Source organism: Pseudomonas sp. G1002 (assembly GCF_013385455.1).
Taxonomy (GTDB): domain Bacteria; phylum Pseudomonadota; class Gammaproteobacteria; order Pseudomonadales; family Pseudomonadaceae; genus Aquipseudomonas.
The window spans coordinates 113,966-171,636 of record NZ_JACAPY010000006.1 but is presented as its reverse complement, the minus strand read 5'-3'; the positions used below and the strand labels follow the sequence as shown (position 1 = coordinate 171,636).

General features: G+C 54.9%; 49 protein-coding genes and 1 pseudogene (2 of these 50 running past the window's edge). 30 read left to right on the top strand and 20 right to left on the bottom strand.

What is annotated here, in order from left to right; translation table 11 throughout:
- Positions 1–126, top strand: the 3' portion of a protein-coding gene (locus HX801_RS03545; RefSeq protein ID WP_177021591.1) for a DJ-1/PfpI family protein. 606 nt of this gene lie to the left of the window's left edge; only the last 126 of its 732 coding nucleotides appear in the window; its start codon lies beyond the left edge, outside the window; it ends in the stop codon at positions 124–126.
- A 308-nt stretch (positions 127–434) separates the two neighbouring features.
- Positions 435–821 (top strand): nuclear transport factor 2 family protein, encoded by a 387-nt coding sequence (locus HX801_RS03540; RefSeq protein WP_025110502.1) that lies wholly within the window; start codon positions 435–437, stop codon positions 819–821.
- A gap of 337 nt (positions 822–1,158) precedes the next feature.
- Here HX801_RS03540 and HX801_RS03535 read toward each other — a convergent pair whose 3' ends face one another.
- From HX801_RS03535 to HX801_RS03520, 4 genes are all read right to left on the bottom strand, one after another.
- Positions 1,159–1,614: a copper chaperone PCu(A)C gene (locus tag HX801_RS03535; protein WP_177021618.1), complete on the bottom strand. Its 456-nt coding sequence runs from the start codon at positions 1,612–1,614 to the stop codon at positions 1,159–1,161.
- Between the two features lie 25 nt (positions 1,615–1,639).
- The gene (locus HX801_RS03530) at positions 1,640–2,245 is read right to left on the bottom strand and encodes an SCO family protein (protein ID WP_177021590.1); all 606 of its coding nucleotides are present in this window, start codon (positions 2,243–2,245) and stop codon (positions 1,640–1,642) included.
- Positions 2,246–2,611: 366 nt separating this feature from the next.
- Positions 2,612–3,352 carry an SDR family oxidoreductase gene (locus HX801_RS03525; RefSeq protein WP_016973809.1) on the bottom strand — a complete coding sequence of 247 codons (741 nt, stop codon included), beginning with the start codon at positions 3,350–3,352 and terminating at the stop codon, positions 2,612–2,614.
- Positions 3,353–3,616: 264 nt separating this feature from the next.
- On the bottom strand, positions 3,617–4,606 hold the full coding sequence (locus HX801_RS03520; RefSeq protein ID WP_025110499.1) for a GlxA family transcriptional regulator: 990 nt from the start codon (positions 4,604–4,606) through the stop codon (positions 3,617–3,619).
- Between the two features lie 356 nt (positions 4,607–4,962).
- Here HX801_RS03520 and HX801_RS03515 point away from each other — a divergent pair, with 356 nt between their 5' ends.
- The 4 genes from HX801_RS03515 to HX801_RS03500 all read left to right on the top strand — a co-directional run bounded on the left by HX801_RS03515 (position 4,963) and on the right by HX801_RS03500 (position 12,462).
- Positions 4,963–6,237, top strand: a complete 1,275-nt coding sequence (locus HX801_RS03515; RefSeq protein WP_177021589.1) for an MFS transporter — start codon at positions 4,963–4,965, stop codon at positions 6,235–6,237.
- 161 nt (positions 6,238–6,398) lie between these two features.
- Positions 6,399–7,574: an efflux RND transporter periplasmic adaptor subunit gene (locus HX801_RS03510; protein ID WP_025110497.1), complete on the top strand. Its 1,176-nt coding sequence runs from the start codon at positions 6,399–6,401 to the stop codon at positions 7,572–7,574.
- A 176-nt stretch (positions 7,575–7,750) separates the two neighbouring features.
- A complete protein-coding gene (locus tag HX801_RS03505; RefSeq protein WP_177021588.1) occupies positions 7,751–10,936 on the top strand; it encodes an efflux RND transporter permease subunit in 3,186 nt (1,061 codons plus the stop codon).
- A 14-nt stretch (positions 10,937–10,950) separates the two neighbouring features.
- Entirely contained in the window at positions 10,951–12,462 is a 1,512-nt protein-coding gene (locus HX801_RS03500) for an efflux transporter outer membrane subunit (RefSeq protein WP_256344200.1), read from the top strand.
- Between the two features lie 307 nt (positions 12,463–12,769).
- On the opposite strand, the gene HX801_RS03495 is transcribed toward HX801_RS03500, so the two are convergent.
- On the bottom strand, positions 12,770–13,270 hold the full coding sequence (locus HX801_RS03495) for a GNAT family N-acetyltransferase (RefSeq protein ID WP_177021586.1): 501 nt from the start codon (positions 13,268–13,270) through the stop codon (positions 12,770–12,772).
- A gap of 758 nt (positions 13,271–14,028) precedes the next feature.
- Between HX801_RS03495 and HX801_RS03490 the strand changes: the two genes are divergently transcribed.
- The 12 genes from HX801_RS03490 to HX801_RS03435 all read left to right on the top strand — a co-directional run bounded on the left by HX801_RS03490 (position 14,029) and on the right by HX801_RS03435 (position 37,177).
- A complete protein-coding gene (locus HX801_RS03490; protein WP_025110493.1) occupies positions 14,029–14,760 on the top strand; it encodes an SDR family NAD(P)-dependent oxidoreductase in 732 nt (243 codons plus the stop codon).
- Positions 14,761–15,370: 610 nt separating this feature from the next.
- Positions 15,371–16,009, top strand: coding sequence for a putative natural product biosynthesis protein (locus tag HX801_RS03485; RefSeq protein ID WP_177021585.1), 639 nt, complete (start codon positions 15,371–15,373; stop codon positions 16,007–16,009).
- Entirely contained in the window at positions 16,009–16,422 is a 414-nt protein-coding gene (locus HX801_RS03480) for a DUF2946 domain-containing protein (RefSeq protein WP_177021584.1), read from the top strand. The genes HX801_RS03485 and HX801_RS03480 overlap by 1 nt, the downstream gene beginning before the upstream one ends.
- Positions 16,423–16,519: 97 nt before the next feature.
- Positions 16,520–18,697 (top strand): TonB-dependent siderophore receptor, encoded by a 2,178-nt coding sequence (locus HX801_RS03475; RefSeq protein ID WP_177021583.1) that lies wholly within the window; start codon positions 16,520–16,522, stop codon positions 18,695–18,697.
- 129 nt (positions 18,698–18,826) lie between these two features.
- The gene (locus tag HX801_RS03470; RefSeq protein WP_177021582.1) at positions 18,827–24,076 is read left to right on the top strand and encodes a DEAD/DEAH box helicase; all 5,250 of its coding nucleotides are present in this window, start codon (positions 18,827–18,829) and stop codon (positions 24,074–24,076) included.
- Entirely contained in the window at positions 24,073–26,916 is a 2,844-nt protein-coding gene (locus HX801_RS03465) for a helicase-related protein (RefSeq protein ID WP_177021581.1), read from the top strand. The genes HX801_RS03470 and HX801_RS03465 overlap by 4 nt, the downstream gene beginning before the upstream one ends.
- A gap of 72 nt (positions 26,917–26,988) precedes the next feature.
- Positions 26,989–31,083, top strand: coding sequence for an Eco57I restriction-modification methylase domain-containing protein (locus tag HX801_RS03460; RefSeq protein WP_177021580.1), 4,095 nt, complete (start codon positions 26,989–26,991; stop codon positions 31,081–31,083).
- A 9-nt stretch (positions 31,084–31,092) separates the two neighbouring features.
- Positions 31,093–32,439, top strand: a complete 1,347-nt coding sequence (locus HX801_RS03455; protein ID WP_177021579.1) for a DUF3696 domain-containing protein — start codon at positions 31,093–31,095, stop codon at positions 32,437–32,439.
- A complete protein-coding gene (locus HX801_RS03450; protein ID WP_017277915.1) occupies positions 32,436–32,969 on the top strand; it encodes a hypothetical protein in 534 nt (177 codons plus the stop codon). The genes HX801_RS03455 and HX801_RS03450 overlap by 4 nt, the downstream gene beginning before the upstream one ends.
- Complete coding sequence (locus HX801_RS03445; protein WP_177021578.1) at positions 32,966–33,655, top strand: RNA ligase family protein; 690 nt, start codon at positions 32,966–32,968, stop codon at positions 33,653–33,655. The genes HX801_RS03450 and HX801_RS03445 overlap by 4 nt, the downstream gene beginning before the upstream one ends.
- Before the next feature lie 58 nt (positions 33,656–33,713).
- Complete coding sequence (locus HX801_RS03440) at positions 33,714–35,900, top strand: AAA family ATPase (RefSeq protein WP_177021577.1); 2,187 nt, start codon at positions 33,714–33,716, stop codon at positions 35,898–35,900.
- Entirely contained in the window at positions 35,897–37,177 is a 1,281-nt protein-coding gene (locus HX801_RS03435; RefSeq protein WP_017277912.1) for an McrC family protein, read from the top strand. Before HX801_RS03440 ends, HX801_RS03435 begins: the two co-directional genes overlap by 4 nt.
- Before the next feature lie 451 nt (positions 37,178–37,628).
- Here the strand turns inward: HX801_RS03435 and HX801_RS03430 are convergent, their stop codons facing one another.
- The 7 genes from HX801_RS03430 to HX801_RS03400 all read right to left on the bottom strand — a co-directional run bounded on the left by HX801_RS03430 (position 37,629) and on the right by HX801_RS03400 (position 45,569).
- Complete coding sequence (locus HX801_RS03430; RefSeq protein WP_017277911.1) at positions 37,629–38,255, bottom strand: hypothetical protein; 627 nt, start codon at positions 38,253–38,255, stop codon at positions 37,629–37,631.
- The gene (locus tag HX801_RS03425; protein WP_017277910.1) at positions 38,230–39,399 is read right to left on the bottom strand and encodes an XRE family transcriptional regulator; all 1,170 of its coding nucleotides are present in this window, start codon (positions 39,397–39,399) and stop codon (positions 38,230–38,232) included. Before HX801_RS03425 ends, HX801_RS03430 begins: the two co-directional genes overlap by 26 nt.
- The gene (locus tag HX801_RS03420) at positions 39,396–40,769 is read right to left on the bottom strand and encodes a 7-cyano-7-deazaguanine synthase (protein ID WP_177021576.1); all 1,374 of its coding nucleotides are present in this window, start codon (positions 40,767–40,769) and stop codon (positions 39,396–39,398) included. The genes HX801_RS03425 and HX801_RS03420 overlap by 4 nt, the downstream gene beginning before the upstream one ends.
- Positions 40,769–41,182: a hypothetical protein gene (locus tag HX801_RS03415; RefSeq protein ID WP_256344199.1), complete on the bottom strand. Its 414-nt coding sequence runs from the start codon at positions 41,180–41,182 to the stop codon at positions 40,769–40,771. The genes HX801_RS03420 and HX801_RS03415 overlap by 1 nt, the downstream gene beginning before the upstream one ends.
- Positions 41,183–41,438: 256 nt before the next feature.
- A complete protein-coding gene (locus HX801_RS03410; RefSeq protein WP_157786820.1) occupies positions 41,439–42,299 on the bottom strand; it encodes an HNH endonuclease in 861 nt (286 codons plus the stop codon).
- The gene (locus HX801_RS32175) at positions 42,296–43,042 is read right to left on the bottom strand and encodes an AAA family ATPase (RefSeq protein WP_371316554.1); all 747 of its coding nucleotides are present in this window, start codon (positions 43,040–43,042) and stop codon (positions 42,296–42,298) included. The genes HX801_RS03410 and HX801_RS32175 overlap by 4 nt, the downstream gene beginning before the upstream one ends.
- A gap of 1,270 nt (positions 43,043–44,312) precedes the next feature.
- Positions 44,313–45,569, bottom strand: coding sequence for an integrase domain-containing protein (locus HX801_RS03400; RefSeq protein WP_017277906.1), 1,257 nt, complete (start codon positions 45,567–45,569; stop codon positions 44,313–44,315).
- Between the two features lie 411 nt (positions 45,570–45,980).
- On the opposite strand from HX801_RS03400, the gene HX801_RS03395 reads away from it, so the two are divergent.
- Positions 45,981–46,619, top strand: a complete 639-nt coding sequence (locus tag HX801_RS03395) for a hypothetical protein (RefSeq protein ID WP_177021575.1) — start codon at positions 45,981–45,983, stop codon at positions 46,617–46,619.
- Positions 46,620–46,857: 238 nt separating this feature from the next.
- Here the strand turns inward: HX801_RS03395 and HX801_RS03390 are convergent, their stop codons facing one another.
- Positions 46,858–48,027: an Arm DNA-binding domain-containing protein gene (locus HX801_RS03390; RefSeq protein ID WP_177021574.1), complete on the bottom strand. Its 1,170-nt coding sequence runs from the start codon at positions 48,025–48,027 to the stop codon at positions 46,858–46,860.
- A gap of 336 nt (positions 48,028–48,363) precedes the next feature.
- Here HX801_RS03390 and HX801_RS31925 point away from each other — a divergent pair, with 336 nt between their 5' ends.
- Complete coding sequence (locus HX801_RS31925) at positions 48,364–48,690, top strand: hypothetical protein (protein WP_256344202.1); 327 nt, start codon at positions 48,364–48,366, stop codon at positions 48,688–48,690.
- A gap of 152 nt (positions 48,691–48,842) precedes the next feature.
- On the opposite strand, the gene HX801_RS03380 is transcribed toward HX801_RS31925, so the two are convergent.
- The 7 genes and pseudogenes from HX801_RS03380 to HX801_RS03350 form a co-directional block, all read right to left on the bottom strand.
- A complete protein-coding gene (locus HX801_RS03380; RefSeq protein ID WP_177021573.1) occupies positions 48,843–49,124 on the bottom strand; it encodes a hypothetical protein in 282 nt (93 codons plus the stop codon).
- Positions 49,121–49,855 carry a metallophosphoesterase gene (locus HX801_RS03375; protein WP_177021572.1) on the bottom strand — a complete coding sequence of 245 codons (735 nt, stop codon included), beginning with the start codon at positions 49,853–49,855 and terminating at the stop codon, positions 49,121–49,123. Before HX801_RS03375 ends, HX801_RS03380 begins: the two co-directional genes overlap by 4 nt.
- Positions 49,852–50,604 (bottom strand): hypothetical protein, encoded by a 753-nt coding sequence (locus tag HX801_RS03370; protein WP_177021571.1) that lies wholly within the window; start codon positions 50,602–50,604, stop codon positions 49,852–49,854. Before HX801_RS03370 ends, HX801_RS03375 begins: the two co-directional genes overlap by 4 nt.
- On the bottom strand, positions 50,601–51,053 hold the full coding sequence (locus HX801_RS03365; RefSeq protein ID WP_177021570.1) for a hypothetical protein: 453 nt from the start codon (positions 51,051–51,053) through the stop codon (positions 50,601–50,603). Before HX801_RS03365 ends, HX801_RS03370 begins: the two co-directional genes overlap by 4 nt.
- A gap of 40 nt (positions 51,054–51,093) precedes the next feature.
- Entirely contained in the window at positions 51,094–51,252 is a 159-nt protein-coding gene (locus HX801_RS03360; RefSeq protein ID WP_177021569.1) for a hypothetical protein, read from the bottom strand.
- A 152-nt stretch (positions 51,253–51,404) separates the two neighbouring features.
- Positions 51,405–51,635 (bottom strand): annotated as a pseudogene (locus tag HX801_RS03355) (response regulator transcription factor); the annotation flags it as partial.
- A gap of 172 nt (positions 51,636–51,807) precedes the next feature.
- Positions 51,808–52,602, bottom strand: a complete 795-nt coding sequence (locus HX801_RS03350; RefSeq protein WP_177021567.1) for a S24 family peptidase — start codon at positions 52,600–52,602, stop codon at positions 51,808–51,810.
- A gap of 107 nt (positions 52,603–52,709) precedes the next feature.
- On the opposite strand from HX801_RS03350, the gene HX801_RS03345 reads away from it, so the two are divergent.
- The 10 genes from HX801_RS03345 to HX801_RS03300 all read left to right on the top strand — a co-directional run.
- On the top strand, positions 52,710–53,009 hold the full coding sequence (locus HX801_RS03345) for a Cro/CI family transcriptional regulator (RefSeq protein WP_177021566.1): 300 nt from the start codon (positions 52,710–52,712) through the stop codon (positions 53,007–53,009).
- Positions 53,010–53,428: 419 nt separating this feature from the next.
- Entirely contained in the window at positions 53,429–53,764 is a 336-nt protein-coding gene (locus HX801_RS03340; RefSeq protein WP_177021565.1) for a hypothetical protein, read from the top strand.
- Positions 53,765–53,772: 8 nt separating this feature from the next.
- A complete protein-coding gene (locus tag HX801_RS03335) occupies positions 53,773–54,099 on the top strand; it encodes a hypothetical protein (protein WP_177021564.1) in 327 nt (108 codons plus the stop codon).
- Positions 54,096–54,389 (top strand): hypothetical protein, encoded by a 294-nt coding sequence (locus HX801_RS03330; protein WP_177021563.1) that lies wholly within the window; start codon positions 54,096–54,098, stop codon positions 54,387–54,389. The genes HX801_RS03335 and HX801_RS03330 overlap by 4 nt, the downstream gene beginning before the upstream one ends.
- Entirely contained in the window at positions 54,386–55,201 is an 816-nt protein-coding gene (locus tag HX801_RS03325; RefSeq protein WP_177021562.1) for an ORF6N domain-containing protein, read from the top strand. The genes HX801_RS03330 and HX801_RS03325 overlap by 4 nt, the downstream gene beginning before the upstream one ends.
- A complete protein-coding gene (locus HX801_RS03320; protein ID WP_177021561.1) occupies positions 55,198–55,794 on the top strand; it encodes a hypothetical protein in 597 nt (198 codons plus the stop codon). Before HX801_RS03325 ends, HX801_RS03320 begins: the two co-directional genes overlap by 4 nt.
- Positions 55,791–56,219 (top strand): hypothetical protein, encoded by a 429-nt coding sequence (locus tag HX801_RS03315; RefSeq protein WP_177021560.1) that lies wholly within the window; start codon positions 55,791–55,793, stop codon positions 56,217–56,219. Before HX801_RS03320 ends, HX801_RS03315 begins: the two co-directional genes overlap by 4 nt.
- Positions 56,216–56,452, top strand: coding sequence for a hypothetical protein (locus HX801_RS03310; protein ID WP_177021559.1), 237 nt, complete (start codon positions 56,216–56,218; stop codon positions 56,450–56,452). Before HX801_RS03315 ends, HX801_RS03310 begins: the two co-directional genes overlap by 4 nt.
- On the top strand, positions 56,449–57,186 hold the full coding sequence (locus tag HX801_RS03305; RefSeq protein WP_177021558.1) for a helix-turn-helix domain-containing protein: 738 nt from the start codon (positions 56,449–56,451) through the stop codon (positions 57,184–57,186). The genes HX801_RS03310 and HX801_RS03305 overlap by 4 nt, the downstream gene beginning before the upstream one ends.
- On the top strand, positions 57,170–57,671 hold the 5' portion of the coding sequence (locus tag HX801_RS03300) for an ATP-binding protein (protein WP_177021557.1). 329 nt of this gene lie beyond the right edge of the window; only the first 502 of its 831 coding nucleotides appear in the window; the start codon lies at positions 57,170–57,172; the stop codon falls past the right edge of the window. The genes HX801_RS03305 and HX801_RS03300 overlap by 17 nt, the downstream gene beginning before the upstream one ends.

Sequence of the window (57,671 nt, the reverse complement as noted above, 5' to 3'; positions counted from 1 at the left end):
CGTACCGCGCGGCCGGAGATCGTCGCACAGATAGAGGGTCTGTGGGGGCGAACTGACGAGGCTGTGAGAGTCGCGAATGAGCATATGAAGCGTCGAGCGCAGTTATCAAAACTAGCTCCCGCGTGATCGTTGCTCTGTAACGTTGTTCTCGGCGGACCTTGGTCAGTCATTTCTGCGCCATGCCGCGGGGTCGCTCTAGGGGCAGGTCCTGAGCTGTAGTCATCGCCAAACAAAAAGCCCCTGCACTCCTACACGCAGGGGACTTGCCGTGGGAGTACCTGAAAATTGGGGGCTCGCGCAGCTAGATCTGAATGCATCGATCCTACGTCAGGGAGCGAGCACTCGTTTTAATAACCATTGTGGTGATCGCAGTACGTGGTGCTGAGCGGCTCTAAAACTTGCACATTTCACTAAATAGCTCTCGAGGATTCAACATGACTTCGCATATAAAACCAGTCGCCACGACTGAGTACGACGATGTAATTCAGGCAGCTCAAGCTTATATTGACGGTTATCGCTCTGGGGACATCGCTGGAATTGAGAAAGCCTTCCACGAAGACGCGATAATGTGGGGCTACACCGGCGATGAGCTGCTTCAAGGTCCAGCTGTTCCGGTATTTGCGAGTTTCTTCAAAGCACTGGGCGCTTCACCGAACACCCGCAGTCGCCTGGACATCTTGGCTATCGCACCCACAGCTGCAGTTGTCCGAGTGGACATGGAGAATGACGTTTTGGGCGCGAGCTTCCACGACTTTCTTTCGCTGCTCAAGATCGACGGTCAGTGGAAAATAATCTCGAAGATATTCCAACGATACGCCTAAGCAAGCGACGGAGCCGCATCGGCTAAATTTAGCCCGTCAGATGCAAGATCCTCTTCCTCTAAGCCGATGCTAAAAGGCTTGAGCGCGCTAACCTGAGGTGCATCGCAACCAGACAAGGGTCGCACGCGAGGTCACCTGAGATTAGCCAACAATTTTTTTGTGTTAGACGCACGAAGGTAGCTAAGGCAAAAAAATCTTTGCCTTAGCTTCATGCCGAATCTACTCGATAAACGCGGCCAGCGAATCCGACGACGTGGCTGGCGGCGTCGCCCAGTTTAAACGCTCGTCACGGTCAGCCACTTTCTTCTACTGGCGCCTCATCGTTGAAACTATCGATTCATTTTGCGTCATCAGCCATATTTAAAGCTCGCGCGGTGGCCTCAACCTTGATCGATTCCTTCTCGCCCTTGGCGTTCTCTACCGTAAGATTCACAAGCACCTGGTCACCTTCTTTTACCTGTTTCATCAGGTCAATAAGCATAATGTGATAGCTGTGGGGATCCAGGATGACTGCTTTGCCAGCAGGCAAGGCGACGAACTCTACTGGTTGCATGCGCATCACGTCGTTCTTGATTGTCGACTGGTGAACTTGCACGATTTTCGCCACCGGTGACTGGGCACTGAGCAGCTTGCTGTCGCTGCTTGCAGTTATCGTCATGAACGCACCAGTCGCTTGTTGTCCTGGCACTGTCGCGCGAACCCAGGCGCCCTCTACCTGCGTTTGGGCTGAAATCTGGAAAGCCAGCCCTAGTAGAGAAATCCCAAGTACGATCTGTTTAACGTGTTGATTTATATTGGTAAAATTTGGACCTGATACATTAGCAAATCTCCATGAGTGTAATCAGATCTTCTGCACATTGTTGTGCCGAAAGTGCTTGAGAAAATCCAAGGCGTAGCGTTCCTTGGTAGTCATACACATAGCTCGTCGATGAATGAGTAAGTGTATATGTTGACCCAATCGGTACTTTCTCGTAAAACACGTCAAACTCTTTGGCTGTAGCCGCTGTTTCTTCTAGCGTTCCGTAAAGAGCGATAAATGACGGATCAAAAGTTTTTACATAGGCGTCTAGGACGGCTGGTGAATCCCGCTCGGGATCGAGCGTAATAAAGATAACCTGAAGAAAGTAGCCGCCCTTATCCATCATTTTTTTGATTTTAACTGCACGAGCCAAGGCGGTGGGGCAGACTGCCGGACATTGAGTGAATCCAAAAAAAATCATGGGCATCACGCCTCGATAGCTTGAAAGCGTTCTTACCTCGCCGTCGGTGTCTTTTAGCCGGAATGTGCGCCCAAGAATTTTATTGCTTAAGTCTTTGCCGTATTTGTACGATAGCTCACCTCGGGTATCGCATCCTGCCAGCATGCCGATACCTAGAAGTCCCATGCCTGAAATCACCTTACGGCGAGTCAACAAAATGCTCATTGATTCAAGCCTCTTTATACGAAAAAACCACAAATTGGATTAACAAGTCTTCTTTGAATTATTACTTCATACATTGATCATGTGCTGCCAATGGATAATACATCGGTTCAGGTCGAGCTGATCACTAGTGCGATTGAATTGAGGGTGTTGTCTCTAATGCTTTTGACGGCGCCTCAACTGTAAAACGTGGTTCGTCTAACTAGGTATTCGCGAAAAGAAGATTTAAGTTCCCCAGTCACCCAACTAGAATGACTGCTGGAAATCAGCCCGAACTACCAAGTTCTTTAGCCCCGTAATGGCGTTCAGTCTTACTAGCAAGGTGCCTGGGGTAACTAGTCAGAGAGTCTGTAGGTAGATAAATCAGGACTACGCGTTTACGCCCCCGTCCACGCTTAACCCGGTGCCGGTGATGTGTTTAGCGCTTGGGCTTGCGATGAACGCGACCGCCACTGCGACATCCTTCCCAGTACCGTATCGGCCTAATGCTGAATGAGCCCTCATCGCATCGGCACCATCACCATCGGCTGGGTTCATATCAGTGTCCGTAGGTCCAGGATGCACAGTATTAACGGTGATGCCACGCGGTCCTAGCTCACGAGCAAGTCCTCGTGTAAAGGAAAGTAGGGAGGACTTGGACATGGAATAGACTGTGACCGATTCAAAGGCCACACGCTCCGCCAGACAGGAACCGATATTGATGATTCTTCCGCCCTCTCCAAGATAGGTAATGGCTGCTTGAGACGCCAAGATCACTGCTCTAATGTTTACGGCGATGATCTGGTCTATCTGATCCAGCGGCATTGTCTCTAGCGGGCAAATAAAAGCGACGCCCGCATTGTTTACTAGTATGTCCAACCCTCCTAAAAGCCTAGCTGCCTCATGTACAGAACGCGTAGCTGCTTGGGGATCCGCACTATCGGCCTGGATAGGGAAGGCTTTAACGCCCAATCCCTCAATTTCTCTGGCCAGTTCCTCCGCCGCATCCCCAGAGCGAACATAGCTGAAAGCAATATCAGCTCCTTTTTCTGCCAACTCGATAGCGATAGCTGCGCCAATACCTCGTGCAGCGCCAGTGATGAATGCACGTTTGCCTGAAAGTTCTTTCATGACTGTCCCATTAGTAGATTTGAGATTTACCGCGACCATTCGGGGTCACTAAACCCAGAAGCTGAAGCTTAAGCGTCACTAGCGCTTTGCAAAACGACTTAGTCCCCTCGATTTACGCCATACGGTTTAGTCGAACTTGCTTCCCCTTCCGAAATTAGAATCTACTGATGAGGCGGCTTTAAGAGGAATAGACTTTCGGTACAGCGCTCAAATACGCCGTTGCAAAGGGGATTGCGCCGAGCGTAATGAACCCTGAGCGGGCAGTTAAGACACTTCAGCCTCAACCGTAACCTCATAAGCGCTAACACCCTGATGTGCGGCCAGCCGTCTGATGCTTTGAGGAGGGTGCCCGATAACTCTGATGAAGGCTCTGCGCATCCGCTCCGGATCCTTGAAGCCAACCGAGTGTGCTATCAGTTCGATCGGTTCCGCCCCACGTTCAACGCGCAGCCTCGCGACCTCGACACGCAAACGCTCCACAGCTTTAGCGGGTGTTTCCCCCGTTTCCAGCAGAAAGGCTCGACCAAATTGGCGCAAGCTGAGGCAAGCAATTGATGCCAAATGCTCTGTTGATAGCTGTTCGTTTAGATGCTCTCGCATGTAGGAAAGCACCTCCCTCATGCGATCCGTCGTCGGCTCCATATCGGCCATGGCCGAAAATTGTGACTGCCCTCCTGGCCGACGGTGGTACACGACCATGGCGCGGGCGACCTCATGGGAAACAGCATTTCCCAGATCTTCCTCAATCATGGCCAGCGCCAGATCGATTCCCGCAGAGATGCCAGCAGACGTCCAGATGCCACCATCCTTCGTAAATATATGATTGGGCTGTACCCGCACCTTCGGAAAATTGCGTTGCAGTCGCGCGGTCTGCCTCCAGTGTGTAGTAGCCCTGCGACCGTCTAATAGGCCCGCCGAAGCCAATAGAAAAGCCCCGGTGCAAACACTCGCAACTCGCCTGGTGCCTTTCGCGGCCGCATTAGCGAGGTGGTCCGACACCATGGGAAGGTCGTAGGGTTTGGAAAAAGCCTTACCGCCGACCACTATCAACGTATCGTACGGGCTTGATCTGATCTTCTGACTCCTTACTTCCAGACCAGACGAACTCATAACGGGACCGCCCGACAACGAGACTACCGAACAGCAGTAGGGATCTGATACCCCGATCTCTTTAGCGATTTCAAAGGCGGCCAGCGGACCACTAAGGTCCAGAATCTGAAACTCGGGAAAGACCAGGAAAGCGATGTCACGCATGGAATTACCTTCTCCAAAAATCATTGATCCTGTTCACAATTACTATTCCCTGCCAGCCTCCTGTTGGCGATTTTCGTACTGCTTGCCTCGGATGATCCTCTAAAAGTCGTATGGCGAAAAGAGCAAAAAACCCTCAAAAAACGTCATCCTCATTTTTCGCCTCGTAGTCCCGCTTCGCTATTTGCGTTCCTGTCTGTGACATCCGCTGGCCAATGCAGCATGACGGCCAAAAAGGAGGGAAGTAAGTCCTTTCTCCCGCCATAAGTGACATAGAGAATGCTCCCGTTTCTCAACGGGAGAGTCGTCATGGCTGTAAGGGCTGTCACCTCAAATCTGCTTGGCTGGAGGCGGGTGCAATGAGTACATCAAAGTCGTCGGAAGACATTCCAGCGCCAGAAAAATCGTCAAGTCGCTCGAATGTGGCTGTGTTGGCCATAGCCCAAGGATTATTCACGGCGGCCATCGCGATCGATCTCACATTGACCGGTTTGACGGGATATCAGCTTGCCCCTGATAAATCGCTCGCGACTCTGCCTTTTGCACTGATCACCGTAGCAGGCGCCATTGCGACATATTTCGCTTCTACTCTGATGCAGAAGATCGGAAGACGGCGTGGATTTGTGCTAGGTGCCTTCACCTGCGCAATAGGCGGATCGATTTCCGTATGGGCGGTCTTCCTGAACTCTTTCTGGCTATTCTGCATCGGGACAGCGGCCGTCGGTATCTTTCAAGCGTTCGCCCAGTATTACCGTTTGGCGGCGACAGATTCGGAACCTGACGACCGCAAAGCACGCGCAATCTCGTTGGTGCTTGCGGGCGGAGTGATCGCCGCTATTCTTGGGCCTTTGTTAGCGAGTTGGAGCACGAATTTATTCGCTACCCTATTCGCCGGTTCTTATTTGATGGTATGCCTGCTCGGCATTGCCTCGGCAGCATTACTTTGGTTAGGCTATGAAGATGCACTTCCAGAATCATTGGAGCTGCATGGCCACGAACAGCCGCCACGCAAGTTACTTACAATATTTCGACAGCCAGTTTCATTAGCGGCACTCGCGAATAACGTGATAGGCGGCGTGGTGATGATGTTCATCATGACTGCAACACCGCTGGCGGCTGTCGCCAGCAATCACTCAATAAATGATGGCGCCAGCATTATTCAATGGCATTTAGTAGGTATGTACGCGCCGTCACTATTTGCTGGACGTCTGATTTCCCGATTCGGATTGCCTTCGATTTTGTTCTTGGGAATTGCACTTAGTGCAGCTTGCGGATTGATTGCACATTGTTCGGACAGCTTGGCGGCATTCTATATTGCACTTCTTTTTTTAGGCGTGGGATGGAATTTTATGTTTGTGGGCGGCACAGTCTTACTGACTGCTTCGCATCATCCCTCCGAGAAGGCTAGGGTGCAGGGAGTGGCAGAGTTTATTCGATACACGTTCACTGCATTTGCAACTTTGGCCGCCGGCCCTCTATTGCAATCACTTGGCTGGAAGGGTATGAACGATATGATTTTCCCACTATTAGCGGTATGCGCTGTTATTACCTTGTGGTGGGTATGTATCGAACGCAGAATAAAAAACGCAACCAGTGAACACGTCTCGGGCAGCGAAAACCGATCGGCGACATAATTATCCGGGCGTGCCGCACACCGTTTTAAAAAACGGTATCGCTGGAGATCCAAAAAGCTTGGCGCTTTAAGAAACGCCACCTCATGTTGCTGTGAATGAGCCATCGGAACTTTTCATTCACACAACAGCTAAGCTAGAACAGAATTAATCTTGGAGTCATGATGAGCGCTAATTCCAAACCCCGCACTAGGCTGGCACTTTATTCCGCAGGTATACTTATTATTTTTGGAGTCGTTGCCTTTGGCGTGGTGGATAACTCAGAGAAAGCTATAGCACAGGACGGCCCGCCCCCAGTCCAAGAGGTAGATGTCGTGGTCGTTAAAAAAGAAACGGTTACCGACTGGCAAACTTACTCTGGCCGATTAGCAGCGGTGGAGAAAGTTGAGGTTAGGCCGCTGGTTGCAGGAACCATAACGGACGTCAACATACATGATGGCCAATTGGTAAAAAAAGGGGACACTCTGTTCGTCATCGACCCAAGACCTTACCAAGCACAAGTCGAACGAGCTAAGGGGCAGGTTGCAGCAGCTCAGGCTCGCGCCGCGTACACGAAAAGCGACTGGGAGAGGGCACAGCGCCTGATTGCCGAAAATGCAATAGCGAAACGTGACTACGATGAAAAAAACAACGCGGCATTGGAGGCCAGTGCCAATCTTAAGACTGCTGAAGCGGCGCTGGATGCAGCTAAAATTGATCTCGGCCATACCCAGATTACAGCTCCAATTTCTGGTCGAGTATCGCGGGCAGAAATAACACTTGGAAACATCGTAAACGCCGGGGCAGGCGCGGCACCTTTAACGATGCTTGTCTCTGTTAGCCCCATTTACGCAGAGTTCAACGCTGATGAGCAGACTTATCTTAAGTACATCAACAGACTCGGCAATAAGGCTACTGTTCCGGTTGATCTAGGACTTGCAGATGAGACAGGGTATTCGCGCCGGGGAGTCATCCAATCCGTAGACAATGAACTCGACACTACCTCAGGCACTATCCGCATGCGTGCACGGTTTGACAACGCTGATGGCACCATGGTCCCGGGGCTATATGCGCGTGTAAAAGTGGGCGGCAGTGAACCATACGCGGCCCTTCTTATTGATGATGCGGCAATTGGCACCGATCAAGACAAGCGATTTGTCTTGGTCGTGGGAAAAGATGACCATATTGTTTATCGCCCGGTAGCGCTGGGAAATCTACAAGGCAATTATCGCATTATCACGTCCGGACTCGAAGAGGGCGAACGGGTGGTGGTAGGCGGTATTCAGCGAGTCCGTCCAGGGGAGCAGGTTCTAGGAAAGATAATTCCCCAAAATGACGCTCAGGCTAGAAACGCTCACTGACCCACGACAGCACTAACTAAAATTCACCAGTAAATAATGAGTGTCCCTCAGGCACTTAGGATTTATTGATCCGTGCATTGATTGTAAAACAGAGTGCATCCTTAAGCGTCCTGTTGTCTTTTTTAACCTTCAAGCAGCGCTGAGAGCAAGTAGCCGCCTCACTTAAAGAGTCATTAATGAACATATCAAAGTTCTTCATTGATCGTCCGATCTTTGCGGGCGTACTATCCGTGGTGATCCTGCTTGCAGGGTTGATAGCAATATTTAAATTGCCGATTTCTGAGTACCCAGAGGTCGTTCCGCCCTCGGTCACAATCAGCGCACAGTATCCTGGAGCGAACCCAAAAGTCATTGCCGAGACAGTTGCTGCGCCGCTTGAGGAAAAAATTAACGGCGTTGAGAATATGCTGTACATGCAGTCCCAAGCGAACAGTGACGGTAACCTGACCATCACTGTCACTTTCGCATTAGGAACTGACCCGGACTTGGCTACCCAGTTGGTACAGAACCGAGTCAATCAAGCATTGCCACGATTGCCCGAAGATGTACAACGATTGGGTGTTACTACGCTCAAAAGCTCTTCTTCATTAGTTCTTTTTCTGCACCTTGTGTCGCCGAATGATCGGTACGACACAACGTATTTGAGAAACTACGGCCTACGGAACGTCAAAACGCGCTTTGAGCGGATACCTGGCGTTGGCCGTGTCGATATGTGGGGGGCAGGTGACTACGCAATGCGTGTGTGGCTTGATCCGCAAAAGGTGGCACAGCGTAATCTCACCGCCTCGGAGATTGTCACTTCCATTCAAGAACAGAATATTCAGGTTGCTGCGGGTGCCGTTGGTGCTGCGCCTTCTTCGCCGGGTACTGCGGTACAGCTGACAATCAATGCCCAGGGTCGCTTGAAGACCGTCGACGAGTTCCGCGACATCATTCTCAAAACTAGCCCCAATGGCGCAGTTACTTATCTGCGGGATGTCGCCCGAGTCGGACTCTCTGCGGCTGAATACGGATTGCGTGCGCTGCTGGACAACAAACCCGCCGTCTCCCTCGCCATCTACCAATTGCCTGGCGCTAACGCGCTGGAGATCTCTGATCAAATCCGCGCTGCACTCAAAGATCTCAGCGCTGATTTCCCTCCCGGCCTGGATTACAGGCTTATCTACGACCCCACTCGCTTCGTGAAGTCGAGCATTCAGGCGGTTATAGAAACACTGCTCGAAGCCATCGCACTGGTGGTCGTGGTCGTCATTGTGTTCCTCCAATCATGGCGTACAGCGATCATTCCTTTGATCGCTGTACCGGTGTCCATCATCGGTACCTTTGCGCTCTTGCTGGCCTTCGGCTTCTCGATCAATGCCCTGTCGCTTTTCGGAATGGTGTTAGCCATTGGTATCGTCGTTGACGATGCCATCGTTGTGGTTGAAAACGTGGAGAGGAACATAGCCAGCGGTCTGACCCCGAGGGACGCCACGTATAAAGCCATGCAAGAGGTCAGCGGCCCCATCATTGCTATCGCACTCACGTTGGTTGCTGTATTTGTACCGTTGGCATTTATGAGCGGTCTCACGGGCCAGTTCTACAAGCAGTTTGCAATGACCATTGCGATCTCTACGGTGATCTCTGCTTTCAACTCACTCACGCTCTCTCCAGCCCTCAGCGCACTACTTTTGCGTAGCCACGACGCTAAGCAAGACGCCTTGACGCGGGTGATGAATAAGCTACTGGGCGGTTTTTTTCGAGCATTCAACAAGGTTTTTAATCGTGGCTCGGAGCAATACTCGAAAGGCGTAACAGGCGTCCTTAAGCGCAAGGGCAGCATGCTGGTTGTTTATGTGGTTCTTCTGGGACTCACGGCGGTTATGGGGAACGTTGTGCCTGCTGGGTTCATTCCCATGCAGGACAAGGAGTACTTGGTCACTATCGCCCAGCTTCCCAATGGCGCTTCTCTTGACCGTACGGAAGAAGTGATTCGCCAGATGAGCGAAATAGTCATGAAGCAGCCGGGCGCAGCTCACGCAGTCGGCTTCCCTGGCATGTCCGTTAACGGATTCATGAACAGTTCTAGCGCAGGGATTGTCTTTGTCCCCCTCAAGCCTCTCAGCGAACGTACATCGAAAGATGAGTCCGCCGCGGCCATCGTCGCATCCCTTAACCAAAAGTTCGCCAGTATCAAAGGAGCCTATGTCGCAGCCTTTCCACCGCCTCCAATACTCGGGCTTGGCACACTGGGTGGTTTCAAAATGCAGCTGGAAGACCAAGGTAGCCTCGGGTATGAGGAGCTTAACAAGGCCGCTCAAGCATTCATGGCCAAGGCTGCAGTGACCCCGGAGCTTGGTGGGTCACTGACAAACTATCAGATCAACTTCCCGCAGCTAAACGTCGAGCTAGACCGTGTGAAAGCCAAACAGCTGGGCGTGTCCGTTACCGATGTATTCAAGACCATGCAGGTATACCTTGGCTCCTTGTATGTGAATGACTTCAACAGTTTTGGCCGTGTATATCAGGTACGAGTGCAGGCCGACGCACCGTTTCGTCAGCGAGCAGATGACATCCTTCAGCTGAAAACCAGAAACGACCGTGGAGAAATGGTGCCCCTATCGTCTCTGGTTCGTATCACCCCAACCTACGGTCCGGACATGGTGGTTCGGTATAACGGCTACACCGCAGCGGATATTAACGGCGGCCCAGCGCCGGGCTATTCGTCTGGCCAGGCCCAAGCAGCAGCGGAGCGCATTGCAGCCGAGGTGTTGCCTCAAGGCGTAAAATTCGAGTGGACTGAGCTGACTTACCAAAAGGTTTTGGCAGGTAATGCCGGTATGTGGGTCTTCCCTGTCAGCGTCCTGCTCGTATTCCTCGTACTGGCCGCACTGTACGAAAGCTTGACCCTCCCTTTGGCGGTAATCCTGATCGTTCCCATGAGCATCTTGTGCGCACTCACGGGGGTGTGGTTCACGCAGGGAGACAACAACATCTTTACCCAGATCGGGTTGATGGTATTGGTCGCATTGGCTTCCAAAAACGCCATCTTGATAGTCGAGTTCGCCAGAGAACTAGAGCACGACGGGTACACACCGCTGAAGGCTGCCATTGAAGCGAGCCGCTTGCGTCTCCGGCCGATTCTCATGACTTCGATCGCCTTCATCATGGGCGTTGTTCCACTCGTGTTTTCCACTGGGGCGGGCTCAGAAATGCGCCAAGCCATGGGGATCTCGGTTTTTTTCGGCATGTTGGGCGTGACCCTGTTCGGTCTCGCACTAACACCTGTCTTCTACGTGGTCCTGCGTACGCTGGCAGGTGGCAAAGTACACGTGGCTCAAAAAGACGCGCCTCACCTGACAACGGAAGCATTGGACTCATGATCGGAGCCAAACGAATGATCCAATTACCCAAAAAGTCTATTTTTGGACTGCTAACTTCCTCAGCGCTGCTATCGCTTCTATCAGCATGCTCTGTGGAGCCGACATACAACCGCCCCGACGTCCCGACTCCACAGGCGTTCAAGGAAGCTTCGGCTGAACAGAAGCAAGCATCATTGTCCAAAGATAGCGCCTGGAAAAACGCTGAGCCGGCCGATGCTGAGCATCGTGGGGAATGGTGGCTAGTCTTTGGCGATCCGGTGCTAAGCGACCTGGAGCGGCAAGCCGCAGAGGCTAATCAGAATCTGAAGGCGGCTGCCGCACGAGTCCAGCAATCGAGAGCCTTGACACGATCAGCCCGAGCGGGATGGTTCCCGTCCCTAGATGCGGGATTTGGTCCTACGCGTGAACGCCTGTCTCCTGCCTCACAATTGTTGTCTGACGATGCGAGTGGGTCCACGCAGACTCTCTGGCGGGCGCAGGCGACAGCCTCTTACGAGGTAGACCTGTTCGGGAAGGTGGATTCACAAGTGAACACCGCGCTCGCTAATCAAGCACAGAACGAGGCGCTGTATCGTTCTGTGCTGTTAGCCCTCCAAGCTGACGTGGCTAAAAATTATTTCGAGCTGCGTGAGTACGACAACCAACTTCGACTATTTCGTCGCACGGTCACCCTGCGTGAAAACACCCTGAAATTAGTAGAGGGGCGATTCAAAGAGGGCGACATAAGCGAACTTGACCTCTGGCGAGCGCGCAACGAACTATCGACCGCGAAGGCGGACTCGGTAGGGATCGCACGGTTGCGTGCGACGTCAGAACATAGTCTTGCAGTGTTGTTGGGTAAGTCTCCTGCCGACTTCGACTTCCCTGACTCACCTATAGAGCCCATCGCGACCCAGGTGCCTATCGGGTTACCATCAGCCCTACTGGAGCGCCGTCCAGATATTGCTGCCGCCGAGAGAGCTATGGCCGCGGCTAACGCACAAATCGGATTGGCGAAATCAGCATTTTTCCCGCGGCTTAACATAAATGCCGCCGCCGGCTTCGAGTCGTCATCGCTGGGGAATTTGTTCGACTGGTCGACTCGGTCTTTTCTACTAGGCCCCCTTGCGGGAACGGCGCTGACGTTACCGATATTTGATGGTGGTCGGAGGAAAGCAGATCTCGCCTCTGCAAGGGCTCGATACGACGAGCAGGTTGCGAAGTATCGGGAGCAAGTATTGGTGGCCTTTAGAGAGGTAGAAGACAACCTTGCAGATCTGAGGTTGCTCGATGATCAGAAAGGTAATCAAAGCGAAGCTGTTGCAGCATCAAGACGGACAGAGCGACTTTCTAAAACTCAGTATGAAGAGGGGCAAATTAGCTATTTGGAAGTTATCGATGCTCAGCGCCAGGTCTTACAAACCGAACTGCAACTGAGCCGTCTGACGGGCACTCAGGCCATTGCAACGGTGAGCCTGATTAGAGCCTTAGGTGGGGGGTGGGACCGAGCCGACGCTAACATTGCCTCCAATGGGCGTAAGCGGTGATCACGCAGCCTGAACGGCTTTGAATTGCTCATAAAAAGCGGGTCAACTTGACCCGCTTTTTATGCTTCAAACCCAACGGAAATTTCCCGGCCAGAGCCAAACCGTAGTAAGCGTCCGCTCAACACTTGCCTAATTAGACGGGTGCCTACCTGTCGCAAGGTTGCACTCCAGTTGACTACGCGTTTGCATTCGATTTGACCTTCATTGTGAGCGTCCGGCGACCTGACCTAGTTACTTGGCACCGATCGCCAGAATGCAGGAGTCTCGCATTCTGTTTTCCCGGAACGCTTACGCAAAAATCGCAACCCTACAGTTTACGTACCATCACCAAGTCTCGGTGGACATCATCGCCGCATTGAAAACTGGTTTCTCCTACTGTCAAAAATCCATTACGTTGGTAGAAGCTTATTGCGCGGGCATTCTGATCATTCACCGTGAGCCGGATACGATCTGAAATACCAACAAGCGTTGCAGTTAAGAGGAACTGTGCGGCACCGGTTCCATGGTGTTTTGAATCGACATAGCATCGCTTCAACTCAGGGATGCCATCCGCCAGTGGGATGTTTAATCGATCTGGTTTGTAGTCGACCAAACTGAAACCCACAATATCTCCGGCTTTCTCCAACACTCGCACCTCCTGGCTTGACGTATCCAGCGCGATCTGAAAACAACGCGCGGTCAGATTTTCGCTGATGTAGCGCTCCAATTCTTCTGCTGGAGTATCTGCTGGGCACGCCAGTGAAAAGGTAGCCTTTGCGATTCTACTCATGCCCTCAGAGTCACCCATTATCGCTGGACGCACACGCATTCATCGCTCCTTGGATTGGTAGATATTAGCGCGTACCGACGACTGAGGAGGCAGCTACGCAAATCAAGTGTTACGAAATGAGCCTATAGAATGCAAGCCTGTCGAGAGTCCATGAGCACGAATAATGATCAAACAAGGAGCCTCGGCCGGACTACAACAGAGCTGTGAGGTCAGTTCGTATGCGTCCGCCGAAGTCACGTTGCATTACTAAGCAGATATGCGCCACCGATCCTCATCGCTCATATCCCGGGCGAGTAGCTCAACTTCGTACAAGCCGCCAATCGAGTGCAGTGCCTAACAAACCGCAGCCAGCCGGGACCGGTCTTGGACCCTTCGCGAACTTACGATTCTGGGCTAGGGCCCCAGCTCCCCGAAGCAGCGATTCTTGACGGAAGAAGCCTGCAGTTTGGTGCCGCCGTAAGTGGACCATCCTGTGACCGGTAATGAGGGAAAAATGTCGTTTCCGCCTCCTGTAGTCAGACGTAGAGTCGAACGTTCGAACGGCAAGATTGACTCATCCTCATCCAGGAGAAGCACGCTCATCACCGTTCAGGCGCTTCAATGCAAGGAAACGAGAAATGGCCAAAAAGGGCTTGGGATCCCAGCGAATGACCCGATGTTTGCAGCGAACAAAAGCGGCTATGAGAGTCATGGCCACTCATGACGCCCTGCCCAAAAGTAGCACATTGAAGATCGCGATTTTTTTGACCTAGACCGCTAAAAAACAAAGCGAAACTTTCTAACAGGTAAATGCATGTATGAGCGAAAAGACATTGTTATTGACCGGTGCCAGTCGTGGCATAGGCCATGCCACCGTCAAACACTTTCAAGCCGCTGGGTGGAGGATTTTCACCGCCTCTCGCCAGGACTGGGTCGCTGAATGCCCATGGGCCGAGGGCTTACTCAACCACATTCATCTTGATCTCGAAGATATTGATAGCGTCAGTGACAGCCTGGCGGCCATCAGGGAAAAATTGGGCGGACGCTTGGATGCATTGGTAAACAATGCAGGAGTTTCGCCTAAGGGACCTGAGGGGACACGACTTGGTGTTCTGGAGTCCGACTATGCAACCTGGATCAAGGTCTTCAATGTCAATCTGTTTTCTACGGCCCTCCTTGCGCGGGGGCTGTTTGATGAATTGAAAGCTGCAAAAGGCAGCATCATCAACGTTACCTCTATTGCAGGATCCAAGGTGCACCCGTTCGCAGGTGTCGCTTATTCCACATCCAAAGCTGCGCTCTCCGCCCTGACTCGGGAAATGGCCTTTGATTTTGGCCGACATGGCGTAAGGGTCAACGCTATCGCACCTGGAGAAATCGAAACCTCAATACTGTCCGCAGGCACTGCGGAAATCGTTGAACGGCTAGTGCCGATGAACCGGCTGGGCAAACCTGAAGAAGTTGCCTCGCTCGTCTACTTCCTTTGCACCGGTGGCGCTTCTTATGTAAACGGCGCAGAGATTCACGTTAACGGTGGCCAGCATGTCTAACGTTAATGGCCGGATCTGAGAGTGTTAAGCCATAGTGAGAAAAGGTCCTGTAGCAGCAGTTTTCCACTTGGTGATTCGGCTTAGGGCATGGCAGATGATAGGGCTCGAACTTGTTGGTGGCGGTCAGTTTGCTCTGCATCGGGCAGCCATAATCCGGCACAGAGCATGGACTTCACTGACCGTTCAACCCGTGGTTGGGCCGGTAGTCTTTGCTGCCTATTCTGTCCTGTGGCGAAGTTGAGCATCGCCTTACTTTTCTGCCTGACCTCGCTACTACGAATTGGACAAAAGCCGCGCTCTAGTCGCGAGATGCACTGCAAGGCAACCCTCTGGATACTCCTGATCCTCAGCCCATCCTCGAGCTTTCCCTCAGTTAACGCTTCCAAGGGGGCTGGCTCGATTTATCTGCCACCGCTCGTTTTTTGTCGTCCGTTTACGCTAGGTCGTCGCTGCAGCGACTGCCGTTGAACGCCCTCCAATCGTCTTGTAGAGAAGGCAGTATGTCTCGCGTTATTAATCACTCCGGTTGCAGTTCCAGTGCTCCCGAAGGTCTGACTTTCAGTTTTCCTGCATTCAATAAATCGCAAGCGACGATGGCATGGAGGCTGCTATGCGCTCTGTAGTTATTCCTTCAGGCGTTTCGCGGCTGGTTAGCAAAACGTCGCGCATAAACAGTCGTGGCGACTTCCTATTGCCGTTTCCAGACTATCCCTGCAACGCACGCAGCTTTGTTCAACTGGATGCCAGATTGCTGCCTTATTGGCATACGTTGTTCGATGTGTGTCCGGGGCTGCTCAAGCTAGATCCACCAGACGGCTTGAACATATTTCGCAGTTTTATGACCTGGGCGTACCGCAATCATCCGTCGCTGAATTGGACTTACTACCTGAGTGTCTGCCGTTGGTTACTCACGTCGACCTATCGGGCGCACATCTACGAAGAACACATAGATGCCTTCATGACTGCGGCAGCGGCCCGGTGGATAAATACTGACGATAGCCAAGCACGAGGACTGATATTGGCTTGGCAAGGCTCGCCGATGAGGGTGTTTGACTGGAAAGTAGCGCCTCGTTCTATCGCGGGTGTTGACCCTGAAAAAGAGGATTTCCCACCGGCACCCTGGGATTTTTCCTGGTGTCCTCTGACGGGGAAAGGGGGTGCCGGGTTTCGACGCTGGTTGCCCATCCCCGAATACGAGCGGCAGACACAGGTATCGAAGGCTGCGCGTGATGAGCAGAAGCCCTGCTAATGCGTAAGCGTCACATTATCGGAGCATGGCTGAGCCTGTTCGCCATACTGATGATTTTCGCCGGCCCCCTGATCAGTCAGGGGATCAGCCTTTCCCATGGCAAAAGTCAACCAATGAGCATGGCTGGCATGGAGTGCCACGACATGCTTGGCACGAGCCAGAAGTCTCACCATGCTTCTGCCGGCAAGACCCATGATCTGGTCGTGTGGGAAAAATGCGGATATTGCTCTCTTCTGTTCCAGCATCCCGCTCTCGCCGAGTCAAACCTGTCCAGTTTTCAACTTAATGTTCCACCGTCACAGCTTTTTTCTACTCACTTAATTCCCCAGCAAGCAGCGCCACCGATATTCCTCGGTGCAAGAAGCCGAGCGCCACCGATTCGATCGTTGAACGTCATACCCACTTTTGGCTGAACGCGCATTGCCGACTCTGCATCGACCGGCTTTTGAGTCCGCCGACGCCGAATCCCTCTGCGCGTTCTGCTTCAAATGACTTTTATCGGAAGATCCCATGTACTCGGACAAGAACGGGCCGCTGTTCTACATTGATCCATCGCGTCTGCGTTGGCGCCATGCCTTTTGCGTGTTTCTGGGGCTAGCATTACCGGTCATTGCGCACCCACAAGACGGTGCCGTGGATGTACCCCCAACATCCGATCAATCACAGATTTGGACGTTGGAAACCATAAACGTTTCTGGGGCGCGTGAAGGCTACAGCGCACCCTCTTCTGCGTCGGCCACTCGCACCGACACGCCCCTGGTCGAAGTCCCGCAATCCGTTCAAGTTGTAACGCAAACGATGCTCAAGGAGCAGGGCAGTCATTCGCTTGCTGACGCGCTGGTTAACGTCTCAGGGGTAAGAGCAACCAAGCCGCAAGAGGCACTGTTCGCTCAGCCAATCGTGCGCGGTTTTCCGGCGGAAATTTACATGAACGGGCTGCCTGCATTTGGCGGCACGGCAGCGAGCATCGACCCGACCAGCCTCATCGGCACCGAGCGCATTGAGGTGCTCAAAGGCCCTACATCAGCGTTGTACGGCGGCGGTATCGGCGCACCGCTGGGTGGTTTGATCAACGTAGTTTCTAAACGACCCGAGACCGAGCCAAGTGCACTGTTGTCGATGCGCACCGGTAGCTTCGGCACAGAGAATCCTTCGCTGGATCTCAACACACCCATCGGCGACAAGGTCGCCGCACGGATCGCCGCTGACTATCAAGAAAATGACAGCTGGATTGACCACGTCAACGGCCATCAGTGGTCGATACAACCAAGTATCGCGTTCCAGCTATCGCCAGAGACTGAGCTGTTACTGCGAGGCCAATACGAGAATCGCAGCCAGCTCGAATATTCCGGCCTGCCAGCCGCCCAAGCATTGAGTGGGCAGATTGATCGCAACGCTTTCCCAGGAGCGACCAGTGGACAACCTCACACCACTATCGAGAATCGAACAACCACTGCCGAACTCACACATGAGCTTAACGACGACACACGACTGACCGTCACCGCTCAGTATTACGAGGGCAAAGTTCGTGACTATGGCGGCCTTGTATTTCCGAACCTTCTAGGACCGAATCCTACGACACCCACGGTTTACCCGATATTCAAGCTTTACCTGCCCACGAACATCCGGGAAAGCACGCTGGATACCAACCTAGGTTCCCGAGTCGAATCGCTGGGTGGAGATCATGAGTTGCTGGTTGGTATCAGTTACGACAACACTCACTTCAGCTCGGGGATGTCCGACATTGAACTCATCGGCGAGCTTGACCTTGCCAATCCGGGATATGGGATTTCCTACGGCGCGACGCCCGAAACAATCGTGTCCCAAACCAACCGTTACGAGACGAAGGCTTTATACGTTCAGGATCAAGCGACCTATGGCCGTTTGCACTTGTTGGGGTCGTTGCGATTGACCCAGCTCGACATCGACCAACAAGAGCAAGGTGTAAATACTTCATATCATCGTTTGACACCACGGTTTGGCATCACCTATGACCTGACCGAAAGTCTTGCGCTCTACGCGTCGTATTCCACTGGCTTCAGGGGAGCGTTCAACTTCACTGGTAACGAGACACCCAAGCCTGAGCTGTCTCGCAATTATGAGGCGGGCGTCAAACTGGCGTTCAGCGATCTCGGTATTTCAGGCACTCTCGCAATGTTCGAGCAGACGCGCCGTAATGTGTCCACCCCTGATCCTGACCCTACCCACGCGATTCTGGGTTATTCGGTGCAGAGCGGCGAACAACGCGCTCGCGGGGTAGAAGCGGATCTGGTTTGGGAACCGACCCCCGCTTTTTCATTGCTGGGTAACTACGCCTACACCCAGGCAGAAATCACAGAGGACAACTCGATTCCGGTCGGTGATGGACTGCCTCGCGTACCGCGGCACAGCGGTCGCCTCGCAGCCCGCTATCGGATACTTGATGGCACCGCTAAGGGACTGGGCTTCGGCGTCGGTATTACGGCACTCAGCGCCCGCGAGTTAACTTTGCCTAATACGGTATCTGTACCAGGCTACGCACTGCTGGATGCGCAGACTTCCTACGATTTCGACCGCTACACGATCTCGGTTTCGGCGGTAAACCTGACAGGTCGCAAAGTCTTTGAGACCTTTCAATATATGGGCTCCCCAGTGGTACTACCCACTCAACCACGTTCAGCTTACCTGACTCTGACGACCCGCTTCTAAAGACACCATCATGATCGATATCCAATCAAGACCATCAGCCCGCCTGAGACACTTATGAAGTAAGATGCTGTTTTGATATGACGCGGGGCCGGTGTCCCAGTAGTTTTCGAGCCCAAGGAGCGCATCAAGGTGGATGCATTTAGCTTTCGCAATCAGGTTATTCGAGATTACGAGCAGTTTGCTCGCAGCTTCACCAATCCGAGAGCTGAGGATATCCGGGCGTATTTGGAAGCTGAGTACAGCACTGGGCGTTACTGGCCATCGCCATTGATTCAGGTAAATCCCTTTTTTGTCGCCGGGCAGAATATAGAGCAACTCGTTGCCAACCGGACACTACATCCGGAGTGTGCGCATATTTTCCGCTTTGGCAAGGAAGGCGGAAAACCAGGCGTGCCGGCGAGCTTGCACAAGCACCAGCAGGAGGCGATTTCTCGCTGCCAAGCAGGTGAGAGCTATGTTCTGACTACTGGCACGGGCTCCGGTAAGTCGCTCAGCTACTTTATTCCGATCTTTGATGCGATCCTCAAGGGCAAGGAGCAGGGCGCCAAAGCGGGCATCAAGGCGATCATCATTTATCCGATGAACGCATTGGCGAACAGCCAGTGTGAGGAGCTGGAAAAGTTTTTAGCCAGCTATGGCGCTGAGCCGCGTCCGGTAACCTACGGCCGCTACACCGGACAAGAAAAGGCCGATGAGCGCGATCGAATGCGCATCAATCCGCCAGACATCATCCTCACAAACTTTATGATGCTCGAACTGCTGATGACCCGGCAGAGCGAGCAAGATCGTGCTTTTATACAGGCGGCAGAGGGACTGCAATTTTTGGTACTGGACGAACTCCACACATATCGCGGCCGTCAGGGGGCAGACGTTGCTATGCTGGTGCGAAGGGTGCGCGAACGCCTAAATAGTGGTCTCTTGTGCGTTGGCACATCAGCCACCATGTCCACAAAAGGCACTCTCGCTGAACGCAACAAGGTTGTAGCTGAAGTTGCCGGGAAGATCTTTGGTGCGAAGGTCAAACCGGAAAACATCATCACTGAAACTCTGCAGCGGGTGACGCCAGCACTGGAGATCCCCGCTGCGGATGTGCTGGCCGGCGCCATCAATGCCAGCGTGCCGCAGACCCCCTCCTTCAAGAGCTTGCGTGAGCACCCAATTTCCGCCTGGGTCGAGCTGACACTCGGCCTCTCGCATACCGAAGGCCGTTGGGTTCGCGCAAAACCGCTTAGCATTGAGGAGGCTTCCCATCGGCTTGCCGATTCGAGCGGAGAGTCGGCCGAGCGTTGCGCAGTCTACTTGTCTGAGTTCCTTCTTACGGCTTACCAGTGTAAAGACGTCAGTGGCAAACCCCTGTTTGCCTTCCGCTTGCACCAGTTCGTCTCCGGTGCCGCTAATCTGTATGCCACTTTGGAGGCGCCAAGCACACGCAAGCTGGATTTATCCGGGCAGCTTACTGTTGCCGGTGAGCGCGAACGGCGTTTTTACAGTGTGCATTTCTGCCGCAATTGTGGCCAGGAGTACTATCCTGTTTGGGATGAAGTGGAGAACGGCAACCGCTCATTTGCACCGCGCAGCATCAAGGAAACTAGCCACGACGATGAGGATGTGCATCACGGCTTTCTGATGATCGATCCTCAGCGCACTTGGGATGGTGAAAACCTAGAGAGTTATCCAGAAAGCTGGGTGGAGCTGACAGGTAAAGAACCTCGCATCAAATCTTCCTACCGCAAATACCAGCCACAGGAGATCTTTGCCGCCAGCAATGGCCAGATAACCATGCAGGGCGTGCGTTGCTGGTTCATCCCAGGCAGCTTCCGCTTCTGTTTGTGCTGCGGGGCCAACCAGTCACGTGGTCGAGACTGGACGCGGCTGTCCGGGCTGTCTGGTGAAGGCCGCAGCTCAGCCACCACTATTCTGAGCATTTCCGCTCTGCGCTACATGCTGGGTGCGGACAGCGAACTGGCCGCTGATGCTCGTAAGCTGCTGGGCTTCACTGACAACCGCCAGGACGCTTCTTTGCAGGCCGGTCACTTCAATGACTTCATGCAGATCCTGCTGATGCGTAGCGCGTTGTTTAGTTGTGTGCGCCAGCGTGGCGACGATCCGCTCAGCGACAGCCAGATCACCCAGCAGGTTTTCCAGGCCCTCGGCTTCGCAATCGATGATCCGTTGATCCGCGGCGAATACCTGCAAAACCCTGGCAACGTTGCGCCGCGCCTGCGCCGCGATGCCGAGGAGACCATGCGGAACATTCTCGGTTACCGGCTGTATTTCGATCTGCGACGCGGCTGGCGTTTCAACAATCCCAACCTCGAACAGCTCGACCTATTACGCATCGAGTACGAGGATCTACCGACGCTTTGTTGCGACGATGGTCGCTGGCAGAAAACCTCAAGGCCAGGAGCTGCAGGTGAGCGCCAGGTGCACCCGATGCTGGCGCTGGCCAGTCCCACCGTGCGACAGAAGCTGGTGCAGATGCTGTTGGACGTGATGCGTCGCAACCTCTGTATCAAGACTCGCTATCTCGATCGCTACAACCTCGAAGAGTGGAAAAACAAAAGCCGCCAGCATCTCAAGGAACCATGGGCTTTTACTGAGGACGAGATCCTCACCGAAGCCGGCTACGCTACGCTTAGCAAGCCTCGCAAGGACCTGAACACGGTGACCCTTGGTCTGCGTACCCGCTTTGGCCAGGTGGTTAAAACTACTTCGTTCTGGCAGGGTGGACATTATGAGCCGCTCAAGGAGGCTAACTACGCCCAGTTCATCCAGGATTTGCTGGATATCGTCGAAAGCTATGGGCTGATCGAGGGCGTCGAACTCGAGAAGGGCATTCGCGGTTATCAGGTGCTAGGCGAGGCTCTGCTTTGGCGTATGGGTAAAAGTGATCCACAGCCCGATCTGCTCAACCAGACAGTCAGCCGTAACCCCTATTTCCAGCGGCTCTACAACGGTGTCGCGGACATGCTAGAGAGCCAGCAGCGTGATTTGTTCACCCTAGAGGCTCGTGAACATACGGCTCAGGTCCCAGCAGAGTTGCGGGAGGAGCGTGAGGAACGCTTTCGTGCTGGCAACTTGCGCGCCATGTTCTGCTCGCCGACCATGGAGCTTGGCGTGGACATCGCTTCACTCAATACTGTCTACCTGCGTAATGTGCCGCCGACTCCGGCCAACTACGCCCAGCGTAGTGGCCGGGCAGGGCGTTCCGGGCAACCGGCGTTGATCATCACCTACTGCGCTGCGCTCAGCCCGCACGACCAGTACTTCTTTCAGGAGCCTCGGCGCATGGTCTATGGCGAGGTCAGCCCGCCAACTCTAGACCTAGCTAATGAGGATTTGGTGGAGAGTCACCTGTTCGCCACCTGGCTGGCGGAAACTGGCTGCAAGTTGCCCTCAACCATTAACACCATGCTTGATATGGAAAGCCCCAGCGAGATGCCGCTGCTCGACGACTATGTGGTTGCACTCGGCAACAAGGACGCGCTGGCGCGGGCAGGTCGACGCGGAACTCGTTTGCTGGGCATGCTGCGTGACGAGCTAACAAGCGCGCAGGGTATTTGGCTGGACCGCGGCAAGCCTATTGACGAGGCTGCTGCTCAATGGCTGGATGCCAAGCTTGGTTCCACCTTCCTACGCTTCGACATGGCTCTTCAACGCTGGCGTGACCTCTATGCCTCCACGCGCAGGCAGATCGACGAGGCGAGCGCGATCATGACCAACCCGGCTGCGCCCGAGAAAGAGCGCAAGATTGCCGAGCGTCGTCACCGCGAGGCGATGATTCAGCATAATCTGCTGCTGGAAACCAGCGGGGGCGGTCATTCGGATTTCGAGACCTACCGCTACCTGGCCAGTCAGGGCTTCCTGCCCGGTTACAACTTCCCGCGTCTTCCCCTCTCCGCATTCATACCCGGCCGTATGGGTGGGGTCGGCCGTGACAGCGTGCTATCTCGTCCGCGCTTTTTGGCTATCTCCGAGTTTGGACCGCTGAGCCTGATCTACCACGAAGGCAGTCAGTATCGGGTCAAGCGAGTGATTCTAGGTGTGCGCAATCAGGGCACCAACGAGGCTCGGATTGTTACCGAAGAGGCTCTGCTGTGTCCCGTCTGTGGCTATGGACATTTCCGCAATCAGCGGCACTACGAACAGTGCCTGTCGTGCCAGGCACCGCTGGCAGGCGGCAAGGTCATCAACAACCTGTTCCGTATTGAGAACGTCAGCACCCAACGGGTTACCCGTATCACATGTGATGAAGAAGAGCGCATGCGACAGGGCTACGAGGTGCGTACCACCCTGCAGTATCAGGAAGAAAATGGCGTGCCCAAAGTAGTCCGCAGCCTGATGCTGCAGGGTGATGCTCCGTTGCTCGACCTGCAATATGCTCCGGCCGCCACGGTGTGGCGCATGAATCTTGGCTGGCGCCGCCGTAAGGATACGGAGATCTACGGCTTCAAGATTGATCCGGTTAGCGGCTACTGGAGCAACGACGAGCAGGCGCCCAAGGAGGAAAACGAGAACGCCGAGATCGATAGAATCCAGGCTCAGCGTATCTCGCCCTTTGTCGAGGATCGTCGAAATGTCCTGGTGATAAAGCCTTCGATACCACTCGATGAAGGTGGCATGGCCACACTGCAGTACGCCCTTAAACGCGGTATTGAGGCTGAGTTCCAGCTTGAAGAAAGCGAGTTGATGGTCGAGCCGTTGCCTGGTCGCGACGAGCGCAACAGCATGCTGTTCTACGAATCGGCCGAAGGCGGTGCCGGGGTGCTCACTCGCTTGGCTACCGATCCGGCCGGACTACCGCGCGTCGCACGCCGGGCGCTGGAGATCATGCACTACCGGAGCCCGGACGACAGTTGGTCGGTCTCCATTCTGGAGAACGCAAGCGAGGAGTGCGACGCAGCCTGTTACCGCTGCCTACTCAGCTACTACAACCAGCCCGACCACAAACTGCTGGATCGCAAGCTCAATGAAGTCACTGACCTGCTCTGTGCCCTGGCTAGCGCCACCTTAGAAGTCGGTCACCTCGACGGCGAAGGGCAGGACCACATGGCCAACCTGCGTCAGCAGTCCGCTAGCAGCCTGGAACAGGCATGGCTGGATTTCATGGAGCAACATCAGTTGCGCAAGCCAGATCTTGCCCAGCATTACCTGGAGTCCCAGCAGACCCGGCCCGACTTTGTTTATCGGGAAGCGCTGGCACTGGTCTATATCGATGGCCCACACCATGAGCAGCCGGGTCAGCGCGCGTTCGATGAGCAGTTGAGCCGCAAGCTGGTAGACCACGGTTTTACCGTCATCCGCTTCACCCGTGATACCCATAGCTGGCCCGACGTCGTGCGCCGCTATCCGGACATTTTTGGAGATTTCCGCGCATGACCGCTTTTCAGGAGTTTCAACCCGGCAGCATCGTCAGCGCCCGCGGCCGTGAATGGATCGTACTGCCTGAGTCCGACGGCCCTCGTTTGCATTTGCGCTCATTGGGCGGCTCAGACGACGACGTGATTGTCATTCACGCACTGCTTGAACGAGAAGCACCTAAGCCGGCTACCTTCCCGTTGCCCGATGCTACGCAGGCGCAGCGCGGTACGCAGAATTCGGCGCTGCTTCTGCGTGATGCCTTGCTGCTTAAACTGCGTGCGGGTGCAGGCCCGTTCCGCGCGCTAGGTCGCATTAACGTCGAGCCCCGCGCGTACCAACTGGTTCCGCTGCTAATGGCGCTCAAGCAGGAAGTGATTCGCCTGCTGATCGCCGACGATGTAGGTATCGGTAAGACAATTGAGGCCGGGCTAATCGCCCGGGAAATGCTCGACCGTGGCGAGATCCAGCGCTTCACTGTACTTTGCCCGCCGCACCTCTGCGAGCAATGGCAGGAGGAGCTACAGCGCAAGTTCAATATACGCGCCGAGGTGGTCACCACGGGCACAGTCGAGCGTCTAGAACGAGGCCTGCAGACCTACACTTCGATCTTCACTGAATTCCCCTTCACCGTAGTTAGTCTTGACTACATTAAGTCAGACCGACGCCGCGACGAGTTCCAGAACGCGTGTCCAGAGCTGGTGATCGTCGACGAAGCGCATACCTGTGCCGAAGGCATTGGTCGCGGTAAACATCAACGCTATCGTCTGCTGCGCGCCTTGGCCGACAACCCCGAGCGTCACCTGTTGCTGCTCACCGCCACCCCCCACAGTGGCAACGAGGATGCCTACTACAATCTGCTCGGCCTGCTGAACAAGGCTTTTGTTGGTTTGAAAGATATCTCCCGCGTTGATCATCCGCTGTACAAACAGCTTGGCGATCACTTGGTCCAGCGCCGTCGGATCGATATCAGCGAATGGCAGGACAGCACGCGCTTTCCTCAACGCGAAACAGCAGAAAAGACGTACCAGCTCAGTGGTTCCTGGGGCGCACTATTCGGCGAAGTGCTCGATTATGCTCGCGAGTTGGTTCGTGAGGCGGAAGGTCTGGGTACCCTGCATCAGCGCCTCAATTGGTGGGCTGCTCTGGCTTTGCTGAGGTGTATCTCGTCCTCACCTGCAGCCGCCGTGCGCGCACTACAGACTCGACTAAAAGGAGCTGCTGGAGGTAGTGGATGTAACGATGCTGCCCAACTGGCGGAAATTGAGGCTATTGGCATCAACACCGTGCTGGATGGCTCCAACGATCGTGGGCTGTCCTCCGACGACATTGAGCCGGGGGCCGCGTTGGAGCAACATGCCGAGCGCCTGCGCAGCTTGATCGAAAAGGCAGGTCGCCTTGTCGATGACAAAGACCCAAAACTCCAGCAACTGATCGTCGAGGTCAGGGGGCTGGTCAAACAGGGCTTCAAACCGGTGGTCTTCTGCCGCTACATTGCTACCGCCCACTATGTGGCGAATGCCCTGCAGCCACTGTTCAAGGATCACGAAGTGCTTAGCATCACCGGCGAACTCAGCCCGGGCGAGCGCGAAGATAAGATTCATGCTCTGCGCGACATCGATAAGCCAGCCATTCTCATTGCCACCGACTGCCTGTCCGAGGGTATCAACCTACAGGACCTATTTGATGCTGTGGTGCACTACGACCTGTCGTGGAATCCGACTAGGCATGAGCAGCGCGAGGGCCGCGTCGACCGCTTTGGCCAACGTTCTGGCAAGGTGCGTGCGCTAATGCTCTACGGTGCCGATAACCCGGTAGATGGTGCAGTATTGAAGGTGATCCTACGTAAGGCAGAAAGCATTCGTAAGGCGCTTGGTATTTCTGTGCCTATGCCCGAGGACGAAACCCGCATCAGTCAGGCAATCTTGCAGACCGTACTGCTCACTCGTGAAGAGATGAAGTACAACCTCTCTTTGGATTTCGGTTTCGACAGCCAGCAGGCAATCGAGGATGACCTTGAGAGCAAGTGGCAGAATGCTCTAGACAAGGCGCGCCGCAATCAAACCATTTTCGCCCAGCGTGCTCTCAAACCAGACGATGTCATTCCGGAATTCACCCGCATGTCCGAAGTATTGGGCACCGAGGCTGACGTGCGCCGCTTCGTTACTGCCGCCTGCCAGGCGCTCAATGCGCCGCTGGGTCAGTACAAGCAGATCATGCGTCTGCCCTATGTCGAATTACCCGAGTCACTGCGTGACCGTTTGGCTCAGTCCGGTATCGATAGTTTGCGTAACATCGACTTCAGCTACCCGCCGGCTGGGGTGGCCGAGCACATCCACCGTACCCACCCGCTGGTGGCCGGATTGGCCGATCAGCTCGCCGAGGAGGCACTTAAAGGCGACAGCGACGCTGCAGCTAGTCGTTCCGGGGCCTGGTTCACCCAGGCGGTGACACTGCGAACCACTTTGCTGCTGGTTCGTTTGCGTACCCAACTGACGATGACTCGAGCGAGCCAACGCCGCGAACTGCTCGCCGAAGAGGCCATCGCCGTCGTTATTAGCGGTCAACAATCACCGCAAGTCATTACGCCAGCCCAGGTGCTGACGCTGATGCAGCGGCCGGTGAGCCGCAATATGGCCCCAGAGATGCGCCAGCGTCAGGTCGAACAAGCGTTGGAACAGGTGTCGGCTTGGCAGCCGGTGCTCGACGACATTGCCCGCCAGCGCGCCAATGAACTGCTCAAGGATCATCGTCGTGTGCGTGATGCTGCCAAGGCCAAAGGTACCTATGACGTGTATCCGCAACTGCCGGTCGATGTGGTCGGCCTTTACGTGCTGATGCCGGACGCGCAACTGGTCTGAAGCATCAAACGACAGCAATGAATTATCGCTTTCCGGCCAATGCCGGCAGACAAGAAACGGAAAATCACCCCCATGACCCGCACCATCCACCGCGAATTCGACAGCCTGCGTATCGAAGGCGGTATTTTCCCCGGCGAGTTCCTCAATACTGTGCGCGACCTCGAGCTCAAGGGGCAGGGCAGCACTGACTACGGCCTGCACCGCACGCTTAAACTGCGTGAGGAAATCAGTCGTTACTGGCGTATTGCCAAAGCTGAGTGGGAGGCCTTCAACGACGCACGTCAGCGTCAGGACATTGATCGTACTTCGCTGGCCGTAGAGCGCTTCCTGGTGCCACTGTTACAGCAGGCATTTGCCTTTACAGATTTGCAGGTCTGCCGCCAGCCACGCTACTTGGGGGAGCGGTGTTTTCCGCTCAGCCATGAGGCCGGCTATGTCGAACAGGATTCTGCCAGCTCTGGGTTTACCCTAGGAAACGGTGCAAGCGGTGAATCCCGCCGCATTGCGCATATTCCGCTAGTGCTGACAGGACCGGACTTCGATCTGGACAAAAGCCACCTCGCCTTTGGTGACGAGGCGCGCCGACGCTCGCCGCAGGGGCTGCTGCAGGAATACGTCAACGCCAGCGGCGAGGCGCTGTGGGGCATTGTTAGCAATGGGTTGGTGCTGCGTATCCTGCGCGACAACCCGTCGATGACTCGCCCGGCCTTTGTCGAGGTGGATCTTGCTCGTCTGTTCGAGGACGACCTCTACTCTGACTTTGTTGCCCTATGGCTGATCCTGCACGCCAGCCGCTTTCTTGCCCAAAATGGCAAGATCGCGCGGTGCTGGCTGGAACAGTGGCGCGAGCAGGCGGCGATTGAGGGAGAGCGGGCGCGTGATGACCTGCGCACCGGCGTGGAACAGGCGCTGCGGGCGTTGGGCGACGGCTTCGTCGCCCATCCGGCCAACCATGCGCTGCGCGAGGCTCTGTCGTGCGGCCGGCTCAGCCGTCATGCCTATTTTCACCAACTATTGCGGTTGGTCTACCGCATGCTGTTCCTGCTTACTGCCGAGGATCGTAAGATCCTCCATGACCCGGACACCGCCACGCCGGAGGCTCTCCGCCTTTATGATCAGGGCTACAGCCTGAACCTGCTGCGTGAGCGTGCCCGCAAGCGACGCTTCTACGACGATTATGATGACCTTTGGCAGGTGCTGACCACCACCTTTACCGCCCTGCGCGGCGGCCAGCCGCTGCTTGGCCTGCCGGCGCTAGGTGGGCTTTTTGCTGCGGAACAGTGCATTGATCTGGACACCGCGCAGCTTGGCAACAAAGCGTTGCTTACCGCCATCCGTGCCGTGACGTGGGTGCAGCGTAAGAACGGCGCCACCCGCATCAACTACCGCGACATGGACACCGAGGAGCTGGGCTCGGTCTATGAGTCTTTGTTGGAGCTTGAACCTCGTATCAACCCAGCTACATCGCCTTGGAGCTTTGGCTTTATCGGCGATGCTGAGGGCGAGAGTAATCAGGGCAACGCTCGCAAGACCAGCGGCTCCTACTACACCCCGGATAACTTGGTGCAGGAACTGATCCAGTCCGCGCTGCTGCCGGTGATCGAACATCGACTCAAGGCCAACCCCGAACAGCCGCGTGCCGCGCTGTTGTCGATTAAGGTATGCGACCCAGCCTGTGGCAGCGGCCATTTTCTGCTCGCCGCCGCCCGCCGTTTAGCCGCCAAGGTGGCCGAGCTGGATGCCCAAGGCGATCAGTACACTGAAGAGCAGTACCGCCACGCTCTGCGCGAGGTGGTACTGCACTGCATCTATGGGGTTGACCTCAACCCTCTGGCCATCGAGCTGTGCAAGACCGCGCTCTGGCTGGAAGCGCTGGAGCCGGGCAAGCCGCTGGGTTTTCTCGATGCGCACATTCAATGCGGTAACGCGTTGCTTGGCGTCATTGATCTCAAATCGCTGGAAAAGGGCATTTCGAAAGATGCCTTCAAGGCGCTTTCTGGCGATGACAAGGAAGTCTGCAAGCAGTTGAGCAAGCAAAACAAGGACGGCCTTAAAGCACTAGAAAAGGCTTTCGACCACAAACAAACTATCAGTCTGTCGTTGGAGTCAGCGGTAGGTTACAACGAGTTGCAAGCTCTCGACGCCTTACCGGACGATACCCTGGCGGATACGGCCGCTAAGGATCGGGCTTACCGTGCTTACCAGCAGCAAGCTCAGGGCAGCCGTTTGCTACACGCCGCCAACCTGCTGGTTGGTACCTTTCTGCTGGAGAAGACCGAGACCGCGCAGTCCAGTATCCCCACCAGCAAGACGCTGTATCTGGAGCTGTTTAGTGAGTCCCGCAGTGAGCAGCACGAGCAGCAGCTCAGTATAGCAACAGCGGCATGTGAGGAAGCACGAGTACTACATTGGCCGCTGGTCTTTCCTCAGATATTCGGCACTGGCGGTTTTGACTGTGTGCTAGGAAACCCACCTTGGGAGCGCATCAAGCTGCAGGAGGAGGAGTTTTTTGCCTCACGCAGTCAGATGGTCGCCAGCGCGGGGAATAAGGCCGAACGCAGCCAGCGGATTGATTGGTTGTCTCAGGGCCTAATGGCACAAAACCTTTATCCGGGCCAGGTATCAAGCTTTGAAACTCGCGAGGCCGAGCAGCGGTTATATCGCGAGTTTATCGTTGCCCGCCGTACTGCCGAGGCTGCCAGTGTATTTGCCCATGTGAAGGGCGAAGAAGGTGGGCGGTTCCCGCTCACCGGCGTTGGTGATGTGAACACCTACGCCCTGTTCTCCGAGACGATTCGCAACGTAATAGGCCCGATGGGGCGTGCCGGCTTTATCGTTCCATCTGGACTAGCTACCGATAACACCACTAAGGCGTTCTTCGGTGAGGTGATAGAGCAAAGGTCGCTGGAGAGCTTCTTCGAGTTCGAAAACGAAGGCTATTTCAAGGGCGCGGGTCAGGGGCACATGCTGCGCTTTGCACTGACAACGGTGCTGGGCTCCCAGCAAAAGACGAGCGAGACACATTTTCTGTTCCAGGGCAAGCAGCTTGAGGAGCTGCAGGACTCTGAGCGGGTGTTTACGCTGACAGCGGAGGAAATCTTCCAGGTCAACCCGAATACCCGTACTTGCCCGATCTTCCGTTCACGAATGGATGCTGAGATTACTCGCCGTGTATACGCCAGGGTGCCGGTACTTGTAAGGGAGGTCGGCACTGGTGAGCAGAATCCTTGGGGTATTCGCTTGGTTGCAATGTTTCATATGTCCAATGACAGCCACTTGTTCAAAAATCTGCATGAGCTAAAGCAATGTGGATTTGATTTTGAGCGCAATAACCTTGTCAATAGTGGTGAGCGATTTGTGCCCTTGTATGAGGCCAAGATGATTAATCACTATAACTACAGGTATAGTGATTTCAGTAGAGTTGATGGTCAAAGAGCTCATGTGCTTCCAAAGCTTGAGCTGGATGAATTGAATGATCCAGGTTATGAACCAATTCCTTTCTATTGGGTTCCACAGCGGGCGCTTGATGACAGTCTGAACGATAAGGGCTGGTCTAGGGACTGGATGTTGGGGTTTAGGGATGTCACTGATGCAAGGGCAAGTGCTCGATCATTTATCGGCGCGGTAATTCCAAGAGTTGCAGTCGGAAATAAATTTCCGTTAATTCTTTCTGACCAGTCACCCCCATATTTGGCACTGCTGCTGGCGAATTTAAGTGCGATCTGCTTTGATTTTGTTGTGAGACAAAAATTAGGCGGGCTCACTATGAATTTCTTCATCGTTAAGCAGCTGCCAGTATTGCCTCCCGAAAGCTATTCTAGAAGAGATTTAGATTTTATTGTTCCAAGGGTTCTCGAACTTACATATAACTCGGTCGGGCTGGAGTCGTGGGCACGAGACTTAGGGTATGAGGGTGGTTTTTTTGGCTTTGATCCAGATCGCCGACTGAAACTGCGCGCGGAGTTGGATGCCTACTATACAAAGCTTTATGGTCTTACCAGAAGGGATCTTCAATTCATACTGGATCCACAGTCTGTAAGCCCTGGCTACCCTGCAGAGACTTTTGCAGTGCTGCAACGTAGCGAAACCCGTGAGTTCGGCGAATATCGCACCCAGAGGCTGGTGTTGGAGGCTTGGGACAAGCTGGAACAGGGCGAGCTGGTTTAAGGAGCGAACATGCTGACCCATCTAAAACTGGATAACTTCAAAATCTGGCGATCTACCGGTGCCATGCGCTTGGCCCCGATTACCTTGTTGCTAGGTACCAACTCATCGGGCAAATCCAGCTTGATCCAAAGTCTGTTGCTGATCCGCCAAACGGTGAAAGGCGACGACGCCAACCTTGATTTGAACCTGGGCAATTCTGACGAAGGTGACTCCGTCACTCTGGGGCAATTCAAGGATTTGCTGTGCCGTCATGGCGGGGAGTCTGAAGCGATCAAGGCCAATGAGGTGGGGGTCGAGTTCAAGTGGAGCGAATCCGGTCAATCGGAAGATGCAACCATCTTTTCCGCACGCTACCGGCAAGGGCCGGGTGGCAGTGCCGAGTTGGATTATCTGCGCCTTGGCAAAGATGGTCAGGGCTTTTTCGTGGAGCGGCGCAGGCCGGGCATCTATCGCTTGCAGCTAGGTGCAGAGCATCGTCCGATAGGCCAGAGTCCGCATTTTCGGCCTCAGCGTTCCTTCGCTTTCGCACCTGCGGCGATAGCCTCGCTGGGCGCGCGAGGCGAATTGATCAAGAACATTGGTCCCACATTGCTGGATGAGCTGAGCAAGATCATCTATCTCGGCCCGGTACGCCGCTTGGCGCAACGCGATTACATCTGGGCAGGACGTATGCCGGCGACCATCGGTGATGATGGTGCCAAGGCGGTGGACGCATTGATTGCCAGCGGCTTGGCGATGCAGGCGGCGTGTAGACGCAAAAAAAAGGGCAGTGAGGTGATGACGCTCCCACCGGAAGCGCATCTGTTTCAACAGACCACCCATTGGCTAAAGGAGATGGGGCTCGCCGATGGCCTTTCCGTTCGTGCACTGGGCGGTTCGGCGCGTTATGAATTGCTGATCGAAAATCAAGGCAGCATCTCGAACCTCAGGGATGTAGGTGTTGGCGTATCGCAGGTTCTTCCAGTCATCGTGGGAGCGTTATTTGCCGAGCCTGGTCATATCGTGATCATCGAGGAGCCGGAGAGCCATCTGCATCCGTTGGCGCAGTCACTGTTAGCCGAACTGTTTACCCAGATTAGCCGTGAGCGCAACGTGCAGTTCATTGTCGAGACACACTCCGAGCACTTGTTCAGGCGTATGCAGACGCTTGCGGCAAAGCAGAAGATTAGTGCAGCAGCCCAAATGGCTATGTACTTCGTCGAGCGCGAAGGCAAGCTAGCGAGGTTGCGTGAGCTGGAGCTTGATGAGTTTGGACGGGTAAGGAATTGGCCTGAAGGTTTCTTCGGTGATGCGTTGGGTGAGACACGCGAACAGGCACGACTGATGTTTGAGCGTCAGAAAGGTGCCAAATTATGAAGGATTTGAAAGCGCGCTATGTAGTCGATACCAATGTGCTGATCGCAGCGAGTGCTGCTGATCCGGTACATCCCATTGATATTGACGCAACTCCTCGAGATCCGGCGCTGCGCTTGGTGGTCTGGACCTGGCTGGACAGCTTTCAGCAGAGCGACTCCCGGTTGGTTCTGGATGGGGAGGGCCAAATTTATGGGGAGTACAATCACAAGCTGGGTTTTAACGACTTCGGCATTCAGGTGGTGATGCACAAATGGAGCACCGCCGCCGTGGACAATGTGATAGTGGAATACGATGAAAGCGGTGGGGTCTTACCGCAATCCCTACAGGCCGTTGTGCATGATTTAGCAGACAGGAAAATGGTGGCTGCTGCTTTGGCTTCACATGTGGCGTTCGGGGAGGGATGTGTCGCTTTTGCTGGGGACACGGACTGGCATGACTGGGAAGGGGCGCTTCAGGCGCATCAGATACTGCTTGATCCCATCATTGAAGACTGGTCGCGGCAGAAACATGCAGAAAAGCAGGTGCGATGACTGAGTTCTTTCGTTTCCCCCACACACCACATCTTGTCTGGTTGGGTGCAGATAAGCCCCGCGACGACAAGGTGTTGGACGCAGCCGAGGTAAAGGCCCTGCTGGCGGGCAGCGTGGTGGTGGAGGAAAAGCTCGACGGGGCCAATCTGGGCCTCTCGTTGGCGGACGACGGCCAACTGTGCGCGCAAAACCGTGGCCAGTACCTACAAGAGCCGCATGCCGGGCAGTTTTCACGTCTGCCTAGCTGGCTGGCCCAGCATGGAAAAGCGATCCGCACGGTTTTACGCCCCGAAGTGCTGCTTTTCGGCGAGTGGTGTGCTGCTCGGCATTCACTGGATTACGGCACCCTGCCGGACTGGTTCCTGTTGTTCGATGTATATGACCGCCACGCCGGTAAGTTCTGGAGTTCCGCGCGGCGTAATACGCTGGCCGCGCAGGCTGGTTTGAAGATCGTGCCGCGGGTGTTTTCTGGGCGAACCAGTGTGAAGGCGCTAATTGAACAGGTACAGACCTCGCCTAGCCATTTTCGTAGCGGACCTTTGGAGGGGCTGGTTATCCGCCGCGAATCTGCCGACTGGTGCGAGGCACGCGCCAAGATTGTCCGCGCCGACTTTACTCAGGCCATTGAGCAGCATTGGCGTAAGCGTGCGATTGAGTGGAATCGGGTGGATTACAACGCGCAGTAGTACTTAACGTCAGGTGCGTCTGGTACCTGAATTCGCATTTGCTTTTACAGGGATCGTCATGTCGACTTTCAACCCTCATCACAATGCAGCACCCATCTTTACCGCCTTCGAGCAGTGGAAGCAAAACTGCCTGCTCGACGGTCAGGCGCTTTTTGCTGTTGGCCCGCGCTGGACCAGTGATCTGCTTGGTGAGCTGCATTTGCGTTTCATCGACAGCCCCGATGAGACCTCGGCGGTCTTCTTGGAGAAGCTTAAAGGGCAGTTGGTTGACGCGTCGCCAGAGGCTATCCAGCTGATGGCCGAGGTGCTCTGGGTGGTGATGTTGTTCCAAAGCAATGTAACGCCGACCAAGAAGCGCGAAAATATCAAGCATGTATGGAGTTGGTCGGGGAGCGATTTTCCGCTCAGTAATACGCTGATGACAGACGAAACCCTTGAGGGGCTAGGATCTGCAGGGCAGGGCTTTAATCGTTACCGGGCTGAAGAGCTGGCTTGGTTGATTCGAATGGTCAAGGCTTTTCATCAGTTACCGCGCGCTCAGCAAGAGGAGTATTTGAAGGAACCTTGGCACTTTGCTGAATGGTTGGATGCTCAGCCATGGGGCGGTGGCCGGCAGATGCGGCATATTCTGCTTCATTTGTTGTTCCCGGGGACATTTGAACGGATTGCCAGCCCTAATGACAAAGCGACCATCATATCTGCCTTCAAGACTTTGGCACTTCCTGAGGTGAAGGCATGGCCAGCGATTAAGCTCGACAGGGAGTTGCTGGAAATTCGGCAGGCCGAGGAGGCCGCCGCAGGTTGTGAAGTGGACTTTTATACAAGCCCTTGGGCAGATCGTTGGCGCCTGGCAAAGCCTGAAACTGAACAGCCGCCTTCGGGTAAACCATTTCTGGTCGAGGAACCGCGGAATCTGATCTTTTATGGCCCTCCTGGTACCGGTAAGACTCATAGCCTGAAAGCGCGCCTATCCAAGTATGAAGACAGTTCGAGCACGCTGACGGAGACCGAGTGGCTCCTTTCTAACTTAGTGGATGTGGTCTGGTGGCAGGTGATTTTCATGGCCCTTCACGCCCTGGGGGGCAAAGCGAAAGTTAGTCAGTTGATGGGCCATCGCTATTTTGTCGCTAAGGCGAAGTCTCGCAGTAGCAACAGCAACCTGCGCGCGACTTGCTGGGAGGCATTGCAGAGTCATACAGTTCTCGACTCAGCGACCGTTCAACGCGATACGGCAGCCCGGAGGGCTCCGTATGTGTTCGATAAGGACGAGGAAGGGAGATGGTTTCTTGCAGGGGACTGGAAGGAGAGTTGCGCTGAGTGGATCGAGCATTCGGAGCTGATCAAGAAAGGCCCGAAGTCGTCCAATCAGCATTTGGTTAAGCGCTACGAGTTCGTCACTTTCCATCAGTCCTATAGCTACGAAGATTTCATTGAGGGTATACGTCCTGAACCGTCCGCTGACGGTCAGGGTGTTATTTATGCAGTGAAGCCAGGCGTGTTCAAGCGGCTGTGTGAACGGGCCAGGCTGAATCCGCAGCATCGCTATGCCATCTTCATCGACGAGATCAACCGCGGCAATGTGGCGAAGATCCTGGGTGAGCTGATCACGCTAATTGAGGTGGACAAGCGCGCCCACTATGACATCGAAGGCCGACTGTTGGATGGCATGGAGCTGACTCTGCCTTACTCCGGGGAGCATTTCGGAGTACCACGCAACCTAGATATCTACGGCAGCATGAATACGGCGGACCGTTCGATTGCGCTACTGGATGCGGCCTTGCGTCGACGCTTCCAATTCCGTGAGCTGATGCCTGATTCGCTGGTGATTTCAGGGGCACAGGGGGATGGGTATATCCCGGATGGCGAGGGTGGTGTGCTGAACCTGCGCGCGTTGTTGGATACGCTGAACCGTCGTATCGCTTATTTGCTGCACCGGGATCAAACAATCGGTCATGCCTTCCTTACTCGAGTGAGCGACATGGAAGGGTTGCGCAGTGTGCTGTGCCGCGAAGTCATTCCGCTATTGCAAGAAGTCTTCTACAACGACTGGCAGCGCATTCGGCTGATATTCGGGGATGTAAAGGCTCCGCTTGAAATGCAGATCGTCCGCGAATTCAGTGACTTGGCGAGCGATATCTTCGGCGCGCTGGAGGATGACCTTCCCGAGTCGCAGCGCTACGAGGTGTGTTCACCAGGTGAGATCAGTCCAGAGGCCATCCGAAAGATCTATGAGCTCCTGGCATGACGTTATTGCAGGTTCTCGAGCACGAGTGGCTACCCATTCGAGCCGGAGGCGGTCAGTCTCTGAGCTTGCAACAAGCGGTATTGCTCGAACAGCTTGCTGCTTCCTTGCCAGCCAAGGCGCTTGAGTGGCGGCGGACAGCGGTGAAATTCACCCAGTTTTGCGGGGTGATCCAGCTCGGTGAGCTGATCATCGAGGTACTACCGAAGATCGCTCGCCACGAGCGTGACGCGCAGTTGTGCCGGCAGATTCTAGTACGCCTGCTGCAGCTAACCGGTTCGTTGTCGCCGCCCAGTATCGGAGAGGCTTCACTGGGCCAACAAAGACATGCTCTGTTGGATGTGTTCATTGAACACTTTCGCGGCATGATCGCTCAGCAGATGCAGCTCGGACTGATTCGTCGATATGTGCCGAGACAAGATGAGCTCAGCACCGTACGCGGACGAATTGATTTGGTCAGGCAGGTGCGGCTGAATGCCTTCACACCGCAGCGAGTACATTGCCGTTTTGATGAGTTCGATATCGACACCCCATACAACCAGGTGCTACGCCATGTGCTAGGTCTGCTGTTGCGGCGCACCCAGCATCCCGGTATCAAGCGTGGCATCAATGAGCTGCTGATACACCTTGCGGCGGTTTCGGATCGCAATTTTACGTCTGAGGCAGTTGAGGGGCTGGCGTTCGATCGGCTCAATCAGCGTTGGCAGCCCGTATTCCAGCGTTGTGGGGACTTTCTACGTGCACTGCACCCTAATGTGACTGCCGGCGGTATGCCGGCGCTGGCCCTGCTGTTCGATATGAACCGTTTGTTTGAAGGCTATGTTACCTGGCGGATGCGCCGCACCTTCAAGGATTATCACATCCAGGCTCAGGGGCCACGTCGCCATCTTGCGGTCAATGAGGTAGGGCGTGAGGTGTTCCAATTGCGCCCAGATATCTCGGTGCTCCATGGAACGCAGGTGGTCGCTATTGCAGATGCCAAGTGGAAAATCCTTAATCTCAAAGAGCGCAAGCTGGGTATTTCATCAGCCGACCTGTATCAGTTGGTCAGCTACGCCCAGCGTTACCAATGTCAGCGGCTGGCGCTGATCTATCCGGCGATGGAAGGCGTCAGTCCAGGGGTGCGTGACAAGCTATCGATCCAAGGCACGGATGTGCAACTGGTGGTCTGCAGCGTTGATTTGGCTGGGGTACTTACTAGGCGCGATGCTGTTTTCGAGTGCTTGCATGGGTGGTTAGCAGAAGGCTGGAGTGACGCGGTTGGCGCTGCTGTTCAATGAAGGTCTTTCATCGTGCCCACCTGTAGGCATAAAGCTGGCGAGAGCCATGACGATGGCTTGGTCCGTGGGTTGAGCGTTTTGAGTCCGGTGTATAGTGCGCTGAGGTTTTTTAATCTGTCCTCAGAGAGCGAGCAGCGTGAGTTTTTAGCAGTGAACACAATCGCGGTAACCTGGCCTTTGATTCGCGGCTTGACTGGGTTGAACACACCCGATATGAGAAGGGCACTGGTCGTGGCAGTTGGTTCCAATGCGCTCGCTGTGAAGTCTGGTTCCATGCAACGCATTCGAGGCAGCTATTCAATATCTGCATGACTATATCCATTGCGCGATGCGTACCTGGTCAAAGATGGGCATGCGGATTATGAGTTGGGATAATGAGCCAAGTGCAAACTGTGTAAACACGCAAGGCGTGTTTACTGACCCCTTACTTTCTAGCCTCTTACTGACCCATTCAACAACGTCCTGCAGCCTTAAGTTTTATGAGCCGCCTCAGGCTTGGGCATAAACTTACGTTCTCACATCCGATCAGCCCTTGAAGCCAGTCGAATTGGTTTTCTCGAACTTGCATTCTGGCGTTTTTCAACGCCTGAAGCGTTGCCTTAGCTAGCGCTTCATCTCCGAGTGAAATCCGCACAGGTTCATAGGCGAGAATATCCACCGTCGTAATCAGGCGTAGATTTTCAAAGCGTTCAGAGGAGATCTTGGTTGCTTTCTTTTCATCAATACCAGCAGTGAAACCGTTGCAATGTGCAAGCGCGAGTGTCGCGGCTTCTCCGTCTCCGAGCGAGGCCGCCGTGGATCCGGATACCAAGTCGAAGAAGTGCTCTAATGCAATGCCAGAAAGCTCTTCTCTCTTTAAAATTTGATTATGGATCAGCTCCAAAAGCTGTTTCGGCTCAGGCCGGCCGTTTACTGCTCCTTGCTCAATCTCCCGTATTACATTGTCGGTGACGACAATAGGAGCCGGAACTGCTTGCAGGATTGCGCTTGCATAGCCGGTCGCCAGCAAGTTTATGATGACACTGGCGTCGAGAACGAGAATGCTATCTCGATCAGTGAGACAGCTTGAAAAGGTCATCAACCTCATCCTCTTCTGCCTCATCAAGCAACTCGCGTACTTTCGCCCTATCTAGCTTAAGCAAATCCGACATTTGCCCTTCGCTGATTAGATCCTTTTTCCAGGCATCGATAGCTAACAAAAAAAGCCTAGTTGATTGCGCGCCTTCCATCGGCGCGGAATCGTGAGCTATCGTACCTAGTACCTGCTGGGCTTGGTCGTCGGTTATACCGCCATTATCCATGAACCAATCCCACGTTCCCTTTTTCGTCAGGTCCAATTCTTCAAGCCTCATCACCATTGCCTGGCGTGAAATGCCAAAGAAACTAGCGAGCAGGATGATGTGCCGACGAGTGAGGTGGGTTGATCCAATGGTCACTTCCTTGAACTTTTCCATGACAGTGCGGGCAGGCGTCAGAAAAGCACTACCGAAAGCATTCGCGTAACGTTCTTCACGCGAGTTCTCATATTTTTCGGCTTGATAGATCTCGGGCTGACGCCGCGTCGCTATAAAGTGCCCGAGCTCGTGGGCGCCAGTCTGGGTTTGACGGTCCTTCCGATGTACTGCATTTATTAGCATACAGGCGCCAACGGCGTCGTCATAGGCAAATAGCCCAGACACTTTCGATTCAAGTCTCCGGCTATAGACACGAATTCCAAGTTGCATCTCTATGAGTGAAAACAGATCTTGGATGGGGCTTTCGCCGAGCCCTAGCCAGCTTCGGAGGCTATGTGCATCGTGCTCTGCTTGTTTGCGTACATCGCCTGGTAAGATGCTTTTTTCGGTCGGATAATTCGAGGTTTTCCGAACACCTAAAATGTTCTCAAGTTCCACTTCCGCCCTGACGAGATCATTCAGCATCCGAGCAGCTTGGTCGATGCCTGCATCACCAGTGTCTGGGAGTGAGCGGAAGCGAGGTACAAGGTCCACATGGACCGCTTCTCGGCGTAGCAACGAGTTAGCAGATACTCCATAACAGCGGCTAAGCATCTGGATCTCGTCAAGCTTTGCAGAGCGCTGTCCTTTTTCAATGGCCACAAGAGTGGTTCGAGCAAAGCCAACTGCTTTGGCCGCTGCGTCTTGGGTCATGGCCGCGGTTTCGCGAGCGACCTTCAGTCGTTCACCCAGTTCAGCTGGGTTCAGTTCAAAGTTTGGTTTGGTCATGATGCGCCATTTATCCACTTCCTCACGAACGACTCTGATCTCATATCGCTCGTGAACGCTGACCATTCCTTGGCATGTTGCTGCAAGAGCCTGTCAAGGTTCTGCGCCACGGCATGTGGCGACTCGGCCAGAGCTCGAGCCAGTTCGCTCGTTCTGCGGCGTTTGATCAGTTCGTACTGCGAAGATTCCCGAATCGAAGAAAGGTGTTCGAAATGAAGCACCCCTGCGATAGCGTATTGTCGCAAGGCTTTAGTACAACTGGTGAATTCTTTTGCTGCGCCTGTTTCCCAGGTCGGGCTGTCTAGGGATTCCCATACATAATTCGTTGGTGGCTCCTCTAATCCTGCAGCGTGGACGCTAAGGCGGCGAAGCATACACGCGGCGCATATACCGCACTGCCTTCTTGCGCCTGAAACGGCTACCTGTCGGGATTGCTGCCAGCACGACCTGGTCGTTATCCAATTCGCGTGAGGGCCGCAGGTTTCCACAAACTCACGCAGGGTCTCGCCTTTCGTCATCCAAAGCCTGGGGAAGGTGTACTGGAATCGATAACCAAGAAGGGCTTCGATAAAGCGTTCCATAAGCTTGGTGAACGCGGGGTGATTTCGATAGTCCTCATACCCATGTGCAACAGGAAGGAGCACAGGTGCAAGGGCACCTTGTCCGCTTTCGGGGATGATGGCCATTGGAGCATCAATTAGATACGCCGCAATTGCGGATATGATGCTGAACTTGAACCCGCGGCTGCGCGCACTTCTCTCGGCGCTTCTTGCGTCATCAAGTTTGACTGAATATGGGATGGCCGTGAACGGAATCCTTTGTCGCTCCCTCTTTGAAATATCATGTTGTTTGCTCCCTATTCGTAGACGAATCAGGCGTTTGCCTAGGCGCTTGCTCTCAAGTTCAGAGACCGCACGGGAGTCCATTCCGTCACTGAAAGCAATGACCGCCTCTGCATCGGAAGGAAAAGATATTTGGCCTTGTGGCGGTCTCTGTGCGGCTTGCTTTCGAGATCGAAAGTTGAAATTCCAGTCGTCGCCGGTCAGGAGGTTCAGCGCGTTGACGAGCGCTCGATCTACCTTGTTACTCGACCACCGTTCAACGTCGTGTACTGGAACATGCACGATGAACCGCCTGCCCCAGCTCATGGTGCTGCGGACAAGGATGCGATCACAGAACTCGACCGCAGCGGCTATGAGTAGTGCGTCATACGTTACGGGCTCCCATTTGTCATGGGATGAGAAGGATGCGAGAGCCTCAAGATTGAACTCGATGTTCTTCTCGATGTAACACGGGACCACACCGTTTCTTTTGCGGGCGCCAGGTTCAAGTATATCTACAGCTATTTCCTTAGGCGGCAAGGTGTTCATCACAACGATACCCCGTCATCAAGACCTTCCATCTTCCTAGAGGGGAGGATTCGATTGGGCTCTGGGCCCACAAGATCCAGACCGAGTTGGGTGCTCGATAGAGTAGAAATGGCATTCTGGAGTCTCTTACTCACGTGCTCTGCTCTGTGCTCATTCGAGTCGCGAAGGTAGTGTTCTTCGATCGACCGGATGTTTGCGTGGCAGCGGTCTTTAGCGGCAAGGCCTACCGCTTCATGGAATGCTTCAATTCCAAATTTGCCTTCATGGATGAGGGTGATGCTCCATTCCACAAGATTCGTTCCAAAAACGGAGGCTGCTGCTAGAGCTTTCGCATTTTCAAGTTGATCCAGCGCAAGTTCCGGCATTTCCAGGGAGTTATCACAACCGGTAAAGACTGCTTTCAGGGCTTCCATCAGATGCCACGAGACCTCCATTTTGAAGTCACTGGCCACTGCGTACGCCGTAGCCTCAGCTATCTGGGAGGCATCGTAGGTATCTTGGTCCGCACGCTTTGCCAGTTCTTTCCATGGCTTTCGCAGCTTCAAGCTTCTATGTGGCCCATCGCTCATTTCGTCCAGCCCCCAGTGAATACCGGTTTTGACATTGTCAGATAATACATTTAAAAATCTGACAATGTCAAAGGCACGATTAGGGAGGACAAAGTGTCATTTATGCTCGGGGCGTACGGATCTGTCGGTAGCCTTCAAAACAAAACCAATCTGAGTCTCTAAGCCCTTCGTACAGAGCGGTTTTCCAAGAGTTAGCGTCGCGGGCGTGTCGGGACCGAAATTGGCCATCAAGATGCTGGCGAACCCCATCGGGACCCGAGCTGGCCCCAACATCTTCAAGCGAATACGAGATGTCCGCCATTTCACTGGCTGCTTGTGCACCGTAAAGCTCGCCGAGGCCCATAAGTCGAAAATGATGATGCACGCGTTTTGTGAGCACTTCACTCCATGTCCCCGCAGGACGTACGGCAAAGGATATCGTTGGTGGCGAAGATGCCCGAACTTCAACAACGAGCCAGCGCTCATTGCCTAGGTTGTCATAGTAAGGATGTAGGGTTTGATCCTCGGCTCTCGTGGCAACCCCCGCAAGCTTGCGTTTGTTGCAGTCTGAGCAAGCAGGGACAAGGTTGGCCGGTGTCAAATTGAGCTTGGGGTGGCGAGTTTGAGGCAAGTAATGGTCAACCGTGGCGACGGTCCTCTGAGCACACAATGGACAAATGCCGAACTCAGGAGCCATTCTGATCTGCTCATAAAGTGATCTTGACGGTGACCCTTTCCGGGCAAAGTGCGACTTGTAGATTATTCCCATCAAGTCTGCATTGAGCTGTGGGGTCACTGTGTCGCTTTCGACTATTTCAAACAGTTGGCCGGCTAAACCAAGCTCTAGATACTCGACCTCCGAGGCTTGAATAACAGGTAATGCATCCCTGAGTGCTTGAGCTCTGTCGGGGATGGAGATGCCGGCGGCACAGGTCTCTACCGTCAAAGTGGCGTTGAACGCAGGTGGATCTAGACGTTTCACGGCACGTCCCTATGAATGGTGAGGCTTCGCGCAAGCGCTCGTGCTTCGGCTCCTAACTGCCCTCTAAAATGGCTTTCGACTGCTTCAAACGTTTGTCCAGGTCTGCGAGCTACCTCCGCGATAAGCTGATGGAAGCCTGAGTCCGTTACCTCTAAACCGAATACTTCTCGAGTCAAGACACCAACGCTTTCCCCAAAAGTCTCTATGGATGGGCGTTCAACGGCTGAATGAGTGCGGGTTCGCCTTAGCATCCAAACGCAGCTACGCGGGACTTCTTGCAGTACCACTGGAGAGTGTGTCGAGATCAGGGCGACCCCATTCCGTGCGACGAGGAGATCGGCCACTGCTCGAACAAACGCGGATAACAAAGGAGGGTGTAGGTGCCCTTCGGGTTCATCCAGCACCACCAGCGTGCCTTCATCAACGAGCTCGACGAGTCGAGTGGTTGTAAGTAAAACTATCGCGTGCCCCGAACTTAGGAGCCTAAAAAAGCGGCTAGCACGGTCTCGCCAATCGTCACTAGGTTCGATGAGTTGTTCAACTGTATTTTCGGCAAAGAGCGGGTCGGTGGCTAGGCTTGCCACGGCGCGAAGCCAGCGTGCTCGCCGAGGTTCACTTTGGCATCTTTCTAGGCTCAGGACGAAGTCGTTTGCTAATTCCTGAGTGCTTTTGAGATGTTCAACAATTTGCCCATCCACTTCTCTTTGCGATCTTAAGCCGACGAATACAGCGGTGGTCCGCATAGTGGCTGGCGGCGGTAATTCGAAGCTATCGAAAGCACTGAACGATACGGAGACCAGCCCGGAGAATGTCCAGTCGTCGTGATTTGCTCCCAGCCGACGTAACACTCCTCGTGGTGCGGATTCGCTATCTCGCTCTAACAGAGTATTAATGATGCCTTGAACGCAACGGGTTTTACCTACTCCGTTTCTACCCACCAGCACGTGCAGATTTGTTGGAGGTTCAGCGTTAGGAATTACCTGGAATTGCATAGTTGGTGGCGGCGGAGATAGAACACCGCCATCGATAGGTGGAGGTGGTGGGGGAAGAGTGTATTCGAACTCGAATCGAGTCAGGACTGCGTTGCCGTGCGCAAGACGGTTCAGGCGATTGCGCACATTCGGCTCTGTCAGCGACCGGAGCAAGGACTCGCCCATCACCTCTTCGTGGTGGTGCCTATTAAAGATTTGGAGGTCAAAGGCGCAATCACATAGCCCTTGGAGAATAACTGAGCCGAATCCTTGGGGGAGCGATGCAAGGGTTGCGTAGTAGTCCTCGTCTTGGCCAAGTGAGAAGAACTGCGCTGGATCAAGGGCGACAAAATTTTCCGGGAGATCCGGAGTTCGTGTCCCTGGCGGAGGATCCGACCCCCTCGGCGCAGGGAGAAGGCCTGCTTGACCAATTTTGACGGATCCTGGCATATGCCGAACACCGGCAGCGTCAAAAACGATGATCCTAAACGTCGTGCGGAATTTGAACCAGTCATCCCAGTAATCCACCAAAAGAAATACTTGGGAGTTCGCTTGAGGTGGGATCCGCTGCGCTGAATCAATGACCGTAAACATCTTTACCCAACCTTATGTCGATGGTTTGAGCCTGACAATCAAATGAGTCGTTTTTCCAACCGTATTCTTGGCGCGGCTAAGGAGCCCTTCGAATTGCTGTGATTAGTTGGGACTCATGCGAGTCAAACATCAGGTGAGCCTGTGCTTTTGCACGTGTCACGCCAACGTAGATCAAACTTGCGGCTTCCGCCAGTTGCTTACCGGTCCTATTTCAGGAGCTTGGAAATACGCCGTTCTCCACGCCCATCATGATAGCGGCCCGAAACCCTACCCCTTCGAGCTGTGGAGCATCATTAGGTTGATCTGGTCGGGATTTTTAGCCTGATTGCCGAAGATATCTGCCTTGAAATCTTGCAGCGTATTCCCTTGGATTACTGCGTCGAAGATTCGCGAGAGTATCGATCTCGTCGGCCAGGCCCCGCTCGCTGGTGGTGAGATCCTGCGCCAGCTATCGCACTGATACCGCTTTTAACCTCGTAGCTCCCTGGGTGGCCGACATAGACAAACTACCCATACCTGCTCGGTGAATATGCTCACTCCACCATTTCATCATTGGTCTTCTGCGTTCAATGTAATCCGCACGATTGTAGGCGCTACGCACCTCATCTTTGTCCACGTGCGCAAGTGCGACCTCGATCAGCTCGGGGTCCCATCCCTGTTCGTTCAGGATGGTACTGGCCATGGAGCGCATGCCATGGCTCACCAAGCGCCCTTCAAAGCCCATCCGTTTCAGGGCCATGTTTGCCGTCTGGCTATTGCAGTGAGTTCGTGGGTCTCTGTCGGCTGGGAACACGTACTCTCTGTGTCCGCTGTAGGGCTTGATCGTCTCTATCAGAGCAAGTGCGTGTTCGGTCAGCGGTATGACGTGAGCGCGTCGCTTCTTCATACGTTCCGCCGGGATCGTCCAGATTTTCTTGTCGAGGTCGATGTCAGCCCAGGACGTCGTGGCGGCTTCCGCAGGGCGGGTCATGGTGTGGAGTTGCCATTCGATCAGGCAGCGGGTTGTTCTCTTTATGCTCGCATTGGCGATGGCGACCATTAACTCTGGCAGCTCTTCCGGGCGGAGGGCTGCCATGTTCTGCTTTTTCGGCTTCTTGAAAACGGCCCGAATGCCGCTGAGCGGATTGGCAAAGATCATTCCCGAGTTCACACCGTAGGTCATGATCTCGTTGAGTCGTTGGGTCAGTCGCTTCACTGTCTCCAGGCTGCCTTTGGTTTCCAAAGGGCGCAGCAGCTCGATGACCCTCGGGGCATTGATTTGCGAGATAGGTGTTGTTCCCAGCGATGGAAAGACATGCAGCGTAAGCGAGCGCCAGATGTCCTCGGCATACGCCTGAGTGACCGAATCTTTTTTCAGTTCAAACCAGGCAGATGCCACGTTCTCGAACGTGTGCTCGGTTGCCTGCCTTTTTGTCTGCTCCAACTCGCTACGTTGTTCTTTCGGATCGATGCCCTGGGCGAGAAGCTCTCTGGCTTCGACCGTCTTCTTCCTGGCTTGCGCGAGTGAGAGCTCTGGATAGGTGCCGAGGCCCATATTGATGCGGTTCTTGGTGATCGGCTGCCGATAGTTGAAATTCCAGAGCGTCGAACCATTGATCCTCACGCGCAGCTGCAAACCGTCTCCATCGCTGAGGACGTAGTCTTTGTCTTTCGGCTTTACCGCTTTGAGCTGGCGGTCAGAGAGGCGGGTGGCTTGGGCGCACATGAGGTGTTCCATGACATCAATTGGTATTCCAAAAATTACCACTGAAGGGCTTGGAATACCATCTGGAATACCCGATGTCGTGGATTGTGCCGGACGTCCATGGACGCTAATAGACCCTAAAGCCTTGATTTTGCTGGATTTCAGGCACAAAAAAAGACGTCCGTGGACGTCTTTAGATGTTGAAATGGTGGAGCCGGGGGGATTTGAACCCGCATCCAGCCCCCTAGCTACGGGGCTCTCAGCGCTCGAGCTGCCATTTTGCTGTCATTAACTTCATGGAAGGAGAAAGTCTAGGTTTCGAGAAAACGACTAACGGTAGCGTTTTGATAGCTATAATTTCATTGATTGGTTGAAGGCTCATTCGTCCGTCTATAGAATCGCGCCTCAATTTTGCCGTTGGTTGATAAAGCAGTGGATGCTCAAGAAGAACCTCAAGCAGCCGACAACGTAGAAGCGGTCGGTAACCCGGAAAAGTTAGAGCTAATGCTCCTTGACGAAATTTCGGTTGCCAGCGTGGCACCAATTTTAGAAGCTTTGGCCGCAGCTACGCTTGGACAGAAAATTGAGCTACATTTACGTCACAACGGTGGTGGTGACGTTGATCAGATGATTGACCTGATCCACAATCTTCACGAGACAAAAGCTACTGTTGAGATTACCTTCAGCAGATACGTAATGAGCGCAGCCGCTACCATATGGTTGTGGTTTCGTGTTTGGCCTACTGTTAGGGTGCAGTCGCTACCGCCCAAAAAGCCTGGTGTGGTCATGTACCACCGACCGCGGCTTTGTGACGGCTTGTACGTTTGCTTTACAGATGAGATGGACGATGGGCATGTTTTAAAGGCTCATTTCGAGAAAAAATTCACACTCTTCGATCTTCTGTTCGAAGAAATGTATTTACGGATGCTTGCTTCTGGGAACGAAGGCCTGCCGGCGCCAGTCCCAGATGAAGCAAAGATCCATGAGCAGAATGGTCTGTCCTACCGCCATGCGATTTACAGGATGCGAGATTCGTATTACGGGAACCAAGACTGCTTGATTCCCGTCTAAGAAATACAACGGAGTGGAGAGATGAAAATGCTGGGGAACTCGTTGCGTAATCTCAGGCCCGCTACGGCCGATGAGCGAAAAGCCAATCAAGAGAAGGCTGCTAAAGTGCTTGCGGGCTATAAGCAAGCCTCTCGAGAGATTCATGAGATCTGCACTGCCCGAGGCCTAGTTGAGCCTTTAGTGATAGCCTAAGCCTTTCACTTCAAAAAAACCCCTCTAATTGAGGGGTTTTCTGTTTCTACACGATGTGTTTTTTGGCGACTGAGGGCGCCCACATTTTCTCCGCTTTTCCCCCCGCCACCGCATCCGAGCTGGGCATCCATCGTCCATACACCCTGGCTATCATGGTCCAATCGGTGTGTCCCATTTGCTTGGCAACCCACATCGGATGCTCGCCGGCTGATAGCATCATCGACGCATAGGTGTGCCTAGTCTGGTACGGCCGGCGGTAGCGGACACCCGCCTTCTTCATTGCTGGCACCCACATAGTTTTCCGGATCGGCCCGTCGCCCGCCCAGCGCTCAAGGGTGCGTGGATTCTGGAAAACTTCGGTGTCAGCCAGGAACGTGAGTGCCTTTTGTGCTTTCAACGCCTCCAGCGCAGGTCGGAGCAGCTTCACGCTTCGGCGTCCGGCGGCTGTCTTCGTAGTCTCCGCCTTCCCCTTGCTTGCCTGGGTCATCGCTCGGCTGACCATCACTTCCTCGCGCAGCCAGTCGATATCGCCCCAGTCCAGAGCCACGAGCTCGCTGGTGCGAAGGCCGGTCCAGAGGGCGAACTGCATCATGTTGCGGGCCTGGCCGGAGAGGGCGCCCAGCACTGCCTGCTGCTCCTCCGGGCTGAATGGATCGACATCATCCTCTTTCGGCGGTGCGGCCTTGCGCGAATAGGTCCAGCCGGCGAGCGGGTTCAGCTCGATCAGCTCCTCCTCAGCGGCGTCGTTCAACGCGGAGCGCAGGCAGCTCTGGATATTGCTGAGCGTCTTATTGCTCACCTCCAGGGTGTCGAGCCAGTCGCGGACCGCCTTCCGCTTAAGGTCCACCAACATCGTGTCGCCCAGGGCCGGGATCAGGCGCAGCGTGACCAGCTTCCTGTATCCGTCGAAGGTGCTGCTGGCGACGTGCTTTTCCTTGGCGGCCAGCCACCTGGTCAAGAAACCATTGACCGTCTCGCGGGATGCCTCGGGCGCAAATTTCGTCGCGCGCGCAGATCCTGGAAACGTCACCGAGTAGTCAAAGGTGCCGATCGATATCGCGTGCTCGATAGCGGCCTTGTGCAGCTCAGCCTTCTTCAGGTTAGTGGCGGTGGGCTTGAGCGTGATCCGCTCGCGGCACCTGGCCCCCCGATACATGAACGTGATTTCGATACTCGAATCGGAGACCGCCCGAACTCCCCTCCCGCCTCTACCCATGACTCATATCCCTCTACATCGAGAAGCGTCCGGCCATCCGGCGCCTTGATCCATATCTCACCGAGCCGCCAGATGCCGTCACGGATCTTCGAGCGGATCGCGTCCTCTGTATAGCCAGACTCGCTGGCAAATTTCCTTACGGTTACGTAGCGCATAGCTTCACCGCACTTTTCCCCTTCGCGCGCGCCGCGCACGCCCAAATGGCTTATGAATGGGATGACACACATCAAGAAAGCCGTCCTTTTCAGGGTGTGGCTTTGACAAAGGCTTATTTTTTGTATAGGTATTTATTAAGCGTAGGACTTCCCTTGCGCTGCTGATCAAGGACAGGTGAGCATGAAGAAGCGTGGAAGCACATTTTGGGAGTGGGCAGATAAAGATCTTCATCACCGCAGTCACGATGAAGAGCTTAGCGACGGTACCTCCATAGACGTTCAGGTGAGGCTTGATCGTAACGGCATAACCCAGCTCTTTATCGGTGTTTACCGTGGTGATGGTGTAGCGATCCTTGAGGAATTCTTCCCTAGTCGCTCCCATGAAACGATGACTAAAGCCCTTGTCTGGGGAGCTGAACGGGCTCGAGTCTTTGCGACCACTGGCGGGCTTTTGCCTGATCTGGTCCAAGACATCCAGTCCCGAAGCGGCCAACCCAAATTCAAGTGAGCAATCAAATTTGAAGCAATCTGCGAGCACCCGGCGCGCGTCGATGCCGCACGATGCCGACATGGCGTAGATCTGACCGAAGGTGGTCTCCCGGCGCTGCAGGGCGTTGAACAACTCGATCAGGCGCTGGCCCTTGGTACCGTTTCGACGGTTCATAGCTGTAACCCCTTTTTCTGCGGGAGCGGGGTGGTGATCAATTGCCCTTTTTCACCCTCGGTATTTGCCAGAGAGGCCCGTGCCGCCTGACCTTCGTCGGTGGTGGTGTTGGCGGGTGTCTGTAGGAGCGAACTATCCGGCAAGCAACTGATGCCGGTGTTGTTCAAGATCCAGCAGGTGACGCCGCGCACGCTGTCGTGCTGCACATCGATAAGCTGCTCGCTGGCTGTGGCACTGCCAGCGAGCAGCAGCAGGATCATGGTGGCCATGGTTTTCATGGGCGTTCCTCCCAATCCCAGTTCAGTTTTGAATTGACCGGCGGATAGCACTGAAGCGTGTGCAGGTCGATCAGCGTAAAGTGGCCACCCATCCAGGCGCCAGTGTCGATGTGGTAGACGTTGCCGAGGATGGCCGGCTGGCGCACCGGGGTGTGCCCGACGATGATCGCCCGCACACCGCTGACGCCCTCGTGATTCTCGTCCGTCATTCGGCTGCGGGACCACTGGCAAACCGCTTCAACGTTCAGCAGGCCGGGCATCTGTCCTGTAAGTGCGTCACGGAGCATCGACCAGGCAGGGAAGGGGCAGTCAGCGTGCACGATCCCGACCAGGCCTTCCGGCGTCTCGACCTCGAGCGCTATGGGAAGGTCCGCCAGCAGGGCGGCATAGCAGCCACGCTCGACAGACGGAAGACCCAGCATCCAAGCGCCGCCGTTGGCGACGTGGAGGTTGCCGGCGCGGCCATCAGGATCGAAGTGATAGGCGTCGTAGACCATTGCTTCATGGTTGCCCTGTACAGCGAAGAACCACGGCTTGGCCAGCCATGTATCGACATCAGCAGATTCAGGCCCACGGTCGACCAGATCGCCCACGCTGAACAATCGATCCACTTTTGGCTCGAATGAAACTGCATCCAGCGCCGCCTGGAGTTTGGTGAAGTGCCCGTGCACATCACCGACCGCGAAGTCCCGCCCGGCGGTGTTAAGTTCGAATCGCCTGAACTTGTTCATGCGCGAGCCTCCCCGGCGATTTGGGCCAGGCGGGCCAGCAGGTCGTCGGTGCGACCGTAGAAGCGGCCGGTGTCCTCGTTGATGAACTGGCCCAGCACCTCGGCAACAGCAGGGCTGGCGGTCAAGCCCTGCAGGTCGACCTGGGCGGCGATGCCTTCAACGATCCTAGCGTCACTAGCCGGGTGGTGCACAAAGGCATCAGCCTTGATCTGCAGCACCTTTACAGGCCGAATGCCCTTGCACTGGCTAACCCAGTTGCTGTCGGGATAGCTCCACGGGAGCATATGCATGCACCAGGCTGTGGCCGATCCTTCCTTCTGCGTGCTGGACCAATAGGTGTGGGTGCAGGCGAAAGCGTTGGGGGCGTCGTGCTTAGCTCCAAGGCTATCGCGCCCCCAGTCCTCGAGCTGGAGCAGGTTGGAGCGCAGGATGTTCAGTTCTTCAATGCTCGGGATATGCCAGCCCCAGGAACCGCGCACGTTCATACCCAGCACCTTGCGGGCGATGGCGCTTCCTTCTTCGGCCATGGCCATAGTGTTGGTCATGCCGTCGTAACGGCTTTGAGTGCCACGGATTCGCGGTTTCGGTCCTTCTTGGTCCCACCACTGTGCGGTGGTCTCAAATTCGCGCCCAGCATCAATCAGCGCGAATTCGGCGCCCTCGAAAAAGATGCGGCCAGCGTAGAAGCCGCCGGCGAACGGCTGGCCGATAGCGGGCAGGGCGGCCGGGGAGATCTGGCGGCGCTTCATTGCTGCACATCCTCGCCGACGGCGAACGCTCTCATGACACGATCAAGCTCGCTGTCCAGGTCGTCCTTAACGAGCAGATTGCCGTAGAAGTCACGCACCTTGATAGGCAGCTTCAGGTTGAATGCGACGTCTCGCAAGAACTCGTAGCGTCGAGCATTCGCTGCCATCTTTACGCGTTGGTCGATGTGTAGCGATTCAGCCGCAACTTCGTGCATACCCGCCGGTGTTTCCGCGCTATCTTTATCGGCAAGGCCAAGCATGGCGAAAATGCCGTACATACCTGCTGAAAGCGCAATTAACAGAAACGCAAACATCGCATTCTCGCCGCATGAAGGGCTGACAACATCAGGCGCCGTCATCGACAGCACAGCACTAAGAACTGCAGCCACAACTGCGCCGATGATCAGTTTCCGGAGCGACCTCCAGAGGTTGAATTTCTTACGGTCCATGTCCAACTCCTGCTGTTGATTTTGATGATGGTGGAGGGGGTTAGTAGCCGAGCCAGGCGAGGACATCTGCCGACTTGTATTGCTCGTGAACACCGAGGTCTTCGTCGAACTCATCGACGCTTGATCCGTGCTTTTTCACTTCTGCCAGGGCCTCTGCGCGGGTGACGACGGTCGGCCAGCTCTCTTCGTAGGTTTCCATTTCACTTTCCTTCGGCCGAGCGAATCCCGGCCGCGCTTTTGGCTTTCGCAAAACTGCTGTTTGTTTTTTCCGCCTGACGAGGCGAGCAATCAGGCCAGGAAGACGCCTTCGTGTTCAGAGCCAGTCTGTTTCGGGTCTGGAGGGCAGGATCGAATCAGGCCACGCCGGTAGGCCTCCATCACCAGTCCACGGACGCTGCGCACGCCCAGCTTGAACTTCGCATCGTCCAAACGCTTTGAGACGGTCCCTGGAGTGATGCCCATCAGCCGTGCGATCTCTTTAGCGGTCAAGTCTGCTGCCGCGTAGAGAGTGGCTTCCAGCTCCCGGGGGGCAAGGCCTTGGCCCAGTGTTCCTTCCCACTTGCCGGCGGTGATGGTGATCATGATGGTTGCTCCATACGGGGTCTCGATGGGATTAACATTACTTGCGGTTTTATTTTGTGTCAACACCAGCGGTTTTATTTATTTTTGCGGTGTTTCTCTTTGCGCGCACCTGCGGTGTTTTTTTGGGCGAAAAAAAAGCCGCTCAGGGCGGCTTGGGTTTTTGCGAAGACAGCTACTTGGCGAACATTCCCCACCAGAATACGTGTCCTATGAGCGATATTTGCTGGTCCTGAATGTCCTGATAGGTGTAGTCCTCATCGGGATACTCGTCGCGGTTGAAGCTGCGGAATCGCAAGCCGGTGGGTAGCCTGTAGAGCTGCTTCACGCGCAGCTGACCGTTGTGGTTAATTGCGTACAGATCGCCATCGACCACGTCTCCGAGGGATGTTTTACCTGTGTTAACACCGACTGTTGCTCCGTCGCGAAGCACCGGAAACATGCTGTTTCCGCGCACAGTTACACAGCGTGCGTTGGAAAACTGCACGTTGTTATTTCGCAAATCACGTTTGGCGAATCTCAGAAGTGAGGAGTCATTATCCTCAATGGAGTATCGACCAGACCCGGCGTCCAGCTCGACCTCCCTGAGAAATGGGACGTAAACCTCATCGTCACTGAGAGGGGTGGCATCGTCCCAAACCTTGATAGGGCTTAGCGATACTCCCTCGTCAGTATTCTCCGGCGTTGCATCGGTCGTTACGTTGATTTTCGCCAAACGCTCAATGGTGCCGGCGATTCTCGGGCTGAAAGAAGAAACCGGCTCTTTCAGCAGGCTGGAGAAGCGGGCAGCGCTCATTACATTCAAGGCGTTCAAGCCATTTAAGTACATGCTGATCGCCGTTTGGGACATGCCAAACGCCTCTGCGACCTTCTCCTGGCTCAGGCCAAGCTCTTTTTTCTTCGCGTTATAGATCCGCTTGAGTGCGTTGCACTCCGCGAGTTCGGTGTCTGTGAGCAGTCTTTTCTTCATCCCGCAAGCCTATAACCTTCGGTGTTGAAAAACAAAAAACCTGCGGTGTTTACAATAAAAACACCGCAGGTTATCTTTTGCGGCATGTGACAATTTTAGGTGAGCCCATGACGCCCATCCTCCTCAGTGACTTTGTGTCTGATCGCGGTCAGGACGAAGCAGCAAGAATCTTAGGTTCCAGTCAGACCACGATCAGCAAGGCTCTCAAGTCTGGTCGTTTAATTTTGGTTTCTGAGCGCGCTCCAGGTGTTTTTTCTGCCCTGGAGTTCAAAGGATTCCCATCCGGTGGGAGCCGGGAAAAGGCTCGCCTCGACCTTGAAGACATTGTGGGTCAAGTCAGTGCTGTTGGGCAGACTGCTATCGCTGCTGTGAATTCATCCAGTACCCAGCCTGGTGTTGTTCAGTGACGGCTGCTCCCTCCGACAGCCCTTCGGAGGCGTTTCCGAAGATGGCAAGTTTTCGCATGCGAAAACTCCATTTCCGCGCATGCGCGGGCGCCATATGCGCCAAAGTAAATGGCGTATCGGGCAGATTTCATATTTCCAATGAATCACTTAGCCGTTGCGGGGCAGTCGCCCAGCACTACTTAGATATGAGTTCCACTTTAGGAGGACGCGATATGCGCGCCCAGGCATCTATTCCCGCCGCCCGACTAGGGTAGGCAGCGAACCTCTCAGGGGAGGGGGTCGCATATTTTGTGTCGTGTAACGATGGGTTGGACCTGAAAGACACGCACAAAAAAGCCCGCTGTTGGAGGCGGGCTTCTTTACCAGCGCTTGGTTGGACAAGCGTTTCAGTACTTCTTCGTCTGTTGGAGGACGAGTTCATGCACCCGAAAAATAGCACTGCCCAACAAACTGCGCAAGAGCCCCTGACAACTGAAGTCGGTTTTTGCGAAACCCCTATTGATAACAAGGGGGAGTACATGCTCCAAGTCGTTCCCGGTATCTGCTCCCGTGACGCAATTCAGCAGGCGCGCACCCTCGCTTCTGGCCTCGGCCAGATCTGCCAGCACATGCACGAGAGCCTGAACTATGGCGAGATGGTTTATTGCGACGGTATGGCCACTTTGAAATTTGTGGCCGATAGCGTCAGCGCACTCCTATGGTCTGTTCAGCGCGGTCTCCCCTCGGAAATTGAGAGTTCAGGGGGTGGCCAATGAAGCCTCCAATGTGGAATCAGTTATTGGTCGACGTTGAGCGCGAGTTTCCAGCTTGCTCAGCAAGGGGCGCGAAACTCACGCCTGATCAGGTTGAGCGGCTTCAAGCCGTGGAAAACGCCAACGACAACTTCCAGATCAGCACGCTGCACGGTGTTGCGGCAATCGGCGAACTCATCGCGAACGCAGCGAGCCGCAACGAATTGAGCGAAGAAGTCGCAATGAGTGCTGGCTGGCTCATCAACTCGCTTGCGCTGCTTTCGATGTCTATGGCCGAAGCCGGCGCTGCCGCTGCATACAAGCTGCAGAACCTCCCCCACCAGGGAGCGGCCAAATGAACGAGCAAATACCAACCATGCAAGAGGCGGCCCAAGAAGCCGAGTTCCAGCTGTGCGCGGCCAAAGATGTGCTCGAATGGCAGCACGCATTGATCAAGGCTATCCACCTGGACCACCTGCACGACGGCGGGAAAGGGATCGGTGCTTTGTTTGAGGTGGCGAAGTACTTCAACGATACCGGCTTTGGCGGAGTTTATAGCGCTATCGACCAATTCAAGGAGCTTGGCGAATCCGCGCCACAAAACACGCAACCCGAAAACGTGGCGCGGGAAAGTGGGGGTGATCAATGAACACAATCACCATCCACCAGACCCAGCTGCCCATCGTTGAGTATCGCGGCCGGCGTGTCGTCACGCTCGCCATGATTGACCAGGTGCATGAGCGTCCAGAGGGAACCGCCAAGCGGAACTTCAACGAGCACCGCACCCGCTTAATTGATGGCCAGGACTTCCAGCTCATTACCGCAGGGCAAAAGGACGAATTTCGTTCCTTTGGTTTGGATGTGCCAAACCGCGGTTTGATCGTCCTGACCGAGCAAGGCTACCTGATGCTGGTCAAGTCGCTGACTGATGATCTGGCGTGGACCGTCCAGCGGCAGTTGGTGAACAGCTACTTTCGACCTCAACCTTTCGCTGTGCCGCAAACCCGGGCAGAAGCGATGCGCCTGGCAGCTGACCTTGAGGAGCAGAACGAAGTTCTTTCGCTTGAGAACAAGCAGCAGGCCGACACGATCGCCAGCCTGGAAAGCCTGTTCATGACCGGTGAGACCCCGACGCAGTTCTGCAAACGGCTGAACGGCGTCAATTGCTCCCAGGTGAACAGCTCACTGTTGCGCCTGGGCTGGATCTATAACGCTGCGACAGATGAGAACAGCAAGCCCCGCTACAGGGTGGCCAGCCGCGTTCGTGACCGGTACCTGACGGAAAGGCCTCGGAAGATCAGCGCCGAAGGCGTTGACTCGTTCATCAAATACGACCTGATTCTGCTGCTCGACGGCGCTTGTCGCTTGCATCAGCTCTACATGAAAGGCGATCTCACCATGAAATCGAAATGGGATGGCCGGCACACCCTGGCCAAGTACGACGGGGGCGATGCTCAATGACCAAAATTACCGAATCTCCATCGACCCAGACCGTGGAAATTATCAACGAGGCCCACTTCGAAAAGTTCGAAGACGCGGCACTGTTGTTGATGTCTTTCGAAAAACTGGCTGATGCAGTCGAGGTTGTTTCTGAGGGGGGCGAAATCCACGAGCGAGACGACACCCATGTGAGAATGATGGAGGCCTGCATGGCGCTTGCTGTGATGTTCAGGCGCAGAACCGGGCATGACGTTCAGACGGTCTCGACAGATCATCTGGATCAAGAAAGGCAGTGCTTGCTGGGCGGGTCTGAGATTAAGTCGTTGCCAATCCCACTTAGGCCAACCCCGTGCGCTCCTCTACCGAAAACGGCGTTCATGGGCATACCGGACCTCAGTTTGGCCTGGGCTGGCTTCAATTACGTCAGCAGAGTGCATGAGCATATCAAGCGCAACTCACCTCATCTGGTGGAGCTTGACCTCGCCCGCGCGCATTCGCTTGATGCCATGAACGCACTCAGCTTGCTGATCGAGAATCTGACTGGTGCAGCTCCGGGCAGCGCTGGAGACGACTTGACCAAGGCCAATGCCCCGGGTTCGGAGACTCTTCAATGAACACACTGAAACCAACTGACCTGCTGGAACTGGTCGACGTGAAACCAGAACCAGAGCTGCCGCCGAATTGGCTCAACGTGGTCGCTCGCAAGAAGCTTGGACAGCCGCCGGAATGGCGGTGGTGCAAGTTCGAGATGATCGGCGACACCCACGACTGTGTGGTCGAGGGCGGTGTTCCGCGACGGCTCAAGAGTGGCGAGCGCAAGGGTCAACTGACCTGGCGCGACTGCTCGATCACAAAGTGCGTGGTTACCCAAGCTGAGCACGATCAGGCCAAAGCCGATTACGAGGTCGAGACCGGTAAGTGCCACGATTGCGCGGGTTCCGGCATGTGGCTTTCGGGTTGGGGCTGCGACACGGGCAACCGGTTTAAGCCGTGTCCGCGCTGCAATGCCACCGGAAAGGCCAAGGAGGTGCAGCTATGACCACTCCACTGGAATCAACCACTGCAATCGCAGCAGTACAGCCCGGCACCAGCGAAGTAGTAGCCGGTCCCTGGCCCAACTATTCCAATTGCCGTCACCTGCCTGAGCGCGACCGCTGGGAGGTCTACGCCATGGCCAAGGCCTTACGAGGCGCGCTGGAGGATCGCGGCGTGGTCATGACCGAAAGCTATGACGCGTTCATTGCCCGGGTAACACGGGAGCTCGACATATGAGTATGGAATTGATGGTCAAGGCCATGAAAACCAAGGTGGGCAACCCGCTGCGCAAGCTGGTGCTGGTCAAGCTGGCCGACAACGCCAGTGATCAGGGCGAATGCTGGCCGTCCTACCAGCACATTGCAGACCAGTGCGAGATTGGCCGCTCGACGGTGAAGCTGCATGTTCGCGAGCTGGAAAAGGCCGGGTTTCTCCGTCGTGAGTTTCGCCGTAAAGGTGAGCTGAATCAGTCAAATCTCTTTCACCTGACTCTCGACGGTGGGGCAGCATCTGCCCTAGTGGGTGGGGCAACAGATAACCCACCTGGGGCAGCACATAACCCAGGGGGTGGGGCAGCAGCTGCCCCCAGAACCAGTCACTCTTCTGAACCAGTCAAGGAACCTAAAACCTTGTGCATATCGGAAGTGGAATTGGCCGAAGCCTTCGAAGTGTTCTGGAAGCTATACCCCAACAAGAAGTCGAAGAAGGATGCCCGCAAGGCCTGGGAGAAGCTCAAGCCGAGCGCCGAACTTCGCCAGGTGCTGACGACCGCTCTGGGCAACCATCGCGTTTCTCGCGACTGGACCAAGGATGACGGGCAATACGTGCCGATGGCGTCGACCTGGCTAAACGGAGAGCGCTGGACCGACGTACTCAAGCCGGCCGGTACCAGCCAGACCGCCTTCACCAACCTGCCAGCCCACACCGACGAAATGTATTTGCAGGAGGCTCCCAATGGCCCAGCGTTCTAATTTCCGCCGCCAGCCAGAACTGCGCACGTTCTCTGGCAACTGCCCGCACCATCCGGAAGTAGAGTCTCGCACCGAGGTGGAACAGTTCGACGGATCGATGCAGGTCCGACCCTGCAAGAAATGCCAGTTCCAAGGTCTGCGCGTTGCGGAGCCTGGCAGCGAAGCGCACACCCTCGCCGTGGCTCAGGTTGCGGCCGAACGCCTCAACAGCGCGCTCGTCGGCTCGGGTATCTCGCCTCGATTCTCGGATAGCACCTTCGCTACCTACCGCGCCACCGCCCCGGAGATGGTCGGAGCGCTTGAAAAGTGCAAGGGCTATGCCGATAACTTCGGCGAGCACTTCGCTGCCGGTCGCAATCTGCTCCTGACCGGGAATGTCGGTACCGGCAAGACCCATCTGGCCTGCAGCATTGTTCGTCAAGTCATCGGGCTGAACGCGATCGCGGTGATCACTACCGCCGCCGAGATTATCCGAGTATTCAAGC

Coding starts and splice junctions, on each gene's coding strand:
- HX801_RS03540 (WP_025110502.1), top strand. CDS start 435: ATGACTTCGCATATAAAACCAGTCGCCACGACTGAGTACGACGATGTA.
- HX801_RS03530 (WP_177021590.1), bottom strand. CDS start 2,245: ATGAGCATTTTGTTGACTCGCCGTAAGGTGATTTCAGGCATGGGACTT.
- HX801_RS03525 (WP_016973809.1), bottom strand. CDS start 3,352: ATGAAAGAACTTTCAGGCAAACGTGCATTCATCACTGGCGCTGCACGA.
- HX801_RS03520 (WP_025110499.1), bottom strand. CDS start 4,606: ATGCGTGACATCGCTTTCCTGGTCTTTCCCGAGTTTCAGATTCTGGAC.
- HX801_RS03515 (WP_177021589.1), top strand. CDS start 4,963: ATGAGTACATCAAAGTCGTCGGAAGACATTCCAGCGCCAGAAAAATCG.
- HX801_RS03510 (WP_025110497.1), top strand. CDS start 6,399: ATGAGCGCTAATTCCAAACCCCGCACTAGGCTGGCACTTTATTCCGCA.
- HX801_RS03505 (WP_177021588.1), top strand. CDS start 7,751: ATGAACATATCAAAGTTCTTCATTGATCGTCCGATCTTTGCGGGCGTA.
- HX801_RS03500 (WP_256344200.1), top strand. CDS start 10,951: ATGATCCAATTACCCAAAAAGTCTATTTTTGGACTGCTAACTTCCTCA.
- HX801_RS03495 (WP_177021586.1), bottom strand. CDS start 13,270: ATGCGTGTGCGTCCAGCGATAATGGGTGACTCTGAGGGCATGAGTAGA.
- HX801_RS03490 (WP_025110493.1), top strand. CDS start 14,029: ATGAGCGAAAAGACATTGTTATTGACCGGTGCCAGTCGTGGCATAGGC.
- HX801_RS03485 (WP_177021585.1), top strand. CDS start 15,371: ATGCGCTCTGTAGTTATTCCTTCAGGCGTTTCGCGGCTGGTTAGCAAA.
- HX801_RS03480 (WP_177021584.1), top strand. CDS start 16,009: ATGCGTAAGCGTCACATTATCGGAGCATGGCTGAGCCTGTTCGCCATA.
- HX801_RS03475 (WP_177021583.1), top strand. CDS start 16,520: ATGTACTCGGACAAGAACGGGCCGCTGTTCTACATTGATCCATCGCGT.
- HX801_RS03465 (WP_177021581.1), top strand. CDS start 24,073: ATGACCGCTTTTCAGGAGTTTCAACCCGGCAGCATCGTCAGCGCCCGC.
- HX801_RS03460 (WP_177021580.1), top strand. CDS start 26,989: ATGACCCGCACCATCCACCGCGAATTCGACAGCCTGCGTATCGAAGGC.
- HX801_RS03455 (WP_177021579.1), top strand. CDS start 31,093: ATGCTGACCCATCTAAAACTGGATAACTTCAAAATCTGGCGATCTACC.
- HX801_RS03450 (WP_017277915.1), top strand. CDS start 32,436: ATGAAGGATTTGAAAGCGCGCTATGTAGTCGATACCAATGTGCTGATC.
- HX801_RS03445 (WP_177021578.1), top strand. CDS start 32,966: ATGACTGAGTTCTTTCGTTTCCCCCACACACCACATCTTGTCTGGTTG.
- HX801_RS03440 (WP_177021577.1), top strand. CDS start 33,714: ATGTCGACTTTCAACCCTCATCACAATGCAGCACCCATCTTTACCGCC.
- HX801_RS03435 (WP_017277912.1), top strand. CDS start 35,897: ATGACGTTATTGCAGGTTCTCGAGCACGAGTGGCTACCCATTCGAGCC.
- HX801_RS03430 (WP_017277911.1), bottom strand. CDS start 38,255: ATGACCTTTTCAAGCTGTCTCACTGATCGAGATAGCATTCTCGTTCTC.
- HX801_RS03425 (WP_017277910.1), bottom strand. CDS start 39,399: ATGACCAAACCAAACTTTGAACTGAACCCAGCTGAACTGGGTGAACGA.
- HX801_RS03420 (WP_177021576.1), bottom strand. CDS start 40,769: ATGAACACCTTGCCGCCTAAGGAAATAGCTGTAGATATACTTGAACCT.
- HX801_RS03415 (WP_256344199.1), bottom strand. CDS start 41,182: ATGGAAGCCCTGAAAGCAGTCTTTACCGGTTGTGATAACTCCCTGGAA.
- HX801_RS32175 (WP_371316554.1), bottom strand. CDS start 43,042: ATGCGGACCACCGCTGTATTCGTCGGCTTAAGATCGCAAAGAGAAGTG.
- HX801_RS03400 (WP_017277906.1), bottom strand. CDS start 45,569: ATGTGCGCCCAAGCCACCCGCCTCTCTGACCGCCAGCTCAAAGCGGTA.
- HX801_RS03390 (WP_177021574.1), bottom strand. CDS start 48,027: ATGGGTAGAGGCGGGAGGGGAGTTCGGGCGGTCTCCGATTCGAGTATC.
- HX801_RS31925 (WP_256344202.1), top strand. CDS start 48,364: ATGAAGAAGCGTGGAAGCACATTTTGGGAGTGGGCAGATAAAGATCTT.
- HX801_RS03380 (WP_177021573.1), bottom strand. CDS start 49,124: ATGAAAACCATGGCCACCATGATCCTGCTGCTGCTCGCTGGCAGTGCC.
- HX801_RS03375 (WP_177021572.1), bottom strand. CDS start 49,855: ATGAACAAGTTCAGGCGATTCGAACTTAACACCGCCGGGCGGGACTTC.
- HX801_RS03370 (WP_177021571.1), bottom strand. CDS start 50,604: ATGAAGCGCCGCCAGATCTCCCCGGCCGCCCTGCCCGCTATCGGCCAG.
- HX801_RS03365 (WP_177021570.1), bottom strand. CDS start 51,053: ATGGACCGTAAGAAATTCAACCTCTGGAGGTCGCTCCGGAAACTGATC.
- HX801_RS03360 (WP_177021569.1), bottom strand. CDS start 51,252: ATGGAAACCTACGAAGAGAGCTGGCCGACCGTCGTCACCCGCGCAGAG.
- HX801_RS03350 (WP_177021567.1), bottom strand. CDS start 52,602: ATGAAGAAAAGACTGCTCACAGACACCGAACTCGCGGAGTGCAACGCA.
- HX801_RS03345 (WP_177021566.1), top strand. CDS start 52,710: ATGACGCCCATCCTCCTCAGTGACTTTGTGTCTGATCGCGGTCAGGAC.
- HX801_RS03340 (WP_177021565.1), top strand. CDS start 53,429: ATGCACCCGAAAAATAGCACTGCCCAACAAACTGCGCAAGAGCCCCTG.
- HX801_RS03335 (WP_177021564.1), top strand. CDS start 53,773: ATGTGGAATCAGTTATTGGTCGACGTTGAGCGCGAGTTTCCAGCTTGC.
- HX801_RS03330 (WP_177021563.1), top strand. CDS start 54,096: ATGAACGAGCAAATACCAACCATGCAAGAGGCGGCCCAAGAAGCCGAG.
- HX801_RS03325 (WP_177021562.1), top strand. CDS start 54,386: ATGAACACAATCACCATCCACCAGACCCAGCTGCCCATCGTTGAGTAT.
- HX801_RS03320 (WP_177021561.1), top strand. CDS start 55,198: ATGACCAAAATTACCGAATCTCCATCGACCCAGACCGTGGAAATTATC.
- HX801_RS03315 (WP_177021560.1), top strand. CDS start 55,791: ATGAACACACTGAAACCAACTGACCTGCTGGAACTGGTCGACGTGAAA.
- HX801_RS03310 (WP_177021559.1), top strand. CDS start 56,216: ATGACCACTCCACTGGAATCAACCACTGCAATCGCAGCAGTACAGCCC.
- HX801_RS03305 (WP_177021558.1), top strand. CDS start 56,449: ATGAGTATGGAATTGATGGTCAAGGCCATGAAAACCAAGGTGGGCAAC.